Origin of the sequence: Anaerophilus nitritigenes (assembly GCF_004138215.1) — a bacterium.
Classification (GTDB): domain Bacteria; phylum Bacillota; class Clostridia; order Peptostreptococcales; family Thermotaleaceae; genus Anaerophilus; species Anaerophilus nitritogenes.
Genome location: NZ_RYYS01000063.1, coordinates 1 through 49,135 on the forward strand (window position 1 = coordinate 1; position 49,135 = coordinate 49,135).

59 protein-coding genes, 1 pseudogene and 1 riboswitch are annotated in these 49,135 nt (G+C 28.3%); of the genes and pseudogenes, 16 read left to right on the top strand and 44 right to left on the bottom strand.

Features of this window, described 5'->3' with window-relative positions; genetic code table 11:
* Nucleotides 1–74: 74 nt before the first annotated feature.
* The 5 genes from EK368_RS09240 to EK368_RS09250 form a co-directional block, all read right to left on the bottom strand.
* Nucleotides 75–374: a hypothetical protein gene (locus EK368_RS09240; RefSeq protein ID WP_129598776.1), complete on the bottom strand. Its 300-nt coding sequence runs from the start codon at nt 372–374 to the stop codon at nt 75–77.
* On the bottom strand, nt 371–493 hold the full coding sequence (locus EK368_RS15260; RefSeq protein WP_279222273.1) for a hypothetical protein: 123 nt from the start codon (nt 491–493) through the stop codon (nt 371–373). Before EK368_RS15260 ends, EK368_RS09240 begins: the two co-directional genes overlap by 4 nt.
* 1 nt (nt 494) lies before the next feature.
* The gene (locus EK368_RS09245) at nt 495–1,379 is read right to left on the bottom strand and encodes a phage replisome organizer N-terminal domain-containing protein (protein ID WP_341472789.1); all 885 of its coding nucleotides are present in this window, start codon (nt 1,377–1,379) and stop codon (nt 495–497) included.
* A gap of 177 nt (nt 1,380–1,556) precedes the next feature.
* Nucleotides 1,557–1,703, bottom strand: coding sequence for a hypothetical protein (locus EK368_RS14905; protein ID WP_165000400.1), 147 nt, complete (start codon nt 1,701–1,703; stop codon nt 1,557–1,559).
* A 15-nt stretch (nt 1,704–1,718) separates the two neighbouring features.
* Complete coding sequence (locus tag EK368_RS09250; protein ID WP_129598779.1) at nt 1,719–1,907, bottom strand: hypothetical protein; 189 nt, start codon at nt 1,905–1,907, stop codon at nt 1,719–1,721.
* Between the two features lie 67 nt (nt 1,908–1,974).
* On the opposite strand from EK368_RS09250, the gene EK368_RS09255 reads away from it, so the two are divergent.
* Both EK368_RS09255 and EK368_RS09260 read left to right on the top strand, forming a co-directional pair.
* Nucleotides 1,975–2,370: a DUF2513 domain-containing protein gene (locus EK368_RS09255; RefSeq protein WP_165000401.1), complete on the top strand. Its 396-nt coding sequence runs from the start codon at nt 1,975–1,977 to the stop codon at nt 2,368–2,370.
* 223 nt (nt 2,371–2,593) lie between these two features.
* On the top strand, nt 2,594–2,821 hold the full coding sequence (locus tag EK368_RS09260; protein WP_129598785.1) for a hypothetical protein: 228 nt from the start codon (nt 2,594–2,596) through the stop codon (nt 2,819–2,821).
* On the opposite strand, the gene EK368_RS09265 is transcribed toward EK368_RS09260, so the two are convergent.
* The 3 genes from EK368_RS09265 to EK368_RS09275 all read right to left on the bottom strand — a co-directional run bounded on the left by EK368_RS09265 (nt 2,818) and on the right by EK368_RS09275 (nt 4,044).
* Nucleotides 2,818–3,009, bottom strand: coding sequence for a hypothetical protein (locus EK368_RS09265; protein WP_129598788.1), 192 nt, complete (start codon nt 3,007–3,009; stop codon nt 2,818–2,820). The genes EK368_RS09260 and EK368_RS09265 overlap by 4 nt on opposite strands.
* Nucleotides 3,006–3,725, bottom strand: a complete 720-nt coding sequence (locus EK368_RS15190) for an ORF6C domain-containing protein (RefSeq protein WP_129598791.1) — start codon at nt 3,723–3,725, stop codon at nt 3,006–3,008. Before EK368_RS15190 ends, EK368_RS09265 begins: the two co-directional genes overlap by 4 nt.
* Before the next feature lie 121 nt (nt 3,726–3,846).
* Nucleotides 3,847–4,044 (bottom strand): helix-turn-helix domain-containing protein, encoded by a 198-nt coding sequence (locus EK368_RS09275; RefSeq protein WP_129598794.1) that lies wholly within the window; start codon nt 4,042–4,044, stop codon nt 3,847–3,849.
* A gap of 214 nt (nt 4,045–4,258) precedes the next feature.
* Here EK368_RS09275 and EK368_RS09280 point away from each other — a divergent pair, with 214 nt between their 5' ends.
* Complete coding sequence (locus EK368_RS09280; protein ID WP_129598796.1) at nt 4,259–4,627, top strand: helix-turn-helix domain-containing protein; 369 nt, start codon at nt 4,259–4,261, stop codon at nt 4,625–4,627.
* Nucleotides 4,628–4,917: 290 nt separating this feature from the next.
* On the opposite strand, the gene EK368_RS09285 is transcribed toward EK368_RS09280, so the two are convergent.
* On the bottom strand, nt 4,918–5,130 hold the full coding sequence (locus tag EK368_RS09285; RefSeq protein ID WP_279222274.1) for a helix-turn-helix domain-containing protein: 213 nt from the start codon (nt 5,128–5,130) through the stop codon (nt 4,918–4,920).
* Nucleotides 5,131–5,228: 98 nt separating this feature from the next.
* Between EK368_RS09285 and EK368_RS09290 the strand changes: the two genes are divergently transcribed.
* A complete protein-coding gene (locus tag EK368_RS09290; protein WP_129598802.1) occupies nt 5,229–6,713 on the top strand; it encodes a recombinase family protein in 1,485 nt (494 codons plus the stop codon).
* A 17-nt stretch (nt 6,714–6,730) separates the two neighbouring features.
* Here EK368_RS09290 and cysK read toward each other — a convergent pair whose 3' ends face one another.
* Nucleotides 6,731–7,657 (bottom strand): cysteine synthase A, encoded by a 927-nt coding sequence (cysK, locus tag EK368_RS09295; RefSeq protein WP_129598805.1) that lies wholly within the window; start codon nt 7,655–7,657, stop codon nt 6,731–6,733.
* 149 nt (nt 7,658–7,806) lie between these two features.
* Between cysK and EK368_RS09300 the strand changes: the two genes are divergently transcribed.
* Together EK368_RS09300 and EK368_RS09305 are read left to right on the top strand one after the other, a co-directional pair.
* Complete coding sequence (locus tag EK368_RS09300) at nt 7,807–8,169, top strand: sulfite exporter TauE/SafE family protein (RefSeq protein ID WP_129598810.1); 363 nt, start codon at nt 7,807–7,809, stop codon at nt 8,167–8,169.
* The gene (locus EK368_RS09305; protein WP_279222275.1) at nt 8,170–8,526 is read left to right on the top strand and encodes a TSUP family transporter; all 357 of its coding nucleotides are present in this window, start codon (nt 8,170–8,172) and stop codon (nt 8,524–8,526) included. It begins immediately after the preceding gene.
* Nucleotides 8,527–8,543: 17 nt separating this feature from the next.
* On the opposite strand, the gene EK368_RS09310 is transcribed toward EK368_RS09305, so the two are convergent.
* Nucleotides 8,544–9,197, bottom strand: a complete 654-nt coding sequence (locus EK368_RS09310) for a YigZ family protein (protein WP_129598812.1) — start codon at nt 9,195–9,197, stop codon at nt 8,544–8,546.
* 90 nt (nt 9,198–9,287) lie between these two features.
* Entirely contained in the window at nt 9,288–9,719 is a 432-nt protein-coding gene (locus EK368_RS09315; RefSeq protein WP_129598815.1) for an NUDIX hydrolase, read from the bottom strand.
* A 202-nt stretch (nt 9,720–9,921) separates the two neighbouring features.
* On the opposite strand from EK368_RS09315, the gene EK368_RS09320 reads away from it, so the two are divergent.
* The gene (locus tag EK368_RS09320) at nt 9,922–10,380 is read left to right on the top strand and encodes a DUF3189 family protein (protein ID WP_423243541.1); all 459 of its coding nucleotides are present in this window, start codon (nt 9,922–9,924) and stop codon (nt 10,378–10,380) included.
* Here EK368_RS09320 and EK368_RS09325 read toward each other — a convergent pair.
* The 4 genes from EK368_RS09325 to yunB form a co-directional block, all read right to left on the bottom strand.
* Nucleotides 10,377–11,042 (bottom strand): HEAT repeat domain-containing protein, encoded by a 666-nt coding sequence (locus tag EK368_RS09325; protein ID WP_129598818.1) that lies wholly within the window; start codon nt 11,040–11,042, stop codon nt 10,377–10,379. The two genes, EK368_RS09320 and EK368_RS09325, sit on opposite strands and share 4 nt — an antisense overlap.
* A 5-nt stretch (nt 11,043–11,047) precedes the next feature.
* Nucleotides 11,048–12,328, bottom strand: coding sequence for a GTPase HflX (hflX, locus tag EK368_RS09330; protein WP_129598821.1), 1,281 nt, complete (start codon nt 12,326–12,328; stop codon nt 11,048–11,050).
* Nucleotides 12,329–12,435: 107 nt separating this feature from the next.
* Nucleotides 12,436–13,788, bottom strand: coding sequence for a sodium-dependent transporter (locus EK368_RS09335; RefSeq protein WP_129598824.1), 1,353 nt, complete (start codon nt 13,786–13,788; stop codon nt 12,436–12,438).
* Nucleotides 13,789–14,016: 228 nt separating this feature from the next.
* Nucleotides 14,017–14,703: a sporulation protein YunB gene (yunB, locus tag EK368_RS09340; protein ID WP_243109395.1), complete on the bottom strand. Its 687-nt coding sequence runs from the start codon at nt 14,701–14,703 to the stop codon at nt 14,017–14,019.
* Nucleotides 14,704–14,839: 136 nt separating this feature from the next.
* On the opposite strand from yunB, the gene EK368_RS09345 reads away from it, so the two are divergent.
* Nucleotides 14,840–15,091 (top strand): DUF2642 domain-containing protein, encoded by a 252-nt coding sequence (locus EK368_RS09345; protein ID WP_202976454.1) that lies wholly within the window; start codon nt 14,840–14,842, stop codon nt 15,089–15,091.
* Between the two features lie 85 nt (nt 15,092–15,176).
* Here the strand turns inward: EK368_RS09345 and EK368_RS09350 are convergent, their stop codons facing one another.
* From EK368_RS09350 to EK368_RS09400, 11 genes and pseudogenes are all read right to left on the bottom strand, one after another.
* Nucleotides 15,177–16,010: a TrmB family transcriptional regulator gene (locus tag EK368_RS09350; protein WP_129598828.1), complete on the bottom strand. Its 834-nt coding sequence runs from the start codon at nt 16,008–16,010 to the stop codon at nt 15,177–15,179.
* Nucleotides 16,011–16,027: 17 nt separating this feature from the next.
* The gene (locus EK368_RS09355) at nt 16,028–16,345 is read right to left on the bottom strand and encodes an AzlD domain-containing protein (protein ID WP_202976455.1); all 318 of its coding nucleotides are present in this window, start codon (nt 16,343–16,345) and stop codon (nt 16,028–16,030) included.
* The gene (locus tag EK368_RS09360; RefSeq protein WP_129598831.1) at nt 16,332–17,045 is read right to left on the bottom strand and encodes an AzlC family ABC transporter permease; all 714 of its coding nucleotides are present in this window, start codon (nt 17,043–17,045) and stop codon (nt 16,332–16,334) included. Before EK368_RS09360 ends, EK368_RS09355 begins: the two co-directional genes overlap by 14 nt.
* Nucleotides 17,046–17,264: 219 nt before the next feature.
* A complete protein-coding gene (locus EK368_RS09365) occupies nt 17,265–18,296 on the bottom strand; it encodes a hypothetical protein (RefSeq protein ID WP_129598834.1) in 1,032 nt (343 codons plus the stop codon).
* 75 nt (nt 18,297–18,371) lie between these two features.
* Nucleotides 18,372–18,686, bottom strand: a complete 315-nt coding sequence (locus tag EK368_RS09370) for a YdcF family protein (RefSeq protein ID WP_202976456.1) — start codon at nt 18,684–18,686, stop codon at nt 18,372–18,374.
* 233 nt (nt 18,687–18,919) lie between these two features.
* Entirely contained in the window at nt 18,920–19,642 is a 723-nt protein-coding gene (locus tag EK368_RS09375) for a peptide ABC transporter permease (RefSeq protein WP_129598837.1), read from the bottom strand.
* A 102-nt stretch (nt 19,643–19,744) separates the two neighbouring features.
* Nucleotides 19,745–19,933 (bottom strand): annotated as a pseudogene (locus tag EK368_RS09380) (YbaK/EbsC family protein); the annotation flags it as partial.
* A gap of 31 nt (nt 19,934–19,964) precedes the next feature.
* The gene (locus tag EK368_RS09385) at nt 19,965–20,219 is read right to left on the bottom strand and encodes a putative signal transducing protein (protein WP_129598839.1); all 255 of its coding nucleotides are present in this window, start codon (nt 20,217–20,219) and stop codon (nt 19,965–19,967) included.
* Nucleotides 20,220–20,281: 62 nt separating this feature from the next.
* Nucleotides 20,282–21,205 (bottom strand): hypothetical protein, encoded by a 924-nt coding sequence (locus tag EK368_RS09390; RefSeq protein ID WP_129598842.1) that lies wholly within the window; start codon nt 21,203–21,205, stop codon nt 20,282–20,284.
* 122 nt (nt 21,206–21,327) lie between these two features.
* A complete protein-coding gene (locus tag EK368_RS09395; protein WP_129598845.1) occupies nt 21,328–21,963 on the bottom strand; it encodes a DUF5412 family protein in 636 nt (211 codons plus the stop codon).
* A 169-nt stretch (nt 21,964–22,132) separates the two neighbouring features.
* Entirely contained in the window at nt 22,133–22,930 is a 798-nt protein-coding gene (locus EK368_RS09400) for a lipid II flippase Amj family protein (RefSeq protein WP_129598848.1), read from the bottom strand.
* Nucleotides 22,931–23,221: 291 nt separating this feature from the next.
* On the opposite strand from EK368_RS09400, the gene EK368_RS09405 reads away from it, so the two are divergent.
* Nucleotides 23,222–24,112 (top strand): MBL fold metallo-hydrolase, encoded by an 891-nt coding sequence (locus EK368_RS09405; RefSeq protein ID WP_129598851.1) that lies wholly within the window; start codon nt 23,222–23,224, stop codon nt 24,110–24,112.
* Nucleotides 24,113–24,117: 5 nt separating this feature from the next.
* Here the strand turns inward: EK368_RS09405 and EK368_RS09410 are convergent, their stop codons facing one another.
* From EK368_RS09410 to rpsD, 9 genes are all read right to left on the bottom strand, one after another.
* On the bottom strand, nt 24,118–25,065 hold the full coding sequence (locus tag EK368_RS09410) for an acetyl-CoA carboxylase carboxyltransferase subunit alpha (RefSeq protein WP_202976458.1): 948 nt from the start codon (nt 25,063–25,065) through the stop codon (nt 24,118–24,120).
* On the bottom strand, nt 25,058–25,972 hold the full coding sequence (gene accD / locus EK368_RS09415; protein ID WP_129598853.1) for an acetyl-CoA carboxylase, carboxyltransferase subunit beta: 915 nt from the start codon (nt 25,970–25,972) through the stop codon (nt 25,058–25,060). Before accD ends, EK368_RS09410 begins: the two co-directional genes overlap by 8 nt.
* A gap of 23 nt (nt 25,973–25,995) precedes the next feature.
* Entirely contained in the window at nt 25,996–27,339 is a 1,344-nt protein-coding gene (locus EK368_RS09420) for an acetyl-CoA carboxylase biotin carboxylase subunit (protein WP_129598856.1), read from the bottom strand.
* A gap of 4 nt (nt 27,340–27,343) precedes the next feature.
* Entirely contained in the window at nt 27,344–27,793 is a 450-nt protein-coding gene (gene accB, locus EK368_RS09425) for an acetyl-CoA carboxylase biotin carboxyl carrier protein (protein ID WP_129598859.1), read from the bottom strand.
* Nucleotides 27,794–27,921: 128 nt separating this feature from the next.
* A complete protein-coding gene (locus tag EK368_RS09430; protein ID WP_129598862.1) occupies nt 27,922–29,190 on the bottom strand; it encodes a hypothetical protein in 1,269 nt (422 codons plus the stop codon).
* A gap of 160 nt (nt 29,191–29,350) precedes the next feature.
* Nucleotides 29,351–30,040, bottom strand: coding sequence for a radical SAM protein (locus EK368_RS09435; protein ID WP_129598865.1), 690 nt, complete (start codon nt 30,038–30,040; stop codon nt 29,351–29,353).
* A gap of 2 nt (nt 30,041–30,042) precedes the next feature.
* Nucleotides 30,043–30,600, bottom strand: coding sequence for an ECF transporter S component (locus EK368_RS09440; protein WP_129598867.1), 558 nt, complete (start codon nt 30,598–30,600; stop codon nt 30,043–30,045).
* Between the two features lie 94 nt (nt 30,601–30,694).
* Nucleotides 30,695–30,738: riboswitch (PreQ1 riboswitch) on the bottom strand.
* Between the two features lie 95 nt (nt 30,739–30,833).
* A complete protein-coding gene (locus EK368_RS09445; RefSeq protein ID WP_129598870.1) occupies nt 30,834–31,490 on the bottom strand; it encodes a hypothetical protein in 657 nt (218 codons plus the stop codon).
* A gap of 53 nt (nt 31,491–31,543) precedes the next feature.
* Complete coding sequence (gene rpsD, locus EK368_RS09450) at nt 31,544–32,125, bottom strand: 30S ribosomal protein S4 (RefSeq protein ID WP_129598872.1); 582 nt, start codon at nt 32,123–32,125, stop codon at nt 31,544–31,546.
* 292 nt (nt 32,126–32,417) lie between these two features.
* Between rpsD and EK368_RS09455 the strand changes: the two genes are divergently transcribed.
* Nucleotides 32,418–32,606, top strand: coding sequence for a small, acid-soluble spore protein, H family (locus EK368_RS09455; RefSeq protein WP_129598874.1), 189 nt, complete (start codon nt 32,418–32,420; stop codon nt 32,604–32,606).
* A gap of 44 nt (nt 32,607–32,650) precedes the next feature.
* On the opposite strand, the gene EK368_RS09460 is transcribed toward EK368_RS09455, so the two are convergent.
* The 3 genes from EK368_RS09460 to EK368_RS09470 form a co-directional block, all read right to left on the bottom strand.
* Nucleotides 32,651–33,844 carry a class I SAM-dependent rRNA methyltransferase gene (locus EK368_RS09460; RefSeq protein ID WP_129598877.1) on the bottom strand — a complete coding sequence of 398 codons (1,194 nt, stop codon included), beginning with the start codon at nt 33,842–33,844 and terminating at the stop codon, nt 32,651–32,653.
* A gap of 105 nt (nt 33,845–33,949) precedes the next feature.
* A complete protein-coding gene (locus EK368_RS09465) occupies nt 33,950–35,245 on the bottom strand; it encodes a DUF4179 domain-containing protein (RefSeq protein WP_129598879.1) in 1,296 nt (431 codons plus the stop codon).
* On the bottom strand, nt 35,238–35,759 hold the full coding sequence (locus tag EK368_RS09470; protein ID WP_129598882.1) for an RNA polymerase sigma factor: 522 nt from the start codon (nt 35,757–35,759) through the stop codon (nt 35,238–35,240). Before EK368_RS09470 ends, EK368_RS09465 begins: the two co-directional genes overlap by 8 nt.
* 187 nt (nt 35,760–35,946) lie before the next feature.
* Here EK368_RS09470 and EK368_RS09475 point away from each other — a divergent pair, with 187 nt between their 5' ends.
* The gene (locus tag EK368_RS09475; protein ID WP_129598884.1) at nt 35,947–36,315 is read left to right on the top strand and encodes a S1 RNA-binding domain-containing protein; all 369 of its coding nucleotides are present in this window, start codon (nt 35,947–35,949) and stop codon (nt 36,313–36,315) included.
* Between the two features lie 87 nt (nt 36,316–36,402).
* Nucleotides 36,403–37,578: an L-lactate MFS transporter gene (locus EK368_RS09480; protein ID WP_129598887.1), complete on the top strand. Its 1,176-nt coding sequence runs from the start codon at nt 36,403–36,405 to the stop codon at nt 37,576–37,578.
* A 35-nt stretch (nt 37,579–37,613) separates the two neighbouring features.
* Here EK368_RS09480 and EK368_RS09485 read toward each other — a convergent pair whose 3' ends face one another.
* Both EK368_RS09485 and EK368_RS09490 read right to left on the bottom strand, forming a co-directional pair.
* Entirely contained in the window at nt 37,614–38,426 is an 813-nt protein-coding gene (locus EK368_RS09485) for a CsxC family protein (RefSeq protein WP_129598889.1), read from the bottom strand.
* 84 nt (nt 38,427–38,510) lie between these two features.
* On the bottom strand, nt 38,511–39,206 hold the full coding sequence (locus EK368_RS09490; protein ID WP_129598892.1) for a 5'-methylthioadenosine/S-adenosylhomocysteine nucleosidase family protein: 696 nt from the start codon (nt 39,204–39,206) through the stop codon (nt 38,511–38,513).
* A 139-nt stretch (nt 39,207–39,345) separates the two neighbouring features.
* Here EK368_RS09490 and EK368_RS09495 point away from each other — a divergent pair, with 139 nt between their 5' ends.
* Nucleotides 39,346–41,241: an ABC-F family ATP-binding cassette domain-containing protein gene (locus EK368_RS09495; protein WP_129598894.1), complete on the top strand. Its 1,896-nt coding sequence runs from the start codon at nt 39,346–39,348 to the stop codon at nt 41,239–41,241.
* Nucleotides 41,242–41,349: 108 nt separating this feature from the next.
* On the opposite strand, the gene EK368_RS09500 is transcribed toward EK368_RS09495, so the two are convergent.
* Both EK368_RS09500 and EK368_RS09505 read right to left on the bottom strand, forming a co-directional pair.
* Nucleotides 41,350–42,195 carry a polysaccharide deacetylase family protein gene (locus tag EK368_RS09500; RefSeq protein WP_129598897.1) on the bottom strand — a complete coding sequence of 282 codons (846 nt, stop codon included), beginning with the start codon at nt 42,193–42,195 and terminating at the stop codon, nt 41,350–41,352.
* Nucleotides 42,196–42,472: 277 nt separating this feature from the next.
* Nucleotides 42,473–44,737 (bottom strand): ATP-dependent Clp protease ATP-binding subunit, encoded by a 2,265-nt coding sequence (locus tag EK368_RS09505; protein WP_129598899.1) that lies wholly within the window; start codon nt 44,735–44,737, stop codon nt 42,473–42,475.
* A 199-nt stretch (nt 44,738–44,936) separates the two neighbouring features.
* Here EK368_RS09505 and EK368_RS09510 point away from each other — a divergent pair, with 199 nt between their 5' ends.
* Nucleotides 44,937–45,497: a DUF2238 domain-containing protein gene (locus EK368_RS09510; protein WP_129598902.1), complete on the top strand. Its 561-nt coding sequence runs from the start codon at nt 44,937–44,939 to the stop codon at nt 45,495–45,497.
* 24 nt (nt 45,498–45,521) lie between these two features.
* Here the strand turns inward: EK368_RS09510 and speD are convergent, their stop codons facing one another.
* A complete protein-coding gene (gene speD / locus EK368_RS09515) occupies nt 45,522–46,340 on the bottom strand; it encodes an adenosylmethionine decarboxylase (RefSeq protein ID WP_129598904.1) in 819 nt (272 codons plus the stop codon).
* A 245-nt stretch (nt 46,341–46,585) separates the two neighbouring features.
* Between speD and EK368_RS09520 the strand changes: the two genes are divergently transcribed.
* Both EK368_RS09520 and EK368_RS09525 read left to right on the top strand, forming a co-directional pair.
* Nucleotides 46,586–48,286: a flavin monoamine oxidase family protein gene (locus EK368_RS09520; RefSeq protein ID WP_129598907.1), complete on the top strand. Its 1,701-nt coding sequence runs from the start codon at nt 46,586–46,588 to the stop codon at nt 48,284–48,286.
* A gap of 203 nt (nt 48,287–48,489) precedes the next feature.
* Complete coding sequence (locus tag EK368_RS09525; RefSeq protein ID WP_129598909.1) at nt 48,490–49,074, top strand: metal-dependent hydrolase; 585 nt, start codon at nt 48,490–48,492, stop codon at nt 49,072–49,074.
* Nucleotides 49,075–49,135: the final 61 nt, after the last annotated feature.

Sequence of the window (49,135 nt, forward strand, 5' to 3'; positions counted from 1 at the left end):
TTCTTTGATGAATAGGTCGCTTTGTGTATCCCAGATGTACACTCTATCTCCTATATTCATCATGCCCTCCTATATCAACTTTCTTCTATACTCAATATCTTCTTGAACCTCCATCCTCTGTTATGTAGTTTAGGAAGATGCTCTTTAAATTTTTCTCTTGTTTCTTTAGGATAATTTTCTAAAATAATATCAACAACCCCTACTGCTACTTGAATAACATCTAATGCCTCCTCTACTATATTTCCTGCATTTTCTTCATTTCTACATTTTTCAAAAGAATCTATTTCTTTTTCAAGTTCTATTTTTTCCTCTTCTAGTTTTTCTTTAAGTTCTGTAATATCTCTATTATTTTTTAATACTGGTATTAATATCACTTTACTGCCCCCTCTAATATCTTCTCAGCCTTTTCTAATGCTTCTTTTACTGTACAATTTTCATCAAAATAAACCTTTACAGCTTCCCTACAAATTTCTTTTAACTTTTCTTTATCCATTTTATCCTCCTATCGAAATTTTCTGTTTTAATTTTTCTTCTAATTCTTCTTTTGTATATTTACCAGTTCTGCTTTCAAAGTTATGGAATCCATTGTTCTTAGATTGCTGTTTTGATTTATTACTATTTGCATTGTTCTTAATTTCCTTATCCTTATAATTCCCCTCTAGCACCTTTACAAAGTTGTTTGGCTTTATTAACCAGTCGAATGTAATAATCCAACCTCGGTCATTCTGCCCCTTTAAAAAAGCGGAACCCTCTATATTTTCAATCGCAAGAATTACTTTCTCTAAACTGTAATCTTTAATCCTAGCTCTCAACATCTTCTCCCTGTTTCCTTTTATGCTTATAAGCTTAGAAAGATTAAGTTTATTCCATGCTTCCATTACTGGTTGCAGTTTACTGCTACAAGCAACTTTAGTTGCTATGTTTTTATCTTTATCTAATTCTTTATCTAATTCTTTATCTGTTGCGTTACCTTCCGTTACTGTAACGTTACATGTAACGTTACTTGGTAATAGCTTTTGTTTTTCTCTATGCTTAGCAACTCTATTTCTAGTCTGTTCTCTAATCTTATCTAATCCCTCTACATTCTGGTGTTTTTCCCAATTAGCAATTTTTAAATATCCATCTTCCATTTCTATCATTCCTAGATTTTTAAATGTAGATAATGCTAATCTAACAGTATTTAATGATCTTCTAAATTTATGTGCTAACATTTCTTCTGTATATGGAATATTTTCTGTCAAGAATATAAATCCATTAGTATTACACTTTCCTGCTTGTGTCAGTAATTTAACCCAGATAACTAATATTGCATCAGCTTCTGGTAAACTCTCTATAAAATCAATTTTTTCATCTTCAAACATTGTTGTAGTAATTTTAATCTACTTTACTTCTGCCAATTCAATCCCCCTCTACTTCATAAGACAATGTATAATTTTCTTTATAATGGTTAGAATTAAAGCCAAAGTGATTGTAAATATTTTCTTATGATTCTTGCGGGGAACGTGTCCCCGCTTAATCCAAATTGGTCTATACATTTTGTATTCTCCTTTGAATTTTTAAAATAAATCTGCTATAATACTCGTAACTATATTTTTTCTACTGACCTTTTTCAGATGGCCGTCTGATAAGGTCTTTTCTATTTTATAAGCAAATATTGGCATAGTTGCTAATGTACTTATAAAAAACATTCCCCAGTAATTCATCTTTTCACCCCCTCTCTAGTACCAAACCACTCCAGAACTAGACTTTGTAATTTGAATCCAACTTCCATTTTTGAAAATCACTTTTACTTTTTCTCCAAAAGGTTTTACTTTGGATATTTCTGCTCTAATTTCATTAGAACTCACATTCCAGTAATATCTAAATAAATCTTGTTGCTTTTGATTGAGCTTATCTGTATCTATCATTTTTACACCTCCTTTAGTTTTTTGCCCTCCTATGGTAAAATTTTGTAGAAAGGGGGTGACGGTATTTATGATTCTAAACTATGACTGTTTAAGAGATGTACTTCTTTCATTAGAAAAAAATCTCTTAATTAATGAAAATTTATCTTTTAATCATATTGATTTGAATCAAATTTTAGCTTTTGATAGTTTAAAAGACTACAAAAAAGAAGATATTTACTACTGCATCTTTAATCTAATAGAAATTAACTTTATTGACGGTAGAATTACATTTGCTGATGGTGGAATTCCTTATATCTGTCTCATCAGTAACATCACCTACTCAGGACATGAATTTTTACAATCAATTAAATCTGATACTATTTGGGAAAATATCAAAACAAAACTTAAGCCAGTTACAGCTTTATCTATCCCTCTTATTACTGATGTGGCAAAAGAACTTATTATTTCTTCTATTGGCATATAGTGTTTGATATTCTTCTTTTAACTCTCCTAGGGATTTATTTTTCAAATGCTCTAATGAGTATAGGTGTCCATTACTTACAACCATATAATCAAATTTTTTTATATCAACAGCACCTATGCTCTTAAGCCATTCTAGTTTTTCTTTTGAGATTTCTTGCATCCTCTCATCTCCTTTAGTTTTTTGCCCCTATATGGTAAAATTTTGTAGAAAGGGGGTGAAATTGATGAAAACAGAAATATTAGTTGATGTTAGACATCTAAAAAGCAAAGAAGAAAAAGAACAGCTTGCTAACTCTATACTTAAACTTGGTTGGAAATTAGATATAACATTTCATAGATTAGCTGCTGAAAATAATCCTCATAGTATTGTTGGAGCATATTTATTCACTTGGCATAAAGATACTAACCCTATCTTTCCTAATGATATTGAATATCAAATATCTAAAAGCTAATTAATCTCGGCTACGATAGTAATACTCTCACTATTGCTGTCGTAGCTGAAACTACAATCAAAAGATGTTACTTCCTTTTGGTGCATTTCTTTTAAATCTGTATTAATTTGTTTTAACACCATTTCACATACTTTTTCTATTGAGTTTTCTGATATATATTCTTTTGATATAATTACTTTCATTGTCATACTTTCACCATTCTCATTTGACTATTGGCTCCTAAGATCATTAATTCTAATTCAGATGTAGGAACCCAATTATCTATAAATTTATAAGCCTTGTCTATTTCTTTAACTGGAGTATCTTTATAACTTGCTACATTCATATATCTTTTATAGTCCCTCCAAAACAAGCTGAAAGCCTTTTTACTAAGTTTTTGATATGCAGGGGTATCTTTACCACCTAATGCTTGTACAATTTTCATTCTTGCCCTTGTAGATAGATTTTCTTGTTGTGCATAGTCAATTGTCATGTTGTTTTCTAAACTAGAAACCCTATTTTGAATGCTTTCTACTTCTCCTACTAACATTCCTACTTGTTGGTTGACTAGTTTTATAGCTTGTACACCTGTAGGAAGTACTGATGTTGCTAACTTTTGTTCCATTTCATGAAATTTATTGATATATGTAGCTGTAAATATTGCTCCTTTTTGCCCTGTAAGTTTGTGTGCTATGAATTCGCAACCTTTTTTAGTTACTTGATAACATTTATACTCTTTTCCAGTCCCTGCTTGATAACTACTCTCTATGAAAAATTCATCAGAACTCAAATTTGAATTTTGACCTAAATATTGAATATAAGTTTCGATATCTCTCAATAAATTACTATGTTGCTTTCCTACCATTTCAGCTACTTCTCTACTATCCAAAGTAACTGTTCTTTCTTTTGCAATTAAATTATTCATATTTTTTACCTCCTTGAAGTTTTCTTTTTAATATCGCTTTTTGTATACGTGCTACTATTGCTAAATGTTCTTTTAATTCTTTTGTCAATTTAATCCCTCCATTTTAATTCAATTAATTTACTTATTTTTCATCTTCTGGAAATAGTTCGTTTAAATGAACATCTAAAACTTTAGATAATTTTCTAGAATTTATTAAACTTGGAACAGTAACACCCTTCATCACATCATAAAAATAACTTTTAGAAAATCCAGTTTTTTCAATAACTTCTGTTGCTGTAAGTCCCTTCATTTCAATAATTTTTTTTATGTTATTATTCAATTGTATCGCCTCTTTTCTGATTAAATTTTACCACTATACCGAACTATATTCAATTTGCGTTTTACCTTAAAACCGAACGTTTTTTACCATTATATCGAACTAAGTTCGTTTCTCTGTACTTTCCTTAATTTTCCTCTAATTTTCTTGTTTACTTTACCGAACTAAATGTTATAATATAGGTACGGTATATCGTACTTATATAGGAGGGGTTACAATGTCTTTAGGTGAAAGAATTAGAAATATAAGAAAATCAAAGGGTTATTCTATAATGAACTTAAGAGAAATGACTGGATTAAGTAAATCAACGATAAGTGATATAGAAAATAATAAAAGTAATCCTACTTCTGAAACTTTGAACAAAATAGCTGACTGTCTAGGTGTTTCTACTTCATATTTATTTAATGAAGAAATAATTGATAACGATTTAAACTCTGATGATAAAAATAAAATAGAAATAGCTGAACAATTAGTAAAAGTTCTAATAGATATGGGAGAAATAAAAGAAAACGAAAAACTTACAGAAGAAAAAAGAGACAGATTATTCAATATGATTAAAAAAGCTATAGAATTATCAAGAATATAAAAAACGACCTTTATTGGTCGCTTTGCTTTATTTTATATAAATTTTCAATAATTACATCAACATCTTTCGTACCATCTTTTTCTTTTATTGCTTTAACTATTTTTTGAATTAGTTTTTTCAATTGTGTCATCTCCTTTGATTTTTTAACCGAACATATGTTCTTGTTTTATTATATACCTCTTACTAAAACATTACAACTCACTAATTACATTAATACTCTAGCATGGATTTCGTTCGCTAGGGCGAATACGCAAAAGTAGTCATAAAAAACTTTTATTCGACAAAAAGAACTATTCTATAATCTCAAATAGTTCTTCAAATTTTATATCTAAAGCAATTGTGATTTTAAAAACTGTAGATGTTTTAGGATCAACTATATTATTTTCTATATCTGAAAGAGTAGATTTTGATACATTAGAAATTTCAGAAAGCTTATCAAGGCTCATGTTATGTTTTTTTCTTATATCTTTTAGATTACATTTAAGATTAAGAAAATCTCTCACCTTCTTAATATTTTTATTCTTATTATTTATCAAAATTTGATGTTTTTCAACAATTTTCAACAAAATTATATATGTAAATTTTACCAAGGAGGGATATCGTGAAAATAGGTGTGGGTTATATTCGTATGAGTACAGATAAACAACAAGAAAGTCCAAAGGTGCAAAAAGATATTATAGAAGAATACGCAGAACAGAACAATATAAAAATATTGAAATGGTACGAGGACTTAGGTATATCTGGTGGAAGTTTGAAAAATAGAGAAGGTATGATGGAGCTTATATTTGATGCTGAGAAAAAGCTATTCGACATGGTTATATCTTTCAAGTTAGATAGGATATTCAGAAATATAGAAGAACAAAGTGTCATTCTTAGCAAATTTGATGATCTTGGTATTAAATTCATTGGGATAAAAGATCCAGAAGGAGAGGGGGCAAGTGGTAGGCTTATAAGGAATATTTTGGGGGCAATCAATCAATTCGAAAGAGAACTTACAGGAGAAAGAATTTTTTATTCAAATAGGCATATAGCCAAACAAGGATTGTGGCCAGGTGGAGTTTTGCCTTTAGGATATGATCTCAATAGTGAAACTAAAACACTCATAATAAATAAAGAAGAATCAAGATTAGTAAATTTAATTAAAGACTTATACTTTAAATATAGATCATGCTATAAAGTAGCACAAGAATTAAACAATATGGGATATATGACCAAGCAAGGGAGAAAGTTTTCAGGAGTAGCTATATCAATAATATTGCGTAACCCTACCTATATGGGAAATTTAAGATGGAACTTAAAAGGTAAAGATCAAGATAAAATGGAAATTTTCGAGGGGCAACATAAACCTATATGGTCACAAGAAGAATATAATGAAATACAAAGAATACTAGATAGTAACGTAAATAATCAATATGGAAATAAAAGATCATATCTACTTAGTGGTATCTTAATATGTGGAGATTGCGGATATAAATTAAGACCAAGAATGACAGGTAAAAAATCTTATTATTATAAATGTGTTTCTGGAGATGAATTTGGAAAAGATTTTTGTAAAAATAATTGTAGTATAAATACCAAATTAATACATCCTATTGTTATAAAAAAATTAAAACAAAATATAACAAATGCTAATTTAAGCTATGACAAACCTATTTTAGACAACAGTAATAGTATGGATATAGAAAGTGAAATAAAACGTTTAGAATCTCTTATAGATAAGTATAAAAATCTTTACTTGATGGATATGATTTCTTCGGATGAATTAAAAGAAAATGTAAGTAATTATAAAACACAAATACAAGTATTACAGCAAACAAATAGCAAAAATGATAACATAGACGATACAATTATAGATTTATTAATTAATTTTAATGGAATATATGAAGATTCAAACAATATAGAGAAAAAGGATTTAGTAAACTCTCTTATACAAGAAATAATAATCTATGATAAATTTAATTATCTGATAAGTTATAAAAATTTAGGAATAGCAGGATGGAAGTCACAAGACAAAATTAATATAAAAACAAATAAAAAATCTATTAGAGAACAAGAAATAGAAAGAATTGTAAAAGAATTAGAGTAGCTTTCGCCACCCTAATATTATGCTTCTGGATAAAAGTTGTCAACCGATAAGTATCGTTCTCCATAATCTGGTGTAATCACAACTATTTTCTTTCCTGCTCCTAATTCTTTTGACTTTTTTATTGCTCCATAAATAGCTGCTCCCGATGAAATCCCCACTAAAATGCCTTCTTCTTTTGCTATTATTCTAGCTGTTTGTAAAGCATCTTCATCTTCTACTTGAACAACTTCATCAATTATATTAGTATTTAAAATTTTAGGAATAAATCCTGCGCCTATTCCTTGAATTTTATGAGGTCCAGGCTTTTGACCAGAAAGGACTGCTGAATTTTTAGGTTCAACTGCTACTACCTTGACTTTGGTCATTTCTTTTTTTAGTACTTCACCAATCCCTGTAAGTGTTCCTCCTGTTCCTACCGCTGAGATAAACATATCAAAATCTCTATCCATTTGTTCTAAAATTTCAAGTGCAGTAGTCTTTCTATGGATTTGTGGATTTGCCTTATTTTCAAATTGTTGTGGCATAAAATAAGAAGGATTTTTGCTTACAATCTCATTGGCTTTATCAATAGCCCCTTTCATTCCTAAATTTCCATCTGTAAGTACAATCTCTGCACCAAATGCTTTTAATAGCTTTCTTCTTTCTATACTCATAGTTTCTGGCATGACTAAAATTACTTTGTATCCTTTTGAAGCTCCAATCATAGCAAGTCCTATCCCAGTGTTTCCACTTGTGGGTTCTACAATAACAGAGCCTTCTTTTAAATAACCTTCCTTTTCACCTACTTCAATCATATTAAGCGCTACTCTATCCTTTATACTACTTCCTGGATTAAAGGATTCAAGCTTTAAATAAACCTCTGCATCATCTTTTCCAACAAGTTTATTTAATTTTATGATAGGTGTATTTCCTATTAATTCTACAATATTATTAGCTATTTTCATAATATACCTCCAATTCATAGCTTTCTTATCGGAATTTATGTGTTTATTTTATAATATTTTTATAAATACGTCAATAGACTCATAAAATATCTTTAATAGCTCACACTATATAATATAGGTAATTTATTAATAATGATGTAGGTGAATTCATGAAAAAAAATTTATTTACTTTTAGGTTTATTGCATTAGGTATTCTCACTGGTCTTGTTAATGGACTTTTTGGTTCTGGGGGAGGTACGGTTTTAATTTTAGGTTTATTATTTATACTAGATATTGAGCAACATAAAGCTCATGCAACAGCCATATCTGTCATTTTACCTCTTGCCATTGTCAGTACCTTTATCTACCTAAGCAATGGTATTATTGCTTGGGATATTACAAAACAGATCATTATAGGAGGTATTATAGGAGGATATATAGGTGCAAAGCTTCTTTCTAAAATTCCTGAAAAATATCTTAGAAAAATATTCGCTTTATTTATGATTGTAGCCTCTGTAAGGATGGTGTTTTAATTGTTGATATTAATAGGACTTCTCTCAGGAATCATAGGAGGTATGGGAATTGGAGGTGGAACCATTTTGATTCCTTCTTTAATATTTTTCACTTCCCTTACTCAACAACAAGCACAAAGTGTAAATCTCATCTCATTCATTCCTGTAGCATTGGTTGCTTTGATTACACATCTCAAAAATAAAAATGTTGAGACAAAAATATCCCTTCCTTTAATAGGCTTAGGAATTATAGGTGCTATTTTGGGTTCTTTTTTAGCTGTTCGTCTTTCACCTATTCTTTTGAGAAAATTATTTGGTATTTTTTTATTTTTGATGGGAATCTATGAGTTTTTTTATAAAGAAAAAAGCCGTAACTAACTTTACGACTTTTTTCTTTACCAATCCTTTAAGATTTTTCCTTTTAATTCATTTAAATATAAAGTATCTTCTATCTTTACTTCACCTTTAGCACTCGTAAGATTTCGAAGCATATTGATCATTTCTTCACTTTTGTGTACTGGAGAATACACATATAGATTCACAGCCTCATCAAATACTGTATCTTTGATAATATAGCCTGCATTTAATACTTCATTTTGAACTTTTCCAAGCATTGTATAATCTATTCTTATTTTTATCAAATCATAAAGTACCTTTTCAATCAGTTTGCCTTCTTCCATAACAAGTTTTGCAGTATTGGTATAAGCTCTCACCAACCCTCCTGTTCCTAATTTGATTCCTCCAAAATATCTTGTAACAACAATGGCTACATTTTTAATATCTTCTTTTTTTAACATGTCTAATATAGGTACTCCTGCTGTTCCAGCCGGTTCTCCATCATCACTATATCTTTGTATTTCATTATTCTCTCCAATCATATATACGGGAACATTGTGAGTAGCACTTTTATGTATAGATTTTATGTCTTCAATAAATTTTATAGCATCTTCTTCATTCTCTACAGGCTTTATATATCCTATAAATCTTGATTTTTCAATTAAATGTTCTATTTGAGCATATTCTAATATAGTTTTATATCTTTTAAGCATACCTTTCCTCCTCCATGAAAAGCATTATTGATAAAGTTAAACAATCCTTCAAATAATAAAACAAGAGTAGTTTAAACTACTCTTGTTTTATTATACCATCATTTCTGCTCCTACCAAATCTTTATATTGTTCATAGGCAAGATATACTAAAGAATGATCCTGAGGATATGTAATTTTCTCTAATGCCTCATCTATGTTGAAAAATCCTACTTCTTTAAATTCTAACTCTTTATTCAATCTACAATTTGTATCTACGGCACGCATCAAATACCAAATAATCTGGTTGCAAACAGGTTTTTGTCTCGTTAATGAAAAAAATTCGTAACAAGTTTCTCCCACCGTCGAGATAATTGTTGCATCTACACCCGCTTCTTCCATTACACGGTTGATGGCAACATCTCTTGAGAGATTCCCATTACGAATTACTCCTTTAGGTAATACCCATTCATCTTTTTCATTTTTTAAAAGCAAAACCTTTTCCTCAAAGAATACTACGCCTCCGGCGCAATTTCTAAAAAGCATGGAGCATGCCTCCCTTCATATTATATATCCTTATCATATACTATATTTTCCCACTTTTCAAGACTATTCAGAAAATTTTATTTCTTATTTTCTAATTTTTTCTTTAATTGTATTATATCTCTTTTTTTCTAAAAAATACATGATCTTTTCATAATTCAATTCTTTTTCACACATACTAAATAAAAATCCCTTGGAGGTGATTATGATGCATATCATTTATCATTGTGTAGGTGGATGCCATTCCTCTTGTACAGCCGCTGCCATTCATTTAAATATGCTTCCTTCAGATTATGTTCCTAACGAATATGATCTTTTAAAGGTGCCTTTTTTTGATGCTTTGGAAAAAAAAGATGCAGGTAAAATTATTTATAGAGGTACAGATGAATGGGGAAATCTAATCTATACATTAGGTAGACAATTTGTTCCTAATATTGTATTATCTTCCATAATCGACATGTGGAAAATATTGGAAAATTCTAGTGAACAGCTTCTTCTTGTCAATACTATTCCCTGTGTAAATACACTTATGCGTATTGGAGGCTTTTCTTCTAGAAGATTACACTGGGTCAAATTTGGCAGACCCATTGTAGCAAAAGGTACCATACAAGCTTATGAAAACATTGCCCAAGTAGTAGAGGAAACTAAAAAAATAATTCACTAAATTTTTTTTAGTTTCCTGTCAATATGATCTATAGCTTCATGAAAAGCTTTTTTCACATACTCTTTTTCATTAGGATTATATATAAGTCTTTTTAATCTCATACTAGATTCTTCATTTCCTATTTTTCCCAAAGCCTTTGCAGCATATTGTCTGACTTGTGGTTTTTTATCTAATAAAGCTTTATGTAGATAAAAAACTCCTTTTTCATCCCCAAGCTTATATAAAGCTGAACAAACCATTCTTCTTACATTTCCATGGGGATGACTTATATCTTTATACAAAATTTTAGATAATGGCAAAAGTCCTAGTTCTCCAATAATCCAAATCAACACTATTTTATCTTCTGCATGATTTATTTTTTCATAAGAATGATAAATCTTTTTACCTAAATATTTTTTTTCCTCTACAGACATATTGTCTATTATTTTGATTCTTTCTTCTTTACTGATCTCAAGCATTTTTTCTAAAATAGATTTTTCATAGTCTTTTATTTGGAACTGTTCTGTCTTTGCTAAAATAATTTCTTTTTTTACCTGCTCCTCACTCATTCTTCGAATCTTAGCAATTAAATCAATGCTTTTTCCTTCTTTATATAAAAGATAAGTAATCCTATAATCTTTAGAAAAATCTATATTTGTCCATAGATTTTTACTATCATTCATATTTGCTACTCCTCTAAAATATATCCTTTGTACTTATTATAATCTACAGAGCCTAAACAAGTCTTTATATAAACTCCATCTTCTCTATATTCCCTTTGCTGCACTTTTGTTTTGTCACAAAGATAAGATACAATTTGCCCTTGATCATAAGGAAGAAGCATTTGTACATTATTCATATGAATAAATAACTTTTCTTTTATGAGGTTAATAAGATTACCCATTCCTATTCCTTCTAATGCAGATAAATGAATAGACTCTTCTTTTAGAGGAAGTATTTTATCATCTATTTGATCAATCTTGTTAAATACCAAAATCGTATTCTTCTCTTTAATTCCCAATTCTTTCAATACTTTCTCAGTAACCTCTAGTTGCATATTAAAATCATCATTTGTAGCATCTACTACATGAAGAAGTAAGTCTGCATCCTGTGCTTCTTCTAAGGTTGCTTTAAAAGCCTCTACTAATGCATGAGGAAGCTTACTGACAAATCCTACTGTATCAATAAGAATAAATTCTTCTTTAGTAGGTAATGCTATCTTTCTATGAGCCGTATCTAGTGTTGCAAACAACATATTTTTTACATATACTTTTTTTTCTTCTATAGTTCCTGATATTTTCATAAATTCATTCATCAAAGTAGATTTCCCTGCATTGGTATATCCAACTAATGCTACAATAGGAATTTCATTTTTTTGTCTTTGTTTTCTTTGAATTTGCCTATTTTTTTTAACTTCTTCAAGCTCTTTTTTAATATCATGAATTCTACTTAGTATATGTCTTCGATCTAATTCAAGTTTTTTCTCGCCAGGACCTCTTGCACCTATTCCTGCACCTGTTTTAGATAAAGATTTTCCAAGTCCTACAAGTCTAGGCAATCTATATTGAAGCTGAGCTAATTCTACTTGTAGCTTTCCTTCTTTAGATTGAGCTCTATGTGCAAAGATATCTAAAATTAAAATGGTTCTATCAATTACTGTTACATCCATAGCCTCTTCAAGATTTCTAATTTGTGCTCCTGAAAGTTCATCATTAAAAATAACTAGATTAGCATCCATCTCGTCACAAAGAATTTTGATTTCCTCAACTTTTCCTTTTCCTATGTAAAATGCCACATCAACTTTTTGTTTATTTTGTATCATCTCATGAATAACTGTTGCTCCTGCTGCTTGTGCTAATTCTTTTAGTTCTTTCATTGAACTTTCAATATTTATTTCTTTATTACTTCCTGTACTCATTCCTACTAGTATAGCCTTTTGTTCTATAACTTCTATCATTTCATTCTCCATACAATCACCAACCTTATTTTGTTCTATCTCTTTATTATAAACGATTATAGGTAGATCTTGCATATATTTTAAAATAAAAAGAAAAAAGACCGAGAAATATCTCGATCTTACAAAAATGAACGTATCATTACAATTAAAATAGCTATTGGTCCTATATATTTTACTAAAAATGACCATATTCCAGCCCATCTAAATGAAACCTCTCCATTATTTTTTACTTCTTTTATAGCTTTTTCCGTTCCCCAAATCCAACCTACAAATATACACAATAAAAGTCCTCCTAAAGGAAGTAATATATTGCTTGCAACAAAATCAAATGTATCGAAAAATCCTCTTCCAGGTAAAATATTAATATGTGACCATGGTCCAAAAGATAAAGCTGCAGGAATTCCTAATAAAAATATAAGAAACGCTATAAAAAAAGTTGCCATTTTTCTATTTATTTTCCATTCATCTACTACATATGCTACAACAACCTCTAACATAGAAATAGAAGAAGATAAAGCTGCAAATAATACAAGTAAGAAAAACATCACTTCAAAAATAGAGCCAAAAGGCATTTTTGCAAATACTGCTGGGAAAGTAACAAATATAAGTCCTGGTCCTGAAGATGGATCAAATCCAAAAGCAAATACTGCTGGAAGTACTGCAAGTCCAGCTAAAATGGCAACCCCTGTATCAATAAGCGGAATAATAATAGAGCTTTGTGAAATGTTAGAATCTTTTCCTAAATAGCTTCCATAGGTAATCATACATCCCATTCCTAAGCTTAAAGAAAAAAATACTTGTCCTAATGCATCTAATACTACACCTATGGTAATCTTTGAAAAATCTGGAACTAATAAATATTTAATTCCTTCACTTGCTCCAGGAAGAGTCATAGAACGAATAGCTAATATAATAATAATCACAAAAAGACATGGCATAAAAATTTTACTAGACTTTTCTATACCTCCTCCTACTCCCCCTAATACAATGAGTAGCGTAGCAATCATAAAAAGTCCATGAAAGAAGATAGGTTCTGTTGTCCCTGTAATAAGATTTTCAAACATAGTACCAAGAACTTGTGCATCTGTAACTTGTAAAGCTCCTGTTAAAGATTTTATAGTATAATTAATAACCCATCCTCCAATTACACTATAAAATGAGAGAATTAAAAATGCAGCCACAACCCCTAAACTACCTACCCATCCCCAGCTATTTTTGATTTTTCTATATGCTCCTATTGCATTGAGCTGAGTAGATCTTCCTAACGCAATTTCTGCAATCATCAATGTAAAGCCTACTAAAAACAATATAATAAAATAAATGAGTACGAAAGCACCTCCCCCATTTTTTCCTGCTACATACGGAAATTTCCACAAATTACCTAATCCAACTGCTGATCCGGCTGCTGCCAAAATAAATCCAATTTTTGACCCCCACTGTTCTCTGGGCTGTTCTTTATTTATATTTGACATGTAATTCCTCCTTTGTCTATTTTTTAAAAAATTTGTTATGATTCTTGCAATTTTTAGACATTTTTCGACTTGTATTGATCTATTATATTATAAGGATTATATTTTTTCAATATGCATCAATCCATTTAAATCTTCCAATTTATTCAATTGTCTAAGTTTTTTTAATTTAACGACAATAAACCTTCATTCTCTATTTAAAGAATGAAGGTTTATATTGAAAAATATTTATTATTTTCTCATGCTATTTGGAGCTAAATTGAGCATTTGCTCTTTTGGTACAAAAATATAATTTTCTGGTACTCTTCCTACAATAATAGTTTCTGCAACTGGTATAGAAGTTTCTACCATAGCAGGATTTGAAGAAAAAGGAACAATAATTCTCACTTGTGTTCTTACTACAAGATAAATCTTATGTCTTGTTTGATTAATTCCAGATTGTTCAAATTCCGTCTTAAAATTTACATTTACCATTCCAATGGGGGTAACATTAATATTAATTCTAGGACCATATTTTGCAAGAATTTGACTTTCAAACACTGTACCTAGGGGAACACTAACATTAGATGTTTTGATTTGACGAATATTATCTTGAACAGTTAAAGCTACTTCGGAGGCAATTTTATTCATCATGATGGTATTAGCCTGCATCATAGTCACATTTCCTTCATTATCTGTTCTTATAGAAATCAAATCCTGATATTTAATATCTTCAGAGATTTTAGAATTTACCGATTCATTAATAGCTCTTGTTGCAATTTCTCTTGCCTTTACTTCTGCTATTGCTAAAAAAGCAGGCTTAATTTTTGTGTCAATTAATAAAAATCCATATATAAGTACTAAAAAAATAAGTATGATACTTATAAACACTTTTAAGCTGCCTTTCATTTTTTTATGACCGTATCTTCTGTAACGCAAAAAATCACCCCCTTCATATATAAATATGATAAAGGTGAGTGATTTAGTGATTATTTTTATTAGTTCAAAATAATGTAACAAATATATTTTTAATACATACTCTAATATTAATCAAAAATAAAGGAGGATCTTAATAATGTATTTTAGCCATATGATAAATCCTAATACATTTCCTATTCAAACTTGCTCTTTAGTTGATCCCTATGTAGTTCAGACTTTACAAACCATAATTGGAAAAAGAATAATTGTAGATACAGTCAGAGGAGTTGTTCAGGGAGTGCTAATAGATGTAAAACCTGATCATGTCGTCTTAAAAGAACTTGATGATGATGAACCAACTTTTGTTCGTATTCAGCAAATTGTTTTTATAATGCCTATTCCTAAATAAAAATATATTTTTCTATAAATCAAAAATCACCCCCTTCTTATCTAAACATATTTCTTTGGGGTGATTTTCCCATACAAGCTATTTTTTATTTAAACTTTTTAAATTCTTCTTCTGTAAAAGCAAAGTATTCCTTTCTTACATGATCTAAAAATTTTTCATATTCTTCTCTTTGTTTTATATCCAATTGATTGGCATAAAGATTCACCATCAAATCATGAACAACATAATCTTCACTCATATCTACAAAATCAGGATCTTTTGCCCATGTAATTTGACTGTCTTCTCCTCTAGATATAATTCCATATAATACATGAATCCCATCCACTGTAACTGTCATATATCTTTCTTTTTTTTCTGACAGATGTCTTTCTATTCTTCTATGAGTTACTAACTGTTCATAAGGATTATTTCTTCCAAAATACATCCCTCTTAACACAACTCCTCTTTGAATGGCATCATTTAATGCTTGTGAAATATCATTGATTTCTTCTTCCCATATAGAAAGTACAATACGCCTTTTTGCATCATGAATCAATAAATTTAAAAAATCAATAATCTTATCTCTTCCTTGAATCACTATTAATTTATGATCATTTTCTTCTTTTAGATAAACTTTTTTAGAATATTCCTCAATATGATAAAATATGCTATCAAAACTCTTTTTAAACTTACCAATCAATAATTTTGGATCTAGAGGTTTATATACACTCATAGTATCTTCCATTTGTTCAAATACTAATTGTTTATTCTTTAAACTATCTAATACCTCATAGATTCTTGATCTGGGGATACCCGATGTTTTACTTAATGTATACCCATTGACTGGATATTCTTCTAAAAGACTTAAATATGCCTTTGCTTCATACTCTGTTAATCCTAAATTTTTTAAATCTTCAACAATCAATAGAGCATCATTCATATTATACCCACCTATCTTTATCCTGTATGAACTAAAATAACTATAAATGTTACAAAAATTGAACCTAATATAGGTATAATTATACCCCCTTTATGCCATACATATATAGCTGCAAATCCAATTCCTAGTATGGATGCCTGGGGTATACTAGGAGTCGTATAAAATACATCAGGAATTAGAAGTGCTCCTAAAGCTGTATAGGGAATTAATTTTAAAAATTTATTTAGCTTAGTAGGTATTTTTTCTTTAGAAAGGATAAAAAATGGAATTAATTTAGGTATATACGTAACGATCATCATTCCTACAATCAATAGAATATAATTATTCATCTCCATTCACTTCCTCTTCTTTTAATAAACATGAACCTAATAAAGATATAGAAATAATACTTACTATTAAAGTCCATCCTGGGGGCAAAGTTGTTAATTTTTTTAATAAAGTATTGACTAAACCTGACAAACCAATTAAAAATGTAATCAATTTAGACTTTTTAGCTTCTGGTATTAAAATAGCTATAAACATAGCATACAAAGCTATACCCATACTATCTTTTATATTCTCTGGCAGTATTCCTCCTAACCAGTATCCCATAACTGTACCTGTTACCCAAGAAAAATATCCCAAAAATTGTAATGGCAACATAAACTCTTTTGTAATTTCTTCATGCTTAAATGATGCTATTGAAAAAATTTCATCTGTTACACCAAATGCAATAACTGGAATCCATTTTTTAATAGCATCTGTCATCTTTGTAGCAAGTGATGCACTCATTAAAAAATAACGAAAATTTACTAATAAGGTTGTTACTATAATTTCTCCTATTCCTACCCCTAAAGTCAATAAATTTAAAGCTATAAATTGACTTGCTCCTCCAAACACAAAAACAGATATTAAAAAACTATCCTTCATGGAGATTCCTACTGTCTTTGATAAAATTCCAAATGCCATAGCAATTGGAAAATATCCTATAAAAATAGGCACTCCTGCCATAACTCCATCTCTTAGGCTTAGCTTTTTTATGCATTGTGCTTGCATATAGTCCTCCCACCTCTTCATATATTTAAGTAGTAACTACTACAGTAACTACTCCCTAATAATCATTATAGTAATTATTTCAAAAAGTGTCAATTTAAAGAATGATGGGCACATTTTAAAATTTTGTAAATAGATTGAATATTCATTTTTATTTATTCTATCTCCAACAAAAATCACCCTATTCACATATAAATGGGTGATTTTATTAAATATTAAATATCAAATTTCAATTTTTATGATTTCTTCTGGAATTTTCTTAAACCATGAAAACAATTCCACATCAATATTACCCTTAAAATCTTTTTCTACTGGTTTAATCTTACACAATCGACTCTGAAATCCATTGCTTCCAAGTTCTCTATCTGATTTAAAAAACATGATAGAACATGAAGAAGATTTCTGTACTGGTCTATCATCTAAATATTTCTTAGAATAGAAATTAAGCTGTATATCATCTTCTGTTTCATATTCAAGCATTGCTAAATTCATTCCTTTGGGACAATTTTTCTCAATCACATCTAAATATCCTTCTTTCATCTCCTTAACTTGTTCCTCTGACAAAACTTTCATCATTTCCTTTTCAAATGTATTCTCTACTTCTTCCCAAACATCATAATGCTCTATCTTGTCAATATAAAAAATTCGATTTTTCTTTTCGATAGAATCATAAAAGTAAAACTTGTTTCCTCTTTCTATTTCACCAAATTCAAGGCATATTGGCTGATTGATTAGTACCTCTTTAAAATCTTCACTAACCGTTAAAGTAATATCTAATTTCTTTGAATAATCTATTTTAGGAAATTCTTCATTTTCTTTTTGCTCATAAGCTGCAATCACTATATCATCCAAATGGACTTCATTCCAATTTGTTGTATCTATTCCCTTTTCTATAAAATGCTGTAGCTTCATATACCCTTCATAATCCCTTACATACCCTGCACTCGAAGAAATAAATTTCATCTTTTGGTTTTGAATAATTATTTCAGATATATAAATATTTATATCATTCATTCCTTCTCTCATATGATTCATCATTTCATCTTTGTTTGTCCTACTTTCTATTCTTTCTTCTTCATATATTTCTTCATCAACACAGCAAGGCTTTTGATACATGACCCATAATACACTTTTATGATCTTCTAAAGTAATAGAAAGTAAATGTACATCAATTCCTCTAATATTTACTATTTTATTTATAAAAATTTCTTTTTTAGGTAAAATCATATTTTTCTTTAAATTTTTTAAAAACATACACTATCTCCTTTGTATACTAAGCTCTTTTTTCATCCCCATTTGCCTTCCCCTCATGATTTTATATAAAAATATCTATAATAACCTATAAATCTGATATCCAATATAATAAAATACCTCTCTTGCCAAGAATAATAGTTTGCTTTTTAATGTTATATATTTGCTTGTAGGTGTAGGAGAAAAATAAGCTTTGAATCCATAATCTTTTGCCATTAACATAGCTCTTTTCATATGCAACGGATCACTAACTAAGATAACACTAGAAATTTCATTATTTTTTGCAATTTTAGTAGCATAAAGTATATTTTCTTGAGTGATTCTAGATTGTTCTTCTATTAAAATATCTTTACTAGGAACTAAATTTTTTATTGCATAATTTCTTGCTACCATCGATTATGAAATTTTATTATTTTCTCCTTTTCCACCAGTAAAAATTAACTTATCAACATACTTATTTTTGTATAACCAAATTCCATGTTTAATTCTTTCTTCAAAAACTGGTGATGTAAGAACAAAAAGATATTCCTTTAAATGCTAATGTAATTATTCCGATTATTATCAGCTCATATATTATAATCATATTTTTATATATCCATGTTAACTTTTTTATTTTTTCCTTCATTCTACTTCAATACCCATCTTTTGCTTTGATGTACTAAATATCCTTGAAATTTTGCTTTTGCTTTATGTATTTTTAAATCATTATACATCAGATCCATATCTGTAAATTTACCTATTGTATGAATAGGAATCCAAATACTTCTCTGATCTTTATATGTTTTGTATACTTCTATCAACAATCCATCCTCAGACAACTTTAATAGTTTTTCTTTCAAATTAGATTCCATATCTACTAATTTTCTTTTTCTTAACTTTAATATAGAATTTTTAATAACCTTCTCAAGTACATGCCCAAATTCTTCTATATCCTTACAATAAATCTTCCCATACCAACCATCATCATGAGCACAATAAGCAAATCTATTATTCAGTTTTTCAAAAAATGGAGTTTTCAACGGTTTATACATATGAGCTAAATATAGTACTTCTGCTATGTCTTGTTTACTTAATTCATCTAGATTTTTTTCATCTTCAAAATCTACCCAGCAAAAGTCTCCATAATTATAAACCTCTTCTTTTGCTAGTTCTAAAACTTCTTCATCCTTTACATATTGAAATCCTGTTGGATAATGAAAATCTCCTAAATATTCATGTTTTAAAAGCAATATATGATCAATTGGATTAGGTAAATAATTGATAAAATCACGAAATTCTATACCATAAAAAACAAATGTTTTCTCATCTATATTTCCATTTATATAAATAATTTCTCTTAATCTTCTCATTTTCTTTCCCCTACTTTCTAAAAAAACATCTACTCCTGTAGATGTCTTTTAAATCTTTATGTCCCCTGTGCTACACCTTGACTTATAGACAAATATCCAATCATCTCCTTTTGTAACAATCAAAATACTTCTATCTTTTAATTTAAAAGCCATCGTTTTTGCAATCAGTTTTGGTTCTATTCCATGAGCATTTGCTGCTAATTCTACTGTTGCAGTACTTTTATCCATTTCATACGTTTTAAAGTTTAAATTTTTTTCCTCAAAAAATTTTTTAACACTCTCCAAAGAAATTTTCTTCATCTCCTAAAATTTTTGTACATTATTATAATACATCTTTTGCTCTATGTACATCTTCTACTTTTACATAAATATGATATGTACTTACTCTTTTTTTGTTGATTCCTATACTTACCTCTATTCCGCTCATATGATCATTATTTATTTTTGTCCTTACTTCAATTTGATACTGTTCAAGTATACCTTTTATTTTTGCATATTGTCCTACATCCTGGGTAGTATATATGTTTTTCCACTGATTCTTCAAAAATAAATTTTTAAATATTCTTTTAAATATCATTTTTTACTCCTCCTATACTCAAGAGTTTACTTCTTTATTTTCCATTCCTTTAAATACTACTTCTAAATAATCTTGTTTATAATTTCTTGAGCAATATTCACTTTATAATATCTTCTTACTAAAAAAGATTGTTCAAATGAATAAGTACAAAATACTACATAACCATCTTCATATATATCTAATGATGCAAAATTTCCTCCATCATCTAACCAAAACGTTCCCATCATATAATAATCTAGCTTTTCATTCCTTTTGATACAATTTAATGCCTCTACTCCTTTAATACTTTTTAGTGCGTTTTTATTGATTTGACTAACGATTTTTTCTATAAAAATATCATCATAGATAGTTTTGTCATTTTCATCTTTTTCATTTGAACCTCTTTTTTGTGCATATACTTTAGAAATTCCTATACTTGAAGGTTTTTTTATTTCTTTTAAGTCTTCTCCTCCTACTGTAGTATAAATAAAAGGCATAGTACTCCATTCTAAAAATACAACAAATATTACTATATTGACATATTTTAAAATTCTTATCATCTTATTTTTCTTTTTTTCTTCTTCTGTCATTTCTTTAGTATCTTTTATATCTTTATATACCATCCCCCCTATTCCTATGATCGTTAATAACAAATAAGATCCTATAAAAAAATAATAGGATAAATTCAATGAATATTCATTAGATAACAATACTCTATGTGCAGTAATTATAAATACAACAACATTTACTCCTTGAATCATCCATATTATATTTAAAAGCCTACTACATTCTTTTTTATTAATTATTTTCTGATAACTCATAGATGGAATCATAAAAAAAGATAATGCACAAAATAATATAAAAGCTATATCAGATAAATCCTTATTTATATTTGACTCTTTCCCTAATAAAATTACACATAAGCTACCTATAGAAAGTATAATAATGATCTTTTCAATAAAGCTTTTTTGTTTGAATTTATATATAATGGATTCTTCTTCATTCATCATATCCCCCCCCTTTAGTGATAAAAAAATATATAAAATTAATCTAATTCAACTTTTTTAGTTTTAATACAAAATACTTCTTATTCGTAATAATAGAAAGTTCATTTTCCTTATTAAAATTATTATTCTATTTTTATAACTTTATCTTTTATTTGAATAGAATTATTATCTATCCATCTTATATAAGGCTTGTCATTCCATGGTCCTATATAAATATTATCTTGTGTTTTAAATAATCCTAAATAAGTTTTTTCCAAAATTACTTTTACTCCTCCACCTATTGCCCCAAGATCTACAGATACTACCATAATCCTCTTTGTCTTATCATAAGAATAATAAGTCCTTTCTATTTTTTCCTCTCTAAAATCATCAAACATAGTAGTAATGGAGAATACTACTATACCTATAAGAATTATAAAAATATAAAATATCACATAAATTATTTTTTCATCTTCTTTTTTTAAAATTAATATAAACATCATTAAAATAATGGGAATAATTAGTAGCTTGTCTATAAATAATAGTAATATAGAAAGTATGGGTAATATAAAGATACAAATTTTATGAATTATATTATTTTTATTAAAATAAACAGATTTTAATGTAATTATAGATAAAACAAAATACAAACCGTAACAAATATATTTAAAATCTTGGGAATAAAAAGATATTCCTTGAAAAGATAATATAATTACGCCTATCAATACAAGCCCATATACTATAATCATATTCTTATATATCCATATTAGCTTTTTCATTTTTCCTTCATCCTTTAATGTTTATTCCATTTTCAGATATTATTTTTTTAAAAAATTGTATTTTAACTTCTTCTATGAATATTTCTGATCATTTTAGCAACCCCTTAATTTACTTTTAATAAACCAATAAAAAACTCCTAAATTATCTCCATTTTACTTCAATCTCCCTTTATTTATAAAAAAATGCTATAAACTTAGCTCCAGGCAAGAATAATAATTGTGCCAGTAGTGTTCCTAATAATTTAGTTCCAATTAGCATAATCACTAATGCCTTTACATCTTCATATTCCCTTTTTCCTCTATATGCTTCATCTGTTATTAATGCTGCTTTAGGATCTATAAATAATGTTAGTAAAATACTTGCTATCCCATTAATCATTCCAGATGATGCAGAAACTGCCAACCTATTTTCTGGTACATAAATACTTGCATAATATGCTGATAAAACCCCTATCGTATACACTCCTGTAATAAAAGTATTTAATAACAATAATCTTTTGGGAATATTTTTAAACCTTAATCCTATAAACATTTTTTTAGAAGGTCTTATTGTACTTTTAGTAATTCTTTTAATATTTGCCACACTTAATGATTGAACAACTAAGCTAGGTATAGATCCTGTCTCTTCTAATTTTAAAACTGCTTTTGAAAATAATTTTAAAAATGTAGGAATAAATAAAATTCCCATACATGTTCCAATAGTTGTAGCCAATATAACCTGCCTAATATCCATAATTGGGTCATAATTCATCTTGATACTTTTATCCATCAAAAGTCCAATTAATGGTCCTTGCATCATATTTGCTGTTCTTGAAATCAATACAATCATATTAAATAATGATATAGACAAAGCAAATTTACCACTTTTTACTGAATTTAATCGAACAGAGTAAGAAAGTGTATCAATAAAATGTATAATTATAGTGAATATGATTAATTTCCACAATAAATTTATCTCTAATCCCATAATAAACTCCTTCTTTTAACTAATATATTTCATATCTTTACTATAAATCATAGTCCTCATCTTCAATATATATACAATACCTAAGCATGTTCTTTATCATCTAAACCTATTTATAATTATAAAAATATCCACCTCTATTTTCACATTTTTCCATATATAATTCATTCGATATTATTTTACAATATCCTTCTTTCTTCAAATTTCTGTATTTTTTCTCTTCTATACTATGAATAAAGGATTTTTGTGTATTTATGTAGAATATCTATATATAAATAATTAAGGACGGTGATTATGATGTATTCTATAAAAGCAATAGATGGACTAAAAATTACAACTCTTGTAGAAAATCAAGTAGCATTTCCTAATGCATTACTGGCTCAACATGGTCTTTCTTTCTTAATAGATATTGTCTGTGGCAACATAAAAAGAAGAATTTTATTTGATGTAGGCCCATCTTCTGAAACTCTAATTCATAATATGAATCTTCTTAAAATAGATCCTAAAAGTATTGATATGATTTATTTATCTCATTGTCATTATGATCATACAACAGGACTTGTAGGCATTTTAAAAGAAATTGATAAAGATATTCCTATTATTGCTCACCCTACTTTATTTAGAGATACTTTTACTTGTAAAAACTCTTTTATTAAAAATATAGGTATAACTTATGAAAATAAGAAAGAAGAAATATTAAAGCATAAAGGAAAGCTTGTATTAGTCAACAAACCTTTTTCACTAATGGAAGGAGTTCTATCTACTGGTGAAGTAAAAAGAACTACAGATTTTGAAAAGAATTATCCAAATATGTATAAAATTGATGATGGTGAACTTGTTCCTGATATTATGTTAGATGATCAATCCTTAATCATAAATGTAAAAGGAAAAGGCCTTGTAATCATATCTGGATGTAGCCATTCAGGAGTTGTAAATATTATTAATCATACTAGTGATATTACAAATATTCCTAATATTTATGGATTTATAGGAGGTCTTCATCTATCTACTGCAGATCATACGATCATTGAAAAAACAGTAGATGCTCTAACAAAGACAAATATTGAACTTCTTTGTGCAGGTCATTGTACTGGCTTTAATGCTCTTTCATATTTGTCTCAATCCTTTGGAAATAAATTTGAACCTTTATATGTTGGAAAAGAAATAAAAATAGGAAATGAGTAGATATTCTACTCATTTCCTATTTTTCTAAACTTGTCATATCTTTGATTTAAAAGTACTTCATGATCTAACTTCATTAAACCATTTAACTCATCTACAATATAATCTTTTATCTTTTTTCCTACAAACTCTACATCTTTATGGGCTCCTCCTAAAGGTTCTTCAATCACATGATCAATAACCTTTAAATCTAGTAGATCTTTTGCCGTAAGCTTCATCATGTCTGCTGCTTTTTGAGCTAGTGACGAATCCTTCCAAAGAATACTTGAAAGTCCTTCTGGAGATATGACAGAGTAAATTGAGTTTTCAAGCATACATACTCGATCTCCTACTCCTAATGCTAGTGCTCCTCCACTTCCACCTTCTCCTATGACAATACAAATAATAGGAGTTTTTAACTGACTCATTTTTAGTATATTAGTAGCTATTGCTTCCCCTTGACCTCTTTCTTCTGCTTCTATTCCACAATAAGCTCCTGGAGTATCTATCAATGTAATGATAGGTCTTTTAAACTTTTCTGCTTGCTTCATAAGTCTTAAAGCTTTTCTATATCCTTCTGGATGAGCCATTCCAAAATTTCTTTGAATATTTTCATTTGTATCCTTTCCCTTTTGATGTCCTATAATTGTAACTGGTATATGGTCTATCATTCCGATTCCACCAATGATTGCAGAATCATCTTTGTAAAGTCGATCTCCATGAAGCTCCATAAAGGATGATGTGATTTTTTGTATATAATCTAAAGTAGTAGGTCTTTTAGGCATTCTTGCAATTTTTACTCTTTGCCAAGGCTTTAGATTAGAATAAGCATCTTTTTTCATTTGTATTAATTTGTTCTTTAAAATATCTATTTCATTAGAAAGATTTATTTCATTTTCTTTCGAGAAATTTTCTAGATCCACAATTTTTGCTTCTAACTCTAAAATAGGCTTTTCAAAATCTAAGATACTATTCATCCCTTTCACCTCCCACTTTATGAATCAATAATATTTCATGTAAAACTCTCTTCATATCTTTTCTATGAACGATTTCATCTACAAATCCTTTTTCCTTTAAAAACTCCGACCTTTGAAATCCTTCAGGAAGCGTTTGTCTTATGGTTTGCTCAATAACTCTTGGTCCTGCAAATCCTATCAACGCCTTAGGCTCTGCTAATATAATATCTCCAAGCATAGCAAAGCTTGCTGTTACTCCTCCAGTGGTAGGGTCTGTCAAAACAGGTATATACAACAATCCTTCTTCTCCTAATCTTCCTAAAGCAGCAGAAGTCTTTGCCATCTGCATTAAAGACAATATACCTTCCTGCATTCTTGCTCCACCTGATGCACAAAAGATCAGGACTGGAAGTCTTTTTTCTATTGCTTTTTCAATGGCTCTTGTAATTTTTTCTCCTACCACACAGCCCATACTTCCCATCATAAAATTTGAATTCATGACACAAAGTACAAGGGGTAAACCATTAATTTTTCCCTCGCCTGTAATGACACCTTCTAATTCATTGCTTTTTTCTTTTGCACTTTTAACTTTTTTCTCATATCCTTCAAACTTTAGTGGATCAAAGCTTGTCATATCTTTATCATATTCTATAAAGCTATTTTCATCTAATAAAGCTTTTATTCTATCTCTAGGATTTATTCTAAAGTGTTCTCCACAAATAGGACAAGTATATAAATTATTTTTTACATCTTCTTTTGATATTTTTTCTAAGCATCCTGTGCATTTGATAAAAGCTTCATCTTCTAATTCTTCTTGTATATTCTCAACAGGCTTTTTGATAGGCATGCTTATCATCTTTTTTGTCTCTTTATTTTCATATAAATGAACTGTTGCATACTTTTTTTTTCGAAATAAATCTTGTAACATTTTTAATCTCCCCTATATCCATACTACTTCATCATTTCTTTTCCGATAAAAGAAGTATCTATTTCATTTTTTAAAAACTTCTCATGATTTAAAATTTCCCTTTGAAAATCTATATTTGTATGAATTCCTATAATCACCATTTCATCAAGGGCTCTTTTCATTCTGCAAATAGCCTCTTGTCTATCTTTTCCCCAGACAATTAATTTTCCAATCATAGAATCATAAGTAGAAGGAATTTTGTATCCACTATAAATATGACTATCCATACGAATTCCATTTCCTCCCGGAATAAAATAATCTGTAATCATCCCAGGAGATGGAGCAAAATTGTTATTTGTATCTTCAGCATTGATTCTACATTCTATCGCATGACCATTTATTTTTATATCTTCTTGGGTAAATTTTAATTTTTCTCCATATGCAATTTTTATTTGTTCTTTGATAAGATCTATTCCTGTTATATATTCTGTGATAGGGTGTTCTACTTGAATTCTTGTATTCATTTCTATAAAATAATAATTTTTATGTTTATCTAATAAAAATTCAATGGTTCCTGCACTTACATATCCTACAGCTTTAGCTGCTTTTATGGCAGTATCTCCCATTTCTTTTCTAAGAGTATCATCAATCAAGCTACAAGGAGCTTCCTCTAATACTTTTTGGTTTCTCCTTTGGAGTGAACAATCTCTTTCCCCTAAATGAATAACATTTTTATGTTCATCTGCTAAAATTTGAAACTCTATATGTCTTGGCTCTTCTATATATTTTTCTACATACATAGAATCATCATCAAAAGCAGCTTTGGATTCTGATTTTGCCATGATGAAAAAATTTATAAAATCTTTTTCATCATAAACAAGTCTCATTCCTCTTCCTCCACCGCCACTTACAGCTTTGATCATCACAGGAAATCCAATCTCTTTAGCTACCTCTAAAGCTTTGTAAGGATCATTGGTAGCATCCTTTGATCCTGGAACAACAGGAACACCCGCTTTTATCATTGTTTTTCTAGCCTCAGCTTTGTCTCCCATTCTTTTTATATGTTCTTCTCTAGGTCCAATCAGCTTAATACCATTTTCTTTACACATTTTTGCAAGTTGAATACTTTCTGATAAAAATCCATATCCAGGATGAATGGCTTCTGATTTTGTAATCATTGCTGCACTAATAATATTTTTTATATTTAAATAGCTTTTAGATGATATAGCAGGACCTATACATATAGCCTCATCTGCCATATGTACATGAAGAGAATCTTCGTCAATTTCTGAATACACTGCTACAGTCTTTATTCCTAATTCTTTACATGCTCTGATAATTCTTAAAGCAATCTCTCCTCTATTGGCAATTAATATCTTTTTAAACATATAATTACCTCCTAATTCTCATAAGGGGTTGTCCATATTCTACAATATCTTCGTTTTCAACTAATATTTCTACTATTTGACCATCTTCTTCACTTTGAATTTCATTCATAATCTTCATAGCCTCGATAATACAAAGAGGCTCTCCTTTTTTTACAGTATCTCCTACACTTACAAATGGATCTGCATCAGGACTTGGAGTCATATAAACTACTCCTACAATAGGAGCTTTTACAATATATGTATCATCCGTATTTATTTCTAATTTTTCATTTACTTCTTGAATAGATGGTTTTATTTCACTCTTTTGTTCATTTATTTCATTTGTTTGATAGGTACAATCAGTGCTTATTCCTTTTGAAATACTAATTTTAATATCTTTTTGTTCTATATCTACCTTTTGGATACTTGTTTTATCTATAGTCAGTAATAATTCTTTTATATCTTGAATGTTCATAGATCTTCCTCCTATTTTTTACTTGGTTTTATTATCTGGTACTAATATTTGGTACTATTATAACATATAAAACTATTTTAAATCAATTTTATATAAAAAAACAAGAGTATATACTCTTGCCCTTAATTTTACTCATATAATCTTATATTTCTTCCAAAATATTTTTCCTTCCCTGTATCTCCATCAAACACCTTGCTATACAAAACACCATTTATATTCATTTGCACTTCATATTTTAACTTTCCTTCTTTCGTTCTAATTAAAATGCATTTTTTGATAAAATCTTTCTGAGGTATTTTAGAGAGTATTTGATCTTTATTATATTTAGGTGTAGGTATATTTTCATCAATCATTATACCTTCTATATAAAATGAATCTATATCTCCATTTTCTATAAGTCTTAATCCAAATATTTTTGTCTCATCATAAATATCTCCTATCTTTTTTATATAGTAATATTCCTTTTCTACAATATCTTTAGATTCATATAATCCATTTATATCTTCTTTCATTTTTATATATGAACCATCATCAAATTTACTAATAATTTTCTTTGCTATTTTATTTAATTTTTCTTCTGACAAATTTATAGGATCTCCTGTATAGCTACCTAAATCCATAGATACCCTGTTATATTTTTTATCATACTCCACACGATAATAAGTATGTTCTCTTATATAGATACGATCAAATTGATACTTTGTGGGATCATTTTGACTTTTTTCATCAAAGGATAATTCTACCTTTACTGGAAGTACTTCATCTACAATTTCCTGGGTAATTTTTTGAGCTGTTTTTAAATCTATTGAATTTTCTACTTCTTCAATTCGTTCCTTTTCTATTTCATCATCTTTTAAGATACTATATCTTTCATCTTTTAATATTTCATCTGCCTTTTTTGAAAAATCAATATATCTATTTTTTACTTTTTTAATTTCATTATTTATATTTAATTTTTTATGCAAATGAATAAGTTCTTCATTGTATGCAAATAGTGTGTTTAAATATTTTTCTTCTTCTTTATCTATATGATGATCTTTAAGAATATGTTGTATAGAGTTATTTGAATCATATATTATATCTAAATATTTATCTTGAATATTTACACCCTTTTTGTTAAAAGCATATTCATTGGATATTCTAAAATTCCATAATATTGGTCCATTGATCATATTCTCTTTCATTACTATTTCATATTCTTTTGGATTGGAAATCAATATTTTTGCAATAAAATCATTTATATTTTCCAATTCATCTCCAAAATAATCAAATTGTCTATGTAAATCTATATTTATATGATCAGCCAATTTTTTGTATTGATTTGTTCCATATTGTATTCCAAATTGTAGTGATACTAAAAGAATAAATATTAAAATTCTTTTTATTTTATTTTTCATCATATAATCCCCCTGTATCTAAACTTGCTCCTTCTCATTATTATTATACTACAAATTTGTATAATACTTCTATATATATTCGTTTTCTTTACAAATCATCTACTTTTTGATTTATAATTTAATATAAAAATTCTCATATTCAATTGAACATGAGAATTTTTTAGTCTCCTACTCCAAAATCTGTATTATGATACAAAACTTCTATATGAGGATTTTCATTTAAAAACTCATAATTTTTTATAAACCAACCTACTAACTCTTCATCTCTTTGAAGTTTACATGTATTTGGAATAAATACATTAATAGTAGCATAATCAAAATGTTTTAATATAATCTCTATATCCTTTTTAATCATATCCTTTGTTTGTCCCTTGATTCCTACCATCAAGCAAGGTGAATCAAAATATTTTTTTACTTCCTCTGCATTTTTAAAATGTGCATTTTTATTTAATATACTGTTTCTAAAATCATCATCAAAAGTTTCTATTCCTATTTTAAATACAATAGGAATTTGAAAAAAATCTCTCATTTCATTTAATCTGTTTTTATAACACCAATGACTTTCTAAAAATAATTTTTCAATTTTCTTTTCATGGATGACTTCTTTTATTTTTTTTAATGTATCCTTTGGAAGTTCAAAACAACTACCAGAATTGATAACCTCTAGTACTTTATATTTCCCTGTAATATTTTTTAAAACTTCAAAATTAATTTTATTCATTTTTTTTTCATCTTCTGAGTTGTCTAATATATAATCACAAAAGCTACATTTACCCCATATACAATGAAATCCTTTCAAAAGTACAATCTCTCTTTTGTTTTTATTTTCAATAACACTATATCGATCCATATTTAACTCCTTATAAGCTTTTCTTTTATATTCTGAGGCATACCCATAGTCATAGGGAGTACCAATGCTACTGCTACAAATTTATCTACATAATCTGTTGAAAATTGTACAATAAATACACTGATGACTTTATTTACTCCTATATTTGATAAAAAAGCTACAATATAAGAAGATCCTGATGAAGTCACTCCATCAAATACAAAAGCTGCAATACCTGCACCTACTAAAGATGAAAAAATAGAAATCACTAAAACTCCTATAGGCATCCTAAACTTTTTCATCCATCCCCTTTGGAATAAAACTCCACCTAAAAAACCTACAAAAATTTGAACAGGTGAAAAATATAAGGAATAAATATCAAAAGTCATACCGCTTATCAAACTTCCACCCACTCCTGTCAACACCCCATAATATGGTCCTAATATAGAAGCTACCATAATGGTTCCTATAGAATCTAATAAAATAGGAAGTCTTAAATTAAGAGCTATAAAAGCACCTACTATATTTAATGCTACTCCTAATCCTACAACAGTTACATGAAATGGTTTTATTTTTTGCATTTCATTTTTATTCTCCTTTTCTCATATTTGAGAACAGGGCTTTTTAAAAAAACAAAAAAAGCCGTCCCTAAGGATACAGCTATACTGTAAATATAAATCCTTAGTTTTTTATACTGGGAGTTCTCGAACCAGTCCTACCTTATGGTAGATTTGTGGACTTACATATTAAATTCACCTAATTATTATAACATATTTTTTTTAAATTAAAATCTCTTTGTAATAACAAAGAGATTTTAAGCAATACACCCTATTTTATTTTGAAGAAAATTCATAAAATTTTTTTTCATAAAAATACTGTTATGAATGTTTCCAAAAATACCATACAAATCTTGTTTAGACATTTCTATTTCTTCTTCTATAACTTCTATAAACTCACAATCCTGTACAATATGATCTAAAATCTCTATGGGCTTAAAGAAAATATTTATATATAATACATTTTCTTTGTCATTCCATATAGAATTAAATTTTTCACAAAATTCTTTTATCTTGTTTTTGCAAACAGCTTCCTCTAAATTCCAACATAATCTTAACTCTTTTATCATTTCTTCCATGATTTCTAGATCATATGTATTCATACTTTTTTCCTTAATATAGTCAATTAGTTCTTCACTAGAAAATATGGGAGTAATAATGTTTTCTAAATCCTTATTTAATATATAATAAAAAGCTGTTGGCAAATAAATATATTGTAAAAAACCTAAAATAGACTTCATATCTGGATAACAAGCCCAATTATTATCAAATACATCTCTTTTATAATCAATAATTGTTGTATTGATAAATATAGAATTTTTTTTATTATATGAATTCATAAAATATGAATTCCATATATTTCTGTTATTAATCAACATATTTTCCCAGTAATAATGACTATTATATTTACACATAATCTTTCACCCTCATTTCATAGAAAAAATAAAAAAGTCTTGGTTTTATTGGATTATTTAGAGAATAACTCTATCACTGCAACTTCATTTACTTCTATAGGTAGTTCTTCTCTATTTGGAATATTTACAAGTTGTCCACTAAAATTTTCATAATTTTTTTGTATATAAGGAAGTTCAAAAGTTCTTAATTCTAAAAAATTTTTTTGAAACATTTCATTTTTTCTATATTTTTCTTTTAGAGTTATTTCCTCTCCTACCTTTACTCGATAAGAAGGAATATCTACTTTTTTTCCATTTACTAAAATATGTCCATGATTTACCATTTGTCTTGCTTGACGTATAGAATTTGCAAAACCTATTCTATATACTAAATTATCTAATCTACATTCTAATATTTTTAGTAGTGCAACCCCTGGGTTTTCTTTGCTCTTCATTGCCTCTTGTACATATCTTTTAAATTGTCTCTCAAGTACTCCATAATATGCTTTGATTTTTTGCTTTTCGATTAATTGTACTCCATATTCTGATAATTTTTTATGTGTTGCTACTCCTCTTTTTAACGCTTTAGGATGGCCGTAAATATTTACTCCTAATCTTCTACTTAATTTAAATCTAGGCCCCATTATTTTTGCCATTTTAAACATCCTCCTAAATAATATAAACTTTGCCGCGGTACATATTGTACATGCTTTAGTATAACATTTTTGATAATGATTATCAATATCGTTATCTTAGTCTTCAATAAAAAATTTTTTTTTATTTTTATATGTAAATTTTTCACAACATGCTATGTATGATTCATAAATTTAAAATTTTTCCCATACCTATTCATTTTTTACATAAATATTAAATTTTCAACATTATATTTAAAATTGAATAGGAGATACTAATATAGAAAATAAATATTATATGAATAGGAGGATTTAAATGATTAAAAAAAGAGCAGAAGAAATTTTAAATGGGAATGACCATATTGAAGTACTTTATAATGGAGAGTCTGTGTGGCTTGAAAGTATGGAGAGTAATAAAATGATGGATGTGAAAGTTTTAGAAAATAATCAACACATTACAGTTCCTATTTCTGACTTAAACGAAACTGGAAGAGAACTTAAATAATATAACGCCCTCTTATGAAATTTTATTTCATAGGAGGGCGTTATTTAATCTTTTTGTATAAATACTACTTTTAAATAATTTCCTTCATCAAATTCTTTAATCGTCTTAAAATCAAAAGGGAGTGAGTATTCTTCTAAAATTTTATATTTTTCATTCATCTCCCCAAATGCAGCCTTAATAAATCCTTTGAATTTATTCATATCAAAAGTAGCACAATTTGTAGATGCTACAATTATTCCATGATCTTTCGTAATAGAAATTGTATTTTTTAAAAGATCCTTATAATCCTTCGCTGCACTAAATTTAAAATTTTTAGATTTTGCAAAGCTTGGAGGATCTAAAATGACCATATCAAACTTCAATTCTTTTTTTATAGCATATTGAAAATAGTGAAATACATCTTCTACTACAATATCATGATCTTCATAGTTTACTCCATTGATTCTAAATTGTTCCATGGTTTTACTTAAGCTTCTATTTGCAAGATCTACACTAGTAGTTTTTTTTGCTCCTCCTAAAGCTGCAAAAACAGAGAAAGCTCCTGTATAAGAGAAAGTATTTAAAACCGTCTTTCCTTTGGCATATTGCTCTTTTATTTTTTTTCTAACATTTCTTTGATCTAAAAATACTCCTACCATAGCTCCTTCATTTAAATATATAGCAAAGTTTACATTGTTTTCTTTTACAATAATGGGAAATTGTCCTCTTTCTCCTATTACAAATCCATCTTCTTCTATATATTTACCATCCTCGGCAAATCTCTTTTTCTGATAAATAGCTTTAAATGGAACTAATTTTTTTAAGGCATGGATAATCTCTTCTTGAAACTGATAAATTCCTTTGCTATACCAGTTTATTAAATAATATTCATTATAATAATCAATGGTAAACCCTCCGATTCCATCTCCTTCTCCATTAAATACTCTAAAAGCATTAGTATGAGGATCATGATAAAGTCCTGCCCTTTGATTTAGGGCAGAAACTATCTTTCTTTCAAAAAAAGCATCATTGATTTTTTCATTTTCTTTTAAAGTTAAAATCCAGCCATATCCTTTATTTTGCTTTCCATAATAGCCTTTTCCAATAAATTTATTTTTTTCATCTATCAGTCTAACCAATACACCTTCTTCATGTAGATCTCCTATATTTATAATTGCCTCCTTAAAAATTAATGGATATCCACTTTTAAATTTGTTTACAAATTTTGATTTTACTTTTAAAGATACTTCTTGTCTCATTTTTTTCATCCTATCTATTTTTCCATTTTTATTCCTTCTTATTCGTAACACAAATATTATTATACATAAGATTTATCTATTTTCCAATCAGATCAACAAACTCTTTTAATTTATTGGAATATCTATAGTTTTATTATATATTTCTTTATACCGCATCCTTTGAATATCTAACTCTAGATTTTCTCCTATATCTTCAAACACAAGAGTTCTTTTATGTGTATTTTTATCATATTTATCAGAAATAGTCTTTTGAAGAGACACTTTTTTTTCATCTATCATCAGATTGACTCTTGATAAAATTACATCTTCTTTTGTAGTAATCGTTACAAAAGTCTTTCCTTCTGATTGAGAAACTTGATTTATTATAATATCTTGGTTAAATACTTTAAAAGATTTGTTTTTATTATTTTTTTGAATCTTTATTTTTTCATTCACATCATAATCTGCTTCTAAACTTATAAATTTCATTTGAACTTTCTTAAGATCTATTATAATAGGATCATAATTCTTGTAAAATTTGATTCCATCTTTACTAGTACTAATTCCTGAGCCTTGCTCTTCAATTTTTTTGTCATTCACAATCAATTCTAATTCTATATAATTTGGTCTAAATCTTTTTTGAGTTATATTGTCTCTTACCAATTCTATAGGATTTTGGATGTTTCCTTCAATACGTGTCATAGTTTTTGATGCCAAAATAGAATTAAATTTGATTTGGCCTTTATCTATCTTTATTTTTTTATTGATGTCTTTTTTTAAAGTATACCCCATAGCTTTATCTTTGTTTAGAGTAAAAGTAATTTCTCCTTCCTCTTGAACATCTACATCTTTTTTCATTAATCTAAATGTCCATTTTAATTTATTTTCAAAGATAGAAGGAGATTCAAAGGTATTTATTATTTTCATTTCTGTTTTGTCATCATTTATACTTCCATATCCTCTTTGTAAACCATAATCACCTAATAATCCCTCTATGCTATGAGAAACCAATTCTAATTGATCTACTTTTTTATGTGGATCTTTTATTGTATAAAACATTAAAAGCTGATTGTCATCTAGCATAACCCCATCTAGTGTAACCATCACTTCATTTTTAAAAGTATAACTTTTTTGGATTGTCTGCCCATTTCCCAATTGATTCAATTCTTTTAAATTAGAATCCATCACTTGATCATATCCAATTAATTTTTTTGTATAAAAAGCTAAAGTATCTATATAATACCCTCCTAATATGAAAGTAATCAATACCACAGCCACTTTCATTTTCCATCTTTTTTTCACTTTTTTATGTGTACATGATTTTTTTAGTGCACTTCTTAGTCGATCTTCTAATTCATCTGGTGGCTGTAATGTATCTGTTTGAGATTTATTTTCTTTTAACATCTTTTCTATTTCATTCATATTCTTGCACCTCCAACATTTTTCTTAGCTTTTTTATTCCTATAGAAATGCGAGATTTTACTGTTCCTAAAGGAACTTTAAGAATATTTGAAATGGTTTCATAATCTAAATCTAAAAAATAACGAAGCTTTATTGCCTCTTGATGCTTATAATTTAATCTTGATAAATACCTTTGAATCATAAGCTGATCTTCTTTTTCGTCAAATCTACTTTCATAAATTCCATCTTTTAAAAAATCTAATGCTATATTCTTTTTGTTTTTTCTTAAAATATTTTTACAACAATTGACTAATATCGTATTACTCCAACTATAAAAAGCATCTTCTTTTTTTAGCTTGTGTATATTTTCATACAATATTACAATCATATCTTCCATTGCATCCATTGCATCTTCACTATTTTTCATATAAACATAAGCCAATTTATAATAATCGTCTTTTTTAGACATAATTAACTTTACTAATGCTTCTTGATCTCCTTGTTTTGATTTTTTAACTAGATCTTGTATATCCATATCATCACCTCTCTTTCCTATATAAGAGTATCATAATCTTAAAAAAGTTCATTTAAATTTATGAAAAATTTGCATATTACTATTTTATCAAAAGAAAACTTTTGAATATTAGTATTTATGTTTACATTCTAATTAAACTAACATATAATAGTAAGAGATGTATAATATAAGGAGGAAGATTGATTTAATGCTATTACAAAGTGGAGAAATCGTCGATGGGATTGTTTCAGGAATTACTAAATATGGTGCTTTTATAAAACTTTCTGATGAAAGAACTGGACTTTGCCATATTTCAGAAGTATCTAATGATTATGTAAAAGATATCAATACGTACTTAAAAGAGGGTCAACAGGTAAAAGTTAAAATTCTTAAAGTCAAAGATGATAGTAAAATTGAGTTATCTATTAAGCAGGCTACTGAAACTCCAAGTCAAAAAAAATATACAAAACCTGCTCCAAAAAAACCTACTCAATCCTTTGAAAATATGTTATCTGACTTTCTAAAAGATAGTGATGAAAAATTAAAAGATATGAAACAAAGAGATCAAAGATATTAGTATCTATAAAAATAACCCCTTGTGGGTTATTTTTTATAATACATTACAAAGACAATACTTATTGATATCATAATAAGGAGGCTTTTCATGGAAAAAAAATATATCAACCCTTGGCTTATAGTACTAGGTGCTATTTTCATACAAATCTCTATAGGTGCTATCTATTCGTGGAGTTTATTTAATCAACCTCTCATAGATCAATTTAACTGGACAAACAGCCAGGTCATTCTTACTTTTTCTATAACTATTTTTACTTTTGCGTTTACTACTATGTTTTCTGGTAGACTTCAGGATAAAATTGGTCCAAAAGTTGTTGCTACTATTGGTGGTGTATTATATGGTGGAGGTCTCATCCTTTCTTCTTTTGCTACAACAATTATAGAGTTATATATCTACTATGGTATCATCGCTGGAGCTGGAGTAGGATTTTCTTATGTATGTCCTCTTTCTACATGTATAAAATGGTTTCCCCAAAAAAAAGGTTTTATTACTGGTATTATAGTAGGTGCTTTTGGTATTGGAAGTTTATTTTTTAAATCTATCATTGAATTTTTTCTTCTTTCTTATGGAATTTCTAATACTTTTCTTTATCTAGGAATCATTTATACTACTTTTGTTTTAATAGGTGCTCAATTTTTAGTTCTTCCACCAAAGAATCATATTCCTATTATAGAAAATATTCAATCTATAGATGTACATAATTTTTCAGTACAACAAATGCTTCAAACAAAATCTTTTTACTTACTTTGGATTATGTACTTTTTGGCATGTGTAAGTGGTCTTTTAGTCATCAGTCTTGCAAAGGATATAGGTATACAACTAGCTAATCTTACCGCTTCTGTTGCAGCAAATGCAGTAGCTCTCATTGGCCTTTTTAATGCAGGAGGTAGATTGATATGGGGTAGCTTATCTGATAAATTAGGTCGAATAAAAATAGTTTTTATCATGTTTATCATCACTTCTATCTGCATGATTATGATGAGTATCATTCCATTAAATTTCATACTTTTTTTTAGTTGTCTTTGTAGTATTGCCTTTTGCTTCGGTGGATTTCTTTCTGTATTTCCAACCATCACTAGTGACTTTTATGGAATAAAAAATTTTGGAGCAAACTATGGGATTATGTATCAAGCTTATGGATTGGCTGCTCTAGCAGGTCCTTTTATTATGCAAAGTACTGGTGAACTTAAACTTACCTTTATCATCACCTCTATATTATCTATTATAGGTGCATGTATAACCTTCATGATCAAACCCTCTTAATTGAGAAAACCACTTGGTTTAAATACCAAGTGGTTTTAATGTATACTTTTCATTTCTTTATTTGACATTGTAGATAAATCTATGGATGGAATATTTACTTGACGATTCTGAAGTATCCTTAAAGTAAGATATATAACTATCTTTTCTTCTATACTTTTAAAAGTCTTTTCTTTCTTATATAAATGAAATTTGCTTAAGTCCATATATTCATTTATTTCAATCACTCTACTACTTACTACCTCACAATAAGGAATTTCATTAAAATATTCAATGCTTTTTTGATTTTTTTGTGTTACTTTTTCATTAAATCGATTGTCCTGTTCTATATAATTTGGAATATAAAGATCTTTCGGTCTATCATACTCTAATACCTCTGATTGATTAGAAAATAAATTTAGTGGTTCTATTCCATTAAAATCAACTTCTGTATTATACTGAAAAGGAATTTTTACTGTACAATGTCGATTCTCTCCATAATTATAATAACTAGCTGTTATATAATTGATCTGTTTACATACATATCCCTTTATAAAAAGCATTCTCGTATCTTGTAAAAGTACACATTGCTTTACCTGGATATTATTTTTTTCACTTTTTATATCTAAGGCAGATTCAGGTAACTCAATCACAGCATTCATATTTAACTGTAGAGTTAATTGTGCTAATACTACCGGAATTTTTGCTATGACACCTGTTGTTAATCCCATCACTTTTACTGGAGTATTGCTACATTCTCCATTTGCTCCTCCTGTAACTTTTACTGTTGTATTTTTAGAATTTATATTTGAAAAAGAATTCCTTGGTTTCTCTTTATCCTGGTCTTTGGGAATATATCTTTGCCATGGCATTTCTTAAACCTCCAATCATAAAATAAGCAACCCTTTTTTAGCATCTTAATTTATCATATTCCCTTTGTCCTAATAGCGTGACTATTATTTCCCAATTTCAATCCAATTAGATAAATTCTGAATTAATTTTTTCATAATCTTAGTAGCATTTTCTTCAAATACATTTATCTTTCCATAAGCTTCTCCCCCATCTTCTCCTACTATATCAGATACTCCTCTTAGAATAAGAAGTTTTGTTTCGTTTCTTTTTGCAACCCAAGCAATGGCTCCTGATTCCCAGTCTCCTACAACCCCACCAAATGTTTCATGCAAATATTTCAGCTCTTTAGGTTGAAGATCTCTATCTCCAGTAAGCATCAATGTTTTTGTAACTTTATGAGGATAATCTCCATCCAAAAAAGATAAATCTATATCTGTAGTAAAATAGTCAATTTCTTCAGATGGATCTCCCATTTCTTCAAAAATATCATAAACAATTGCTCGATCTACTAAAACAATATCTCCTGTTTGTATATATCCTTTAAACCCTCCACAAGTTCCCAAATTAATAAGTATATTAGGACTAAAGTGATCAATAATATATTGGGTAGAACCAGCAGCACATACTTTGCCCCATCCTCCTTGAAAAAATATTACTGGTTCTAGTTTTTCTTTCACTTTTATATTTGTTAAAAACCATTGTCCATATGGAGAATTATTAAGACTTACTCCCTTAAAAACATCACATACAGTCTCCCACTCAATATTTGCAGCAATAGTAACAACTACTTTTATATCCATAATATATCTCTCCTTTTCATTTTTAACAATACTTTTCTCTAAAATTTTCCATTATCCTTCTCAATCTATAAAGAATAGTTGTTCCTTTCATCATTTATGATAAAATAAATAAATAAATATAAAACAAAGGATGATTATAATGAATATCTTATCTTTAGAAAACATATCTAAATCTTATGGTGAAAAAATACTTTTTGAAAATATATCTTTTTCTATTGGTGATACTGATAAAATTGGTTTAATTGGTGTAAATGGAACGGGTAAATCCTCTCTTTTAAAAATTATTGCAGGAGATGATGTAGCAGATACAGGAGCTGTTCATATGCCAAGTAAAATGACAATTGAGTATCTTCCACAAAATCCAGAATTTGATTCTAATGCTACTATTTTAGAACAAATATTTAAAAGTGATTCTCAAATTATGAATATCATAAGAGACTATGAAAATACCTTAGAAAAGATTTCTCAAAATGCAAATGATCTCGATCTACAAAAAAAACTACTACATTTAACAGACAATATGAATACAATGGATGCATGGGAAATAGAAAATCAAGTCAAAACCATTCTCACAAAGCTTGGAATTCATAACTTTCATCAAAAAATAGGAACTCTATCTGGAGGACAAAAGAAAAGAATAGCTCTAGCTAGTGCTTTGATTTCTCCTTGTGATTTATTGATTTTAGATGAGCCTACCAACCACATGGATCATGATACTATTGATTGGTTAGAAAAATATCTAACTACTAGAAAAGGCTCTTTACTAATGATTACTCATGATCGATATTTTTTAGATAGAGTCGTGAATAAAACCTTAGAGCTAGACTATGGAAAAGTTTACATGTATACAGGAAATTATTCTGAGTTTATTAAAAAAAAGCTTGAAAGAAAAGCCCTTGAATCATCCATTGAAAAAAAGCGAGAGCGTCTATATAAAAAAGAATTAGAATGGATCAGAACTGGTGCAAAAGCAAGAACTACAAAACAAAAGGCAAGAATTCAAAGATTTGAAGAATTAAAAGATACTTCTGGTCCTATAGATGATTCTAATATAGATATATGTGTAGCTCACTCTAGATTAGGTCAAAAAATTATTGAAATAAATAATATATCTAAAAGCTTTGATAATAAAGTAATAGAGGATTTTAGCTATATTTCTTTAAAGAATGATCGTATTGGTATTATAGGAAATAATGGGGCAGGTAAATCTACTCTTCTAAACTTAATTACACGTAAACTAACTCCTAATCAAGGTAGTATTGATATTGGTCCTACTGTAAAAATTGGATATTTTTCTCAAGAATCAGAAGATATGAATATAAATTTACGAGCTATTGAGTATATCAAAGAAAAAGCTGAATATATTACTACAGAAGATGGTACAAAAATTAGTGCTTCTCAAATGATGGAAAATTTCTTGTTTGCTCCAGATATGCAATGGACTTATATCTCAAAGCTATCAGGCGGAGAAAGAAGAAGACTCTATTTATTAAGAGTTTTAATGGATGCTCCTAATGTACTCATTTTAGATGAGCCTACTAATGATTTAGACATCGATACCCTAAAGGTTTTAGAAAATTATATAGATGATTTTAATGGAGTCGTCATCTGTGTATCTCATGATCGATACTTTTTAGATAGAATTTGCAATAAAATATTCTTCTTTGCAGGAGACGGAAAAATCATAGAACATACAGGAAATTATTCTGATTTTTATGAAAGTGGTAGATGGATTCAAGAAGAAATCAAAGAAGAAAAAAACATTAAAAAAAGTACTCCTCAAAAATCAAAGGAAAAAAAGTTAAAATTTACTTATAATGAACAAAGAGAATATGAAACCATAGATCAAGAAATACAAAAGCTAGAAAATAAACTATCTACACTAGAAGAAGAAATGAAAAAATATTCTACAAATTTTACAAAACTTCAAGAACTTATGGGTGAAAAAGATCATACAGAAGAAGAACTTCTTTTAAAGATGGAAAGACAAGAATATTTAAATGATCTAGCAGAAAAGATAAAAAATGAGAATTAAATACATCTGAATAAAAAATCAACTTCAAAATATGAAGTTGATTTTTTTAAAGTAATATAAAATAAGGTAGTATAAAATATTTACAGGCTCAAAATACATCCTCTTTTTTTATATTTCACCTTCTTGTAATTCAAGCAACTGAGAAACTGTAGTAAACTCATACCCCTCTGTCTTAGCCCATTCAATAATTTGTGGGAGTGCTGTAAGCATATTCTCCATTGCTTTATCTGAACCACTAGAGTGCATCAATATAATTCCTCCTGAATATAGTTGATGTTTTACCTTGTCCATGATCTGTTCTACAGAAACTCCTGACCAATCTCTTGTATCTACAGACCAATTTACTGCATTATATCCTAATTCATTTACAGATTCTAAAGAGTCTTTTCCCAATGCCCCATAAGGCGGTCTAAAAATATTTGTATGATTCCCTATGGTATTATTTAGTGCCTGTTGTGTTTTCATTAATTCTTCTTCGATCTGAGCTTTTGTAAGCTTATTAAAATTTTTATGATTAAAACTATGATTTCCAATTTCATGTCCTTCTTGCGATATAATTATTAGTTCTTGTGGATATCTTTCTATATGCCTTCCAATAACAAAAAAAGTAGCTTTAACCTCATATTGCTTTAAAATCTCTAGGACCTTATCCGTATAATATTTACTTGGCCCATCATCAAAAGTTATAGCAATTTGTTTTTTCTCTTTATTTCCTGTATAAAATATCTTATTTTGAACTTTATAGATTTTATTTTCAATTTTTTGTTCTTCTATAGCATTCTCATGTTCCTCTTTATCATTTGTTTGTAGTATATTCTCTACAGATTGAGTCTCTTCTCCTTTAGCAGAAGCTTTATTTGATGCAAAAACATAGTCTATAATTTCTTCCTTTGCACATACAACAACTACTATAATTGCTAATAAAATCATTCCTATTTTTACATTTTTTTTCATTTTTTCACCTGCTTTTCTTTTTATTTTCTTTTGCTACCTCTATTATACACTTTTCTTTGATATAAATTGTTACATGAGAGTAACAAAAAGTAATTATATCTTTATATAATTATAAATTTCTACAAAAATGTAACTTTCCCTTATTATTTATACCACGTCTTCAGTATTTTATAAAAAAAGAAAAAGATCTAATGAGTAACTCATAGATCCTTTCTAGCTATTTAAAAATTATATTTTGATATAATTTCTTCTACTAAAAAAAATTTATTTTATAAAGCTATTTTTGTAGAACAATTTTCCCTTCTTTTAGTAAAATTTCGATACAATCTCCTTCTTCAAAATTCCTCTGAAGATATTGTTCTGCTATTTCATCTTCAATATATCTTTGAATGGTTCTTCTTAAAGGTCTTGCTCCATATTTTTCATCATATCCCTTTTTTAATATGAAATCTTTTACTTCTTGTGAAACCTCTAATCTTATATTTTTTTGTTTTGCTTCTTCTACTACTTCCTTTAACATAATATCTACTATTTTGACTAATTCTTCTCTTTGAAGATATTTAAATATAATAACCTCATCAATTCTATTTAAAAATTCAGGTTTAAAAGTTTCTTTGAGAGCATCTTTTACATGGTCTTCTAATGCTTGATCATTATTATTAGAAAATCCTATAGAATTAGCTTTAAAGTTAGTACCTGCATTAGAAGTCATAATAATTACTGTATTTTCAAAAAATACTGTTCTTCCTTGACTATCTGTAAGTCTTCCATCTTCAAGAATCTGCAAAAGCATATGAAATACATCTGGATGAGCTTTTTCAATTTCATCTAGCAAGATCACAGAATAAGGCTTTCTTCTTACTTTCTCTGTCAGTTGTCCTCCTTGATCATAACCTACATATCCTGGAGGAGCTCCAATCAATTTAGAAACTGTATGTTTTTCCATATACTCAGACATATCCACACGAATCATACTGTCTTCATCTCCAAATAGTTCATATGCTAATGTCTTTACCAATTCAGTTTTACCTACCCCTGTAGGACCTACAAAAATAAAGGAAGCAGGCTTTTTCTTTTTCTTAAAACCTGATCTATTTCTTCTTATAGTTCTTGCAAGACTAACAATGGCTTTATCTTGACCAATAACTCTTTTATGAATTCTATCTTCAAGATGAATCAATTTTTGTGCTTCTTCTTCTGTAATCTTTTGAACTGGAATATTTGTCCAAGCCTCAACTACATAAGCTATATCTTCTACTTGTATTTCTACTTGTTTATGTTTTTTCTCTAATTCATAAAGTTGTTGTTCCAATTGAAATTCTTCCATCTTGTATTTTGCAGCTTTTTCATAATCATTATTGATTGCAGCATTCTCTTTTTCTTGTTGAATTCTTTGTAATGCTTCCTTTATATTTTCTATTGCTAAAAGACCTGTATTGTTTAAGTTGGCTCTTGAACCTGCCTCATCAATTACATCTATGGCTTTATCTGGTAAAAAACGATCTGTAATGTATCTTTCTGATAGATGTACAGAAGCTTTAATCACTTCTTCTGAGATTTTTACTTGATGATAATCTTCATAGTAGTTCTTAATTCCCTTTAAAATCTCTATTGTATCTTCTATAGTTGGTTCTTCTACCAATACAGGTTGAAATCTTCTTTCTAGTGCAGCATCTTTTTCAATATGTTTTCTATACTCATCTAAGGTAGTTGCTCCTATGACTTGAATTTCTCCTTTTGCTAAAGCAGGTTTTAAAATATTAGCAGCATTCATCACTCCACCATGAACTTCTCCTGCTCCCATAATATTATGTACTTCATCAATAACTAATATAATATTTCCACACTCTTTAGCTTCTTTAATAATTGATTTCATCCTACCTTCAAATTGTCCTCTAAACTGAGTTCCTGCTACTACTGCTGTAAGATCTAAAAGATATATTTGTGCATGAAAAAGCTTTTGAGGGACTTGTCTTTCTACTATACGAAGGGCTAAACCTTCTGCTATAGCAGTTTTTCCCACTCCAGGTTCTCCTATTAAAATAGGATTGTTTTTATTTCTTCTATTTAAAATTTGTACTACTCTACTTATTTCTTTTTGTCTTCCAATTACTTTATCTATTTCTTTATTCTTTGCTCGTTCTGTTAAATTAGTTCCATACATTTCTAAGTATTTTTTCTTGTTCTTTATTTTTTTTTCTTTTTTCTTTTCTTTAGAATCTTCATCTACATGAATTGTAGTTTCTTTGTCCTCTTCAACAGAGTCCTTCATAAATGGAAAAGCCCCTCCTAGCATATCTGCCAAATTCTCTTCATCCATATTCTCCATGTCCATATCTTCAAACATATAATTCATTTCTTCTGTCAAATTTTTTATATCGTCTTTATTCATTCCTGCTTGTTTCATCAATTGATCTATTACAGGAATACCCATTTTTTTAGCACATTCCATACATAATCCCTTTATTTCTGTTTTTCCATTCTCTATTTGAGATGTAAATACAATTGCAATCTTTTTTTTACAAACTGAGCACAATTTCATGTTTATCAACTCCAAACCTTAAAATGAAATAATGGTAACTTAAATATAACATACCCCTAACTTTATTTATTATTTTCATTCCTATAACTTAATATGTAAAACCTATTAAAAAGGTAGTTCATATAAATACTTTTGGGGTATATAGATTTATTCTAATACAAATACTAAATTTGTTCAAATATTATTGGAGGGCTATTTTATGAAAAAATTTTTTAAATTCTTATATCTTATTTTTACGATAAGTATGCTTTCTTTTATGATTATATTTTTTTCAAAAAAACAATATCACTTTTTATTCTATACTTCTATCCTATATTTTCTTTATCTTTGTTATATCTATTGGGAATCAAAAAAAAAGTATGCAATAAAATCCTATGTAAAAATACTGATTCTTGTTACTATTATTATAGATTTATTAGGATTTGCTCTTCATTGGTATGATAAAGTATATTGGTTTGATGAAGCATTGCATATGTTTGGATCTTTTTGTATAACTCTTTTTTCTTATGCTTTGATTCAACTATTTTGGGGAGATTTTTCTTCCTCTCGTACGCTTACTTTTATATGTATTGCTTCTTTAGGCATAACAATAGGAGTATTATATGAAATAGGAGAATTTTTATTAGATTTTATTTTTGATTCAAGCCATCAAGATGGATTGATAGATACAAATCTAGACCTCATATTTGATGTGTTTGGAGCCATATTAGGAAGTTTATGGGGAGTATATAGAAAAAGAATGGTTACCTTAAAAAGATAAAAGATCACCCACTTGGTGATCTTTTTATCCCTCTATTACATTGATTCCATAAAAAATCTCTGTCATCTCTTTATTTAATTTTTCTATAATTTCATCTTTTTCTGCTTCATTTAAGTTTTCTTCTTTAATTTCAAACAAATAATTATCTAATTTGAAATCTCTTATTTTCATCTTTGTATGAAATATATTAGATTGATAAATATTCATATCAATCAAGTCATATCTGTTAATAGTTTCTTTTTCAATAAAATTTTGTATGGAATTAATTGGATGATCTATAAAATGCTTTTCTCCATCTATATCCCTTGTAAATCCTCTTACTCTATAGTCAATGGTAATAATGTCTGAATCAAAACTTCCTATTAAATAGTTTAATGCTTTTACTGGAGAGATTGTACCACAAGTCGCTACATCAATATCTACTCTAAAAGTACTAATGTCATTTTGAGGATGACTTTCTGGATAGGTATGGACGGTTACATGACTTTTATCTAAATGGCCTACAATATTTTCACGAATGGGTGTTAAAATACCTCTATTACAAGATGGATCTAAAACATATAAAGGAACTTCTTCTTCTGAAATTAAAAGAGTAACACTTGCTCCTTGTGGATCATAATCTTGTTTGGCAACGTTTAACACACTCGCACCAATAATATTGGTTACATCTGTAAGAATCTTTGTTAATCGTTCTGAATTATATTGTTCATCAATATATTCAATATATTTTTTTCGATCTTCTTCTGTTTTTGTATAACAGATGTCATAAATATTGAAACTAAGTGACTTTGTTAAATTATTAAATCCATACAATTTCAATTTATTATTAGTAATTTTAGCCAATATCATTCCCCATTTCTAATGAATTTACATAAAAATTATATACTGTATACGAATATTGTCAAGATATAATTTTTTCTATTTATACTACTTATCTTAACCATTTTAAAAATTATTATTTGAAACATGAAAAAATTTACCAAATCATCCTTTCACTCATTTTTTATCCTATTTTATAATATATATACATCAAGAATTAGTTTTCATAGATTCAATAAATATATATCGTTAGAAAGGAGTCTTATATTATGATTGATCATCCTCTCCTTCAACCTAATGATCCCACTACTTATGATCGTCATCAACTTGTTTTGTATGCCCTACATCAAGCACAAAGATCTACAGACTTTCATCCTATTATAAAAAGCTTAAGTCCTCCTCCTGATATTACAACAATTTCTCCTGCTGGTTCTTTTAAAAATAAAAAAATTGCAATTATTGGTGCAGGTGCCGCAGGTCTAGCATCAGCTTTTGAACTAAGAAAATTAGGCTTTGACATAACTATATTTGAAGCCTCAAAAGAAAGAATTGGAGGAAGAATTTATACTTACTATTTTGATAAAGATAAAAATCTTTATGGAGAATTAGGTCCTATGCGTATTCCTGTAAGTCATGAAACAACTTGGCATTATATTAATCTTTTTCATCTACATACAAGACCCTTTATTCTAAACAATAAAAATGCTTTTTTATATGTAAGAAATACAAGAGTACGTAATGACCCTGCTGGAAAGAATGTAATGGAAAAAATTTATCCACAATTTCCTCTTTATCCATGGGAAAAAACTATTCCTTGGCAAAAACTCATAGAATATGCTCTAGAAACACCCCTTTTATCTATACCACCTTCTATAAGAAAAGAAATTCTTCAAGTAAAGCCTGCTTATGATCCTTTGATCAATGATTGGGGCTATCTTAATATTAGACAGGTATTACAGAAAATGGGACTTAGCGAAGGAGCTATTGATTTAATTGGAAGTGTATCTCCTCTTGAAGGTGATTTTTATTACAACAGTTATATTGAAACTCTACAAGAAATTTATCCAGTTAACTTTTCTTTTTTATATGAAATCATTGGAGGTTCTTCAAACCTTTCATCTTCTTTTTATCGTTCTTTGATTTGCATGAATCCTTCTGAATATCCTCATATTTCTCCTGATTTATTAGGAAAGGTTACTTTTAAAGCTGGTCATTGGATCAGAGGAATTTATTTATCTGCAGATCATCATATAACTTTAAAATATAAAAACACCTGTAATGAAAAAATAAATGAAGAAACTTTTGATTATATTATTTGTACTATTCCATTTTCTAGTCTTCGAAATATAGAAATCAATCCCCCTTTTACTACAAGAAAAATGCAAGCTATACGAGAAGTAGAGTATTCTAATGCACAAAAAATACTTTTTTTATGTAATAATCGATTTTGGGAAAAAGGAGGTCCTAATGAAAGTATTGTAGGCGGTGGATCTTTTACTGACCTTCTTATTTCAGCTATATTCTATCCTTCTAATCAGAGAAATTATCCTTTCACAACTTCTTGTTCGTCTGACGGTCCTGGAGTTTTGTTGGCATCCTATAATTATAGACAAGATGCTATTCGACTTGGAAATATGGAAGAACATAAAAAAGTAGAACTTGTAAAAAGACAAATTGAAAAGGTACATGGACTACCTATAGGATATATGGACAAAATCGTAATAGATTATAAAACGATCAATTGGAATGACGTTCCTTACTTTTATGGTGCTTTTTGTTATTTTATGCCTGAACAAAAAAGAATTTTTTCTTATTCTATGGTTACACCCGAATACAATAATAAAGTATTCTTTGCAGGAGAACATACCTCCTCAAGTCATGGATGGTTACAAGGAGCCCTACATAGTGGTTCATGTGCTGCAAATGCCTTAGCCAAATATTGTACATATCAAAATGAGCCATTGTTTTAACAATGGCTCATTTTGTAGACATAGTCACAAAAAATATCACAAATTCTCAAGAATTGTTCCTTGTTTTTCTAATTCATGATCATATCATACATAATTCATACTTTTAAGCAAATATCGACATTTATTTTCTCACAACCAGATCTAAATATGCTATAATAAAATAGAACGTATGTTTTTAAATTGAAAAAGAAGGAGATTTCTCAATGACTGGTAAAACCCATATGTTATTTGGTTGTGTGACCAGCTTATATATACTTCCAAAATTAGGATATGATCCTAATATCTCTACAACTGTTGTTGCTATTTTGGGATCTTTAATTCCCGATTTGGATCATCCTAAAGCAAAACTTAATCAAAAGATTCTTCCTATAAAAAACAGATTTGGAAAAGTACTATTTTATTGTGGTATAGGAAGTTTTTTAATTTATAAATATGGATGGGAATATCCATTGATTTTTACAGTAGCTATTTTGCTTATGATCATTGGCCTGTCCCAACATAGAAGCTTTACTCATAGTTTTTTAGGGATAGGTATGATTTTCTTTGTAGTATCTTTTATTCTAAAAGATATTCTTCCTCATTCTCTTCTTATTGCTTTTTTATTAGGAATGGCTTCACATCTTGTTGGGGATTTTCTTACTATTGGAGGCATTGAATTATTTTATCCTTTTAGCACTAAAAAGTATAGATTTATATTGACAATCTCCTCTGCAAAATTAGCAGAACCTGTAATATGTATATTTTTTATTTATTTAATCATTCGTTTTTATACCAATTTATTATTTTAAAAGGTTCTATAATAAATGTTGGGGTGAATAACTCCAACATTTAATTTTTTGCAAAAAAATA

Excerpts from the sequence above, each read along its gene's own strand:
- EK368_RS09495 (WP_129598894.1), top strand. The coding sequence starts at position 39,346 with ATGAATATCTTATCTTTAGAAAACATATCTAAATCTTATGGTGAAAAA.
- EK368_RS09405 (WP_129598851.1), top strand. The coding sequence starts at position 23,222 with ATGATGTATTCTATAAAAGCAATAGATGGACTAAAAATTACAACTCTT.
- EK368_RS09500 (WP_129598897.1), bottom strand. The coding sequence starts at position 42,195 with ATGAAAAAAAATGTAAAAATAGGAATGATTTTATTAGCAATTATAGTA.
- hflX (WP_129598821.1), bottom strand. The coding sequence starts at position 12,328 with ATGGAGAATGAAATGATAGAAGTTATAGAACAAAAGGCTATACTAGTA.
- EK368_RS09250 (WP_129598779.1), bottom strand. The coding sequence starts at position 1,907 with ATGATAGATACAGATAAGCTCAATCAAAAGCAACAAGATTTATTTAGA.
- EK368_RS09510 (WP_129598902.1), top strand. The coding sequence starts at position 44,937 with ATGAAAAAATTTTTTAAATTCTTATATCTTATTTTTACGATAAGTATG.
- EK368_RS09315 (WP_129598815.1), bottom strand. The coding sequence starts at position 9,719 with ATGCTTTTTAGAAATTGCGCCGGAGGCGTAGTATTCTTTGAGGAAAAG.
- EK368_RS09445 (WP_129598870.1), bottom strand. The coding sequence starts at position 31,490 with ATGTGTAAATATAATAGTCATTATTACTGGGAAAATATGTTGATTAAT.
- EK368_RS09410 (WP_202976458.1), bottom strand. The coding sequence starts at position 25,065 with ATGAATAGTATCTTAGATTTTGAAAAGCCTATTTTAGAGTTAGAAGCA.
- EK368_RS14905 (WP_165000400.1), bottom strand. The coding sequence starts at position 1,703 with ATGAATTACTGGGGAATGTTTTTTATAAGTACATTAGCAACTATGCCA.
- EK368_RS09440 (WP_129598867.1), bottom strand. The coding sequence starts at position 30,600 with ATGCAAAAAATAAAACCATTTCATGTAACTGTTGTAGGATTAGGAGTA.
- EK368_RS09455 (WP_129598874.1), top strand. The coding sequence starts at position 32,418 with ATGATTAAAAAAAGAGCAGAAGAAATTTTAAATGGGAATGACCATATT.
- EK368_RS15260 (WP_279222273.1), bottom strand. The coding sequence starts at position 493 with ATGGATAAAGAAAAGTTAAAAGAAATTTGTAGGGAAGCTGTAAAGGTT.
- EK368_RS09400 (WP_129598848.1), bottom strand. The coding sequence starts at position 22,930 with ATGGGATTAGAGATAAATTTATTGTGGAAATTAATCATATTCACTATA.
- EK368_RS09300 (WP_129598810.1), top strand. The coding sequence starts at position 7,807 with ATGAAAAAAAATTTATTTACTTTTAGGTTTATTGCATTAGGTATTCTC.
- EK368_RS09460 (WP_129598877.1), bottom strand. The coding sequence starts at position 33,844 with ATGAGACAAGAAGTATCTTTAAAAGTAAAATCAAAATTTGTAAACAAA.
- EK368_RS09260 (WP_129598785.1), top strand. The coding sequence starts at position 2,594 with ATGAAAACAGAAATATTAGTTGATGTTAGACATCTAAAAAGCAAAGAA.
- EK368_RS09320 (WP_423243541.1), top strand. The coding sequence starts at position 9,922 with ATGATGCATATCATTTATCATTGTGTAGGTGGATGCCATTCCTCTTGT.
- EK368_RS09370 (WP_202976456.1), bottom strand. The coding sequence starts at position 18,686 with ATGGTAGCAAGAAATTATGCAATAAAAAATTTAGTTCCTAGTAAAGAT.
- EK368_RS09390 (WP_129598842.1), bottom strand. The coding sequence starts at position 21,205 with ATGAATGAAGAAGAATCCATTATATATAAATTCAAACAAAAAAGCTTT.
- EK368_RS09310 (WP_129598812.1), bottom strand. The coding sequence starts at position 9,197 with ATGCTTAAAAGATATAAAACTATATTAGAATATGCTCAAATAGAACAT.
- EK368_RS09360 (WP_129598831.1), bottom strand. The coding sequence starts at position 17,045 with ATGCAAGCACAATGCATAAAAAAGCTAAGCCTAAGAGATGGAGTTATG.
- EK368_RS09485 (WP_129598889.1), bottom strand. The coding sequence starts at position 38,426 with ATGCCATGGCAAAGATATATTCCCAAAGACCAGGATAAAGAGAAACCA.
- EK368_RS09420 (WP_129598856.1), bottom strand. The coding sequence starts at position 27,339 with ATGTTTAAAAAGATATTAATTGCCAATAGAGGAGAGATTGCTTTAAGA.
- EK368_RS09365 (WP_129598834.1), bottom strand. The coding sequence starts at position 18,296 with ATGTTTTTAAAAAATTTAAAGAAAAATATGATTTTACCTAAAAAAGAA.
- EK368_RS09435 (WP_129598865.1), bottom strand. The coding sequence starts at position 30,040 with ATGGATCGATATAGTGTTATTGAAAATAAAAACAAAAGAGAGATTGTA.
- EK368_RS09430 (WP_129598862.1), bottom strand. The coding sequence starts at position 29,190 with ATGAAAAATAAAATAAAAAGAATTTTAATATTTATTCTTTTAGTATCA.
- EK368_RS09325 (WP_129598818.1), bottom strand. The coding sequence starts at position 11,042 with ATGAATGATAGTAAAAATCTATGGACAAATATAGATTTTTCTAAAGAT.
- EK368_RS09345 (WP_202976454.1), top strand. The coding sequence starts at position 14,840 with ATGTATTTTAGCCATATGATAAATCCTAATACATTTCCTATTCAAACT.
- EK368_RS15190 (WP_129598791.1), bottom strand. The coding sequence starts at position 3,725 with ATGAATAATTTAATTGCAAAAGAAAGAACAGTTACTTTGGATAGTAGA.
- EK368_RS09375 (WP_129598837.1), bottom strand. The coding sequence starts at position 19,642 with ATGAGAAGATTAAGAGAAATTATTTATATAAATGGAAATATAGATGAG.
- EK368_RS09280 (WP_129598796.1), top strand. The coding sequence starts at position 4,259 with ATGTCTTTAGGTGAAAGAATTAGAAATATAAGAAAATCAAAGGGTTAT.
- EK368_RS09470 (WP_129598882.1), bottom strand. The coding sequence starts at position 35,759 with ATGGATATACAAGATCTAGTTAAAAAATCAAAACAAGGAGATCAAGAA.
- EK368_RS09265 (WP_129598788.1), bottom strand. The coding sequence starts at position 3,009 with ATGACAATGAAAGTAATTATATCAAAAGAATATATATCAGAAAACTCA.
- EK368_RS09255 (WP_165000401.1), top strand. The coding sequence starts at position 1,975 with ATGATTCTAAACTATGACTGTTTAAGAGATGTACTTCTTTCATTAGAA.
- EK368_RS09525 (WP_129598909.1), top strand. The coding sequence starts at position 48,490 with ATGACTGGTAAAACCCATATGTTATTTGGTTGTGTGACCAGCTTATAT.
- rpsD (WP_129598872.1), bottom strand. The coding sequence starts at position 32,125 with ATGGCAAAAATAATGGGGCCTAGATTTAAATTAAGTAGAAGATTAGGA.
- accD (WP_129598853.1), bottom strand. The coding sequence starts at position 25,972 with ATGTTACAAGATTTATTTCGAAAAAAAAAGTATGCAACAGTTCATTTA.
- EK368_RS09480 (WP_129598887.1), top strand. The coding sequence starts at position 36,403 with ATGGAAAAAAAATATATCAACCCTTGGCTTATAGTACTAGGTGCTATT.
- EK368_RS09520 (WP_129598907.1), top strand. The coding sequence starts at position 46,586 with ATGATTGATCATCCTCTCCTTCAACCTAATGATCCCACTACTTATGAT.
- EK368_RS09490 (WP_129598892.1), bottom strand. The coding sequence starts at position 39,206 with ATGGATATAAAAGTAGTTGTTACTATTGCTGCAAATATTGAGTGGGAG.
- accB (WP_129598859.1), bottom strand. The coding sequence starts at position 27,793 with ATGAACATTCAAGATATAAAAGAATTATTACTGACTATAGATAAAACA.
- EK368_RS09350 (WP_129598828.1), bottom strand. The coding sequence starts at position 16,010 with ATGAATGATGCTCTATTGATTGTTGAAGATTTAAAAAATTTAGGATTA.
- cysK (WP_129598805.1), bottom strand. The coding sequence starts at position 7,657 with ATGAAAATAGCTAATAATATTGTAGAATTAATAGGAAATACACCTATC.
- EK368_RS09505 (WP_129598899.1), bottom strand. The coding sequence starts at position 44,737 with ATGAAATTGTGCTCAGTTTGTAAAAAAAAGATTGCAATTGTATTTACA.
- EK368_RS09335 (WP_129598824.1), bottom strand. The coding sequence starts at position 13,788 with ATGTCAAATATAAATAAAGAACAGCCCAGAGAACAGTGGGGGTCAAAA.
- EK368_RS09385 (WP_129598839.1), bottom strand. The coding sequence starts at position 20,219 with ATGATATTTAAAAGAATATTTAAAAATTTATTTTTGAAGAATCAGTGG.
- EK368_RS09465 (WP_129598879.1), bottom strand. The coding sequence starts at position 35,245 with ATGAATGAAATAGAAAAGATGTTAAAAGAAAATAAATCTCAAACAGAT.
- EK368_RS09475 (WP_129598884.1), top strand. The coding sequence starts at position 35,947 with ATGCTATTACAAAGTGGAGAAATCGTCGATGGGATTGTTTCAGGAATT.
- EK368_RS09395 (WP_129598845.1), bottom strand. The coding sequence starts at position 21,963 with ATGAAAAAGCTAATATGGATATATAAGAATATGATTATAGTATATGGG.
- EK368_RS09355 (WP_202976455.1), bottom strand. The coding sequence starts at position 16,345 with ATGGAGATGAATAATTATATTCTATTGATTGTAGGAATGATGATCGTT.